Origin of the sequence: Spirosoma lacussanchae (genome assembly GCF_005870035.1) — a bacterium.
Taxonomy (GTDB): Bacteria; Bacteroidota; Bacteroidia; order Cytophagales; family Spirosomataceae; genus Spirosoma; species Spirosoma lacussanchae.
In genome coordinates this window covers 519,043-574,607 of sequence record NZ_SWJG01000003.1, presented here as the reverse complement: position 1 = coordinate 574,607, position 55,565 = coordinate 519,043, and the positions used below count along the sequence as shown (strand labels likewise).

Annotated in this window: 58 protein-coding genes and 1 riboswitch (1 of these 59 running past the window's edge); of the genes, 32 read left to right on the top strand and 26 right to left on the bottom strand. The window is 55.4% G+C overall.

The window, feature by feature from the left end:
- Nucleotides 1-10: 10 nt before the first annotated feature.
- From rplP to FBR45_RS15515, 12 genes are all read right to left on the bottom strand, one after another.
- Nucleotides 11-442 (bottom strand): 50S ribosomal protein L16, encoded by a 432-nt coding sequence (rplP, locus tag FBR45_RS15570; RefSeq protein ID WP_012930235.1) that lies wholly within the window; start codon nucleotides 440-442, stop codon nucleotides 11-13.
- Nucleotides 443-529: 87 nt separating this feature from the next.
- Nucleotides 530-1,417 carry a 30S ribosomal protein S3 gene (rpsC, locus tag FBR45_RS15565; protein WP_077919293.1) on the bottom strand — a complete coding sequence of 296 codons (888 nt, stop codon included), beginning with the start codon at nucleotides 1,415-1,417 and terminating at the stop codon, nucleotides 530-532.
- Nucleotides 1,418-1,420: 3 nt separating this feature from the next.
- Entirely contained in the window at nucleotides 1,421-1,813 is a 393-nt protein-coding gene (rplV, locus tag FBR45_RS15560; protein WP_077919294.1) for a 50S ribosomal protein L22, read from the bottom strand.
- Between the two features lie 78 nt (nucleotides 1,814-1,891).
- Nucleotides 1,892-2,170, bottom strand: coding sequence for a 30S ribosomal protein S19 (gene rpsS, locus FBR45_RS15555; protein WP_012930238.1), 279 nt, complete (start codon nucleotides 2,168-2,170; stop codon nucleotides 1,892-1,894).
- A gap of 9 nt (nucleotides 2,171-2,179) precedes the next feature.
- Nucleotides 2,180-3,004 (bottom strand): 50S ribosomal protein L2, encoded by an 825-nt coding sequence (gene rplB / locus FBR45_RS15550; protein WP_077919295.1) that lies wholly within the window; start codon nucleotides 3,002-3,004, stop codon nucleotides 2,180-2,182.
- Between the two features lie 30 nt (nucleotides 3,005-3,034).
- Nucleotides 3,035-3,322, bottom strand: coding sequence for a 50S ribosomal protein L23 (rplW, locus tag FBR45_RS15545; protein WP_077919296.1), 288 nt, complete (start codon nucleotides 3,320-3,322; stop codon nucleotides 3,035-3,037).
- Complete coding sequence (rplD, locus tag FBR45_RS15540) at nucleotides 3,319-3,957, bottom strand: 50S ribosomal protein L4 (RefSeq protein ID WP_138503899.1); 639 nt, start codon at nucleotides 3,955-3,957, stop codon at nucleotides 3,319-3,321. Before rplD ends, rplW begins: the two co-directional genes overlap by 4 nt.
- A 3-nt stretch (nucleotides 3,958-3,960) precedes the next feature.
- The gene (gene rplC, locus FBR45_RS15535) at nucleotides 3,961-4,581 is read right to left on the bottom strand and encodes a 50S ribosomal protein L3 (protein ID WP_138503897.1); all 621 of its coding nucleotides are present in this window, start codon (nucleotides 4,579-4,581) and stop codon (nucleotides 3,961-3,963) included.
- A gap of 407 nt (nucleotides 4,582-4,988) precedes the next feature.
- On the bottom strand, nucleotides 4,989-6,083 hold the full coding sequence (locus FBR45_RS15530) for a DUF5074 domain-containing protein (protein ID WP_138503895.1): 1,095 nt from the start codon (nucleotides 6,081-6,083) through the stop codon (nucleotides 4,989-4,991).
- Nucleotides 6,076-7,995, bottom strand: a complete 1,920-nt coding sequence (locus FBR45_RS15525) for a TonB-dependent receptor plug domain-containing protein (RefSeq protein WP_138504050.1) — start codon at nucleotides 7,993-7,995, stop codon at nucleotides 6,076-6,078. Before FBR45_RS15525 ends, FBR45_RS15530 begins: the two co-directional genes overlap by 8 nt.
- Nucleotides 7,996-8,099: 104 nt before the next feature.
- Nucleotides 8,100-8,317: riboswitch (cobalamin riboswitch) on the bottom strand.
- A gap of 204 nt (nucleotides 8,318-8,521) precedes the next feature.
- The gene (locus FBR45_RS15520) at nucleotides 8,522-9,898 is read right to left on the bottom strand and encodes a M16 family metallopeptidase (RefSeq protein WP_138503893.1); all 1,377 of its coding nucleotides are present in this window, start codon (nucleotides 9,896-9,898) and stop codon (nucleotides 8,522-8,524) included.
- A 6-nt stretch (nucleotides 9,899-9,904) separates the two neighbouring features.
- On the bottom strand, nucleotides 9,905-11,248 hold the full coding sequence (locus FBR45_RS15515) for a M16 family metallopeptidase (protein ID WP_138503891.1): 1,344 nt from the start codon (nucleotides 11,246-11,248) through the stop codon (nucleotides 9,905-9,907).
- Between the two features lie 50 nt (nucleotides 11,249-11,298).
- Here FBR45_RS15515 and FBR45_RS15510 point away from each other — a divergent pair, with 50 nt between their 5' ends.
- The 7 genes from FBR45_RS15510 to FBR45_RS15480 all read left to right on the top strand — a co-directional run bounded on the left by FBR45_RS15510 (nucleotide 11,299) and on the right by FBR45_RS15480 (nucleotide 17,162).
- A complete protein-coding gene (locus FBR45_RS15510; protein ID WP_138503889.1) occupies nucleotides 11,299-12,072 on the top strand; it encodes an SDR family oxidoreductase in 774 nt (257 codons plus the stop codon).
- Between the two features lie 107 nt (nucleotides 12,073-12,179).
- Entirely contained in the window at nucleotides 12,180-13,022 is an 843-nt protein-coding gene (locus tag FBR45_RS15505; RefSeq protein WP_138503887.1) for a hypothetical protein, read from the top strand.
- 77 nt (nucleotides 13,023-13,099) lie between these two features.
- Complete coding sequence (locus tag FBR45_RS15500; RefSeq protein WP_077919304.1) at nucleotides 13,100-13,678, top strand: RNA polymerase sigma factor; 579 nt, start codon at nucleotides 13,100-13,102, stop codon at nucleotides 13,676-13,678.
- Nucleotides 13,659-15,245 carry a porin family protein gene (locus FBR45_RS15495; RefSeq protein ID WP_138503885.1) on the top strand — a complete coding sequence of 529 codons (1,587 nt, stop codon included), beginning with the start codon at nucleotides 13,659-13,661 and terminating at the stop codon, nucleotides 15,243-15,245. The genes FBR45_RS15500 and FBR45_RS15495 overlap by 20 nt, the downstream gene beginning before the upstream one ends.
- Nucleotides 15,246-15,347: 102 nt before the next feature.
- A complete protein-coding gene (locus FBR45_RS15490; protein WP_138503883.1) occupies nucleotides 15,348-15,881 on the top strand; it encodes a Rieske 2Fe-2S domain-containing protein in 534 nt (177 codons plus the stop codon).
- 19 nt (nucleotides 15,882-15,900) lie between these two features.
- A complete protein-coding gene (locus FBR45_RS15485) occupies nucleotides 15,901-16,608 on the top strand; it encodes a hypothetical protein (RefSeq protein WP_138503880.1) in 708 nt (235 codons plus the stop codon).
- 5 nt (nucleotides 16,609-16,613) lie between these two features.
- A complete protein-coding gene (locus tag FBR45_RS15480) occupies nucleotides 16,614-17,162 on the top strand; it encodes a YceI family protein (protein WP_138503878.1) in 549 nt (182 codons plus the stop codon).
- 77 nt (nucleotides 17,163-17,239) lie between these two features.
- On the opposite strand, the gene FBR45_RS15475 is transcribed toward FBR45_RS15480, so the two are convergent.
- Nucleotides 17,240-17,509: a cupin domain-containing protein gene (locus FBR45_RS15475; RefSeq protein ID WP_138503877.1), complete on the bottom strand. Its 270-nt coding sequence runs from the start codon at nucleotides 17,507-17,509 to the stop codon at nucleotides 17,240-17,242.
- 215 nt (nucleotides 17,510-17,724) lie between these two features.
- Between FBR45_RS15475 and FBR45_RS15470 the strand changes: the two genes are divergently transcribed.
- Nucleotides 17,725-18,702 (top strand): alpha/beta hydrolase, encoded by a 978-nt coding sequence (locus tag FBR45_RS15470; protein WP_138503874.1) that lies wholly within the window; start codon nucleotides 17,725-17,727, stop codon nucleotides 18,700-18,702.
- 48 nt (nucleotides 18,703-18,750) lie between these two features.
- Nucleotides 18,751-19,338: a DUF4405 domain-containing protein gene (locus FBR45_RS15465; RefSeq protein WP_138503872.1), complete on the top strand. Its 588-nt coding sequence runs from the start codon at nucleotides 18,751-18,753 to the stop codon at nucleotides 19,336-19,338.
- A gap of 285 nt (nucleotides 19,339-19,623) precedes the next feature.
- On the opposite strand, the gene FBR45_RS15460 is transcribed toward FBR45_RS15465, so the two are convergent.
- From FBR45_RS15460 to dnaN, 4 genes are all read right to left on the bottom strand, one after another.
- Nucleotides 19,624-20,205, bottom strand: a complete 582-nt coding sequence (locus FBR45_RS15460) for a carboxymuconolactone decarboxylase family protein (RefSeq protein WP_138503870.1) — start codon at nucleotides 20,203-20,205, stop codon at nucleotides 19,624-19,626.
- A 78-nt stretch (nucleotides 20,206-20,283) separates the two neighbouring features.
- The gene (locus FBR45_RS15455; protein WP_077919314.1) at nucleotides 20,284-20,838 is read right to left on the bottom strand and encodes a peroxiredoxin; all 555 of its coding nucleotides are present in this window, start codon (nucleotides 20,836-20,838) and stop codon (nucleotides 20,284-20,286) included.
- A 315-nt stretch (nucleotides 20,839-21,153) separates the two neighbouring features.
- Nucleotides 21,154-22,392: a TCR/Tet family MFS transporter gene (locus FBR45_RS15450; protein ID WP_138503868.1), complete on the bottom strand. Its 1,239-nt coding sequence runs from the start codon at nucleotides 22,390-22,392 to the stop codon at nucleotides 21,154-21,156.
- An 84-nt stretch (nucleotides 22,393-22,476) separates the two neighbouring features.
- Nucleotides 22,477-23,598: a DNA polymerase III subunit beta gene (gene dnaN / locus FBR45_RS15445; RefSeq protein ID WP_138503866.1), complete on the bottom strand. Its 1,122-nt coding sequence runs from the start codon at nucleotides 23,596-23,598 to the stop codon at nucleotides 22,477-22,479.
- Nucleotides 23,599-23,666: 68 nt separating this feature from the next.
- Between dnaN and FBR45_RS15440 the strand changes: the two genes are divergently transcribed.
- From FBR45_RS15440 to FBR45_RS15370, 15 genes are all read left to right on the top strand, one after another.
- Nucleotides 23,667-24,194: a DUF2480 family protein gene (locus FBR45_RS15440; RefSeq protein ID WP_138503863.1), complete on the top strand. Its 528-nt coding sequence runs from the start codon at nucleotides 23,667-23,669 to the stop codon at nucleotides 24,192-24,194.
- 172 nt (nucleotides 24,195-24,366) lie between these two features.
- Nucleotides 24,367-25,266 carry an ABC transporter ATP-binding protein gene (locus FBR45_RS15435; RefSeq protein ID WP_138503862.1) on the top strand — a complete coding sequence of 300 codons (900 nt, stop codon included), beginning with the start codon at nucleotides 24,367-24,369 and terminating at the stop codon, nucleotides 25,264-25,266.
- Between the two features lie 72 nt (nucleotides 25,267-25,338).
- Complete coding sequence (locus FBR45_RS15430) at nucleotides 25,339-28,986, top strand: ABC transporter permease/M1 family aminopeptidase (RefSeq protein ID WP_138503860.1); 3,648 nt, start codon at nucleotides 25,339-25,341, stop codon at nucleotides 28,984-28,986.
- A 23-nt stretch (nucleotides 28,987-29,009) separates the two neighbouring features.
- Nucleotides 29,010-29,357, top strand: coding sequence for an S-adenosylmethionine decarboxylase family protein (locus FBR45_RS15425; protein WP_138503858.1), 348 nt, complete (start codon nucleotides 29,010-29,012; stop codon nucleotides 29,355-29,357).
- A complete protein-coding gene (locus FBR45_RS15420) occupies nucleotides 29,354-30,652 on the top strand; it encodes a DUF4178 domain-containing protein (RefSeq protein ID WP_138503856.1) in 1,299 nt (432 codons plus the stop codon). The genes FBR45_RS15425 and FBR45_RS15420 overlap by 4 nt, the downstream gene beginning before the upstream one ends.
- A 7-nt stretch (nucleotides 30,653-30,659) precedes the next feature.
- A complete protein-coding gene (locus tag FBR45_RS15415; protein WP_138503854.1) occupies nucleotides 30,660-30,851 on the top strand; it encodes a hypothetical protein in 192 nt (63 codons plus the stop codon).
- Between the two features lie 11 nt (nucleotides 30,852-30,862).
- Entirely contained in the window at nucleotides 30,863-31,078 is a 216-nt protein-coding gene (locus tag FBR45_RS15410; RefSeq protein ID WP_077919323.1) for a DUF350 domain-containing protein, read from the top strand.
- Nucleotides 31,071-32,636 (top strand): polyamine aminopropyltransferase, encoded by a 1,566-nt coding sequence (locus FBR45_RS15405; protein ID WP_138503852.1) that lies wholly within the window; start codon nucleotides 31,071-31,073, stop codon nucleotides 32,634-32,636. Before FBR45_RS15410 ends, FBR45_RS15405 begins: the two co-directional genes overlap by 8 nt.
- Before the next feature lie 4 nt (nucleotides 32,637-32,640).
- Nucleotides 32,641-34,317: an FAD-dependent oxidoreductase gene (locus tag FBR45_RS15400; RefSeq protein WP_138503850.1), complete on the top strand. Its 1,677-nt coding sequence runs from the start codon at nucleotides 32,641-32,643 to the stop codon at nucleotides 34,315-34,317.
- A gap of 6 nt (nucleotides 34,318-34,323) precedes the next feature.
- Nucleotides 34,324-35,355: a hypothetical protein gene (locus FBR45_RS15395; protein WP_138503849.1), complete on the top strand. Its 1,032-nt coding sequence runs from the start codon at nucleotides 34,324-34,326 to the stop codon at nucleotides 35,353-35,355.
- 74 nt (nucleotides 35,356-35,429) lie between these two features.
- Entirely contained in the window at nucleotides 35,430-36,497 is a 1,068-nt protein-coding gene (locus FBR45_RS15390) for an AAA family ATPase (RefSeq protein WP_138503848.1), read from the top strand.
- Nucleotide 36,498: 1 nt separating this feature from the next.
- Nucleotides 36,499-37,140 carry a DUF3226 domain-containing protein gene (locus FBR45_RS15385; RefSeq protein ID WP_138503847.1) on the top strand — a complete coding sequence of 214 codons (642 nt, stop codon included), beginning with the start codon at nucleotides 36,499-36,501 and terminating at the stop codon, nucleotides 37,138-37,140.
- Between the two features lies 1 nt (nucleotide 37,141).
- Nucleotides 37,142-38,041, top strand: a complete 900-nt coding sequence (locus FBR45_RS15380; protein ID WP_138503846.1) for a LysR family transcriptional regulator — start codon at nucleotides 37,142-37,144, stop codon at nucleotides 38,039-38,041.
- An 83-nt stretch (nucleotides 38,042-38,124) separates the two neighbouring features.
- Complete coding sequence (locus tag FBR45_RS15375) at nucleotides 38,125-39,672, top strand: M28 family peptidase (protein WP_138503844.1); 1,548 nt, start codon at nucleotides 38,125-38,127, stop codon at nucleotides 39,670-39,672.
- Between the two features lie 51 nt (nucleotides 39,673-39,723).
- A complete protein-coding gene (locus tag FBR45_RS15370) occupies nucleotides 39,724-39,945 on the top strand; it encodes a DUF4834 domain-containing protein (protein ID WP_138503839.1) in 222 nt (73 codons plus the stop codon).
- Between the two features lie 67 nt (nucleotides 39,946-40,012).
- On the opposite strand, the gene FBR45_RS15365 is transcribed toward FBR45_RS15370, so the two are convergent.
- Both FBR45_RS15365 and purN read right to left on the bottom strand, forming a co-directional pair.
- Entirely contained in the window at nucleotides 40,013-40,414 is a 402-nt protein-coding gene (locus FBR45_RS15365; RefSeq protein ID WP_138503837.1) for a hypothetical protein, read from the bottom strand.
- The gene (gene purN, locus FBR45_RS15360; RefSeq protein WP_138503834.1) at nucleotides 40,411-40,992 is read right to left on the bottom strand and encodes a phosphoribosylglycinamide formyltransferase; all 582 of its coding nucleotides are present in this window, start codon (nucleotides 40,990-40,992) and stop codon (nucleotides 40,411-40,413) included. The genes FBR45_RS15365 and purN overlap by 4 nt, the downstream gene beginning before the upstream one ends.
- A 116-nt stretch (nucleotides 40,993-41,108) precedes the next feature.
- Between purN and FBR45_RS15355 the strand changes: the two genes are divergently transcribed.
- The 4 genes from FBR45_RS15355 to FBR45_RS15340 are packed head-to-tail and all read left to right on the top strand — an operon-like array spanning nucleotide 41,109 to nucleotide 43,646.
- Nucleotides 41,109-41,735 (top strand): ABC transporter ATP-binding protein, encoded by a 627-nt coding sequence (locus FBR45_RS15355; RefSeq protein WP_138503833.1) that lies wholly within the window; start codon nucleotides 41,109-41,111, stop codon nucleotides 41,733-41,735.
- A 5-nt stretch (nucleotides 41,736-41,740) separates the two neighbouring features.
- The gene (locus FBR45_RS15350; protein ID WP_138503832.1) at nucleotides 41,741-42,478 is read left to right on the top strand and encodes a peptidylprolyl isomerase; all 738 of its coding nucleotides are present in this window, start codon (nucleotides 41,741-41,743) and stop codon (nucleotides 42,476-42,478) included.
- Complete coding sequence (locus FBR45_RS15345) at nucleotides 42,475-43,383, top strand: SDR family oxidoreductase (RefSeq protein WP_138503830.1); 909 nt, start codon at nucleotides 42,475-42,477, stop codon at nucleotides 43,381-43,383. Before FBR45_RS15350 ends, FBR45_RS15345 begins: the two co-directional genes overlap by 4 nt.
- A complete protein-coding gene (locus tag FBR45_RS15340; protein ID WP_138503829.1) occupies nucleotides 43,380-43,646 on the top strand; it encodes a DUF167 domain-containing protein in 267 nt (88 codons plus the stop codon). Before FBR45_RS15345 ends, FBR45_RS15340 begins: the two co-directional genes overlap by 4 nt.
- A gap of 95 nt (nucleotides 43,647-43,741) precedes the next feature.
- Here the strand turns inward: FBR45_RS15340 and FBR45_RS15335 are convergent, their stop codons facing one another.
- From FBR45_RS15335 to FBR45_RS15320, 4 genes are all read right to left on the bottom strand, one after another.
- Nucleotides 43,742-45,220, bottom strand: coding sequence for a RagB/SusD family nutrient uptake outer membrane protein (locus tag FBR45_RS15335; RefSeq protein WP_138503827.1), 1,479 nt, complete (start codon nucleotides 45,218-45,220; stop codon nucleotides 43,742-43,744).
- A gap of 14 nt (nucleotides 45,221-45,234) precedes the next feature.
- Complete coding sequence (locus FBR45_RS15330; protein WP_246082260.1) at nucleotides 45,235-48,384, bottom strand: SusC/RagA family TonB-linked outer membrane protein; 3,150 nt, start codon at nucleotides 48,382-48,384, stop codon at nucleotides 45,235-45,237.
- Between the two features lie 303 nt (nucleotides 48,385-48,687).
- On the bottom strand, nucleotides 48,688-49,149 hold the full coding sequence (locus FBR45_RS15325; protein ID WP_138503822.1) for a GNAT family N-acetyltransferase: 462 nt from the start codon (nucleotides 49,147-49,149) through the stop codon (nucleotides 48,688-48,690).
- Nucleotides 49,150-49,517: 368 nt separating this feature from the next.
- The gene (locus FBR45_RS15320) at nucleotides 49,518-50,369 is read right to left on the bottom strand and encodes a hypothetical protein (RefSeq protein WP_138503819.1); all 852 of its coding nucleotides are present in this window, start codon (nucleotides 50,367-50,369) and stop codon (nucleotides 49,518-49,520) included.
- A gap of 223 nt (nucleotides 50,370-50,592) precedes the next feature.
- Between FBR45_RS15320 and FBR45_RS15315 the strand changes: the two genes are divergently transcribed.
- Both FBR45_RS15315 and FBR45_RS15310 read left to right on the top strand, forming a co-directional pair.
- Nucleotides 50,593-50,847, top strand: coding sequence for a DUF6364 family protein (locus FBR45_RS15315; RefSeq protein WP_138503817.1), 255 nt, complete (start codon nucleotides 50,593-50,595; stop codon nucleotides 50,845-50,847).
- Nucleotides 50,844-51,281, top strand: a complete 438-nt coding sequence (locus tag FBR45_RS15310; protein WP_138503815.1) for a type II toxin-antitoxin system VapC family toxin — start codon at nucleotides 50,844-50,846, stop codon at nucleotides 51,279-51,281. The genes FBR45_RS15315 and FBR45_RS15310 overlap by 4 nt, the downstream gene beginning before the upstream one ends.
- 130 nt (nucleotides 51,282-51,411) lie before the next feature.
- On the opposite strand, the gene FBR45_RS15305 is transcribed toward FBR45_RS15310, so the two are convergent.
- From FBR45_RS15305 to FBR45_RS15295, 3 genes are all read right to left on the bottom strand, one after another.
- Nucleotides 51,412-52,212: a polyprenol monophosphomannose synthase gene (locus tag FBR45_RS15305; protein ID WP_138503813.1), complete on the bottom strand. Its 801-nt coding sequence runs from the start codon at nucleotides 52,210-52,212 to the stop codon at nucleotides 51,412-51,414.
- 73 nt (nucleotides 52,213-52,285) lie between these two features.
- A complete protein-coding gene (hemG, locus tag FBR45_RS15300) occupies nucleotides 52,286-53,644 on the bottom strand; it encodes a protoporphyrinogen oxidase (protein ID WP_138503811.1) in 1,359 nt (452 codons plus the stop codon).
- Nucleotides 53,641-54,021, bottom strand: a complete 381-nt coding sequence (locus FBR45_RS15295) for a DUF4296 domain-containing protein (protein ID WP_138503809.1) — start codon at nucleotides 54,019-54,021, stop codon at nucleotides 53,641-53,643. The genes hemG and FBR45_RS15295 overlap by 4 nt, the downstream gene beginning before the upstream one ends.
- Nucleotides 54,022-54,111: 90 nt before the next feature.
- On the opposite strand from FBR45_RS15295, the gene FBR45_RS15290 reads away from it, so the two are divergent.
- Both FBR45_RS15290 and FBR45_RS15285 read left to right on the top strand, forming a co-directional pair.
- A complete protein-coding gene (locus tag FBR45_RS15290; protein WP_138503807.1) occupies nucleotides 54,112-54,975 on the top strand; it encodes a DUF58 domain-containing protein in 864 nt (287 codons plus the stop codon).
- Nucleotides 54,975-55,565 carry the 5' portion of a hypothetical protein gene (locus FBR45_RS15285; RefSeq protein ID WP_246082259.1) on the top strand. Its footprint extends 372 nt past the window's final position, so the window shows 591 of its 963 coding nt (coding positions 1-591); it begins with the start codon at nucleotides 54,975-54,977; the stop codon falls past the right edge of the window. The genes FBR45_RS15290 and FBR45_RS15285 overlap by 1 nt, the downstream gene beginning before the upstream one ends.

Here is a 55,565-nt window from a genome sequence, read left to right as displayed (position 1 = left end):
CTTAGGGGGACTAGTCTTCGACTTGCTCCTGATAATCACGCCGGACAACAAACTTGGTCCGAACCGGTAATTTCTGAGCGGCCAGGCGGAGCGCTTCCATGCCTGTTGCCAGATCTACACCCGTCGTTTCGAACATGATCGTACCAGGCTTTACCACGGCAACCCAATACTCAGGGGCACCTTTACCTTTACCCATCCGTACTTCAGCCGGCTTTTTGGTAATCGGCTTATCGGGGAAAATGCGAATCCATACCTGACCTTCGCGTTTCATGGCCCGGGTTACGGAGATACGGGCGGCTTCAATCTGGCGGGCGGTGATACGACCCGGCTCCAGTGACTTAATACCGAACGTACCGAAGGCAATCTCATGGCCGCGCGATGCGATACCTGGAATCCTGCCTTTATGCTGCTTACGGAATTTAGTTCTTTTTGGCTGTAACATCTGTATAAGAAGTTTACAGTTTGCAGTTTTCCGTTTCCTGCCCGGGCTTCACAACCGCTGAACCGAAAACCGAAAACTGAAACTCATTTATCGTCTTGGACCTCCACCGCCCCGGTTACCGCCAGCACCCTGGCCACCGCCCCGGTTGTTACCACCACGGCCGCCACCCTGGCCACCGCGATTGTTACCACCCCGATCGTTGCCACCGCGGTCACCACGACCACGACCACCGCGGTCGTTGCCATCGCGGTCACCACGCGGACCCCGGCGATCACCACGGTCGTTGGCACCAGCAGCCCGCTCACCGGCCTGCGCCTGACTCATCATAGCGGCTGGCGACAGATCTCGCTTGCCGTAGACTTCACCTTTGAAGATCCAGACTTTGATACCAATCTTACCGTATACGGTCTGCGCTTCTGAGATAGCATAGTCGATATCGGCACGCAGGGTGTGAAGAGGTACACGACCTTCTTTGTACTGCTCCGAACGGGCAATTTCAGCACCACCCAGACGGCCCGATACTTTTACTTTGATACCCTGTGCTCCTACGCGGATGGCCGACTGGATAGCCTGCTTCATGGCGCGACGGAACGAGATACGAGCCTGCAGCTGCTGAGCAATCGCTTCACCAACCAGTTTGGCATCAATTTCGGGCCGTTTGATCTCGAAAATATTGATCTGTACGTCTTTGCCCGTGATGTTTTTCAGCTCTTCTTTGATCTTGTCAACTTCGCCACCGCCTTTACCAATCACAATACCCGGGCGGGCTGTGTGGATGGTCAGCGTTACGCGCTTCAGGGTACGCTCGATAACGACCCGCGCAATGGCGCCTTTCGGAATACGAGCCGCTACGTATTTCCGGATTTTCTCGTCTTCTACGAGTTTATCCGAAAACTCTTTGCCGCCGTACCAGCTTGATTCCCAGCCCCGAACAATACCAAGTCGTAGGCCAACTGGATTAATTTTTTGTCCCATTTCTTAGTTCTCGTTTTCTGGGGTTTGTGCTTCTGCCTGCTCTAACACCGGCTGGGCTGCGCTGTCGATCACAATGGTGATGTGGTTCGAGCGTTTCCGGATCCGGTGACCACGACCCTGCGGAGCCGGACGAAGACGCTTCAGCATCGGACCGCCGTCGACGAAGATCGTTTTTACATAGAGGTCGGCGTCTTCGATACGCTCGTCCTCGTTTTTCTGCTGCCAGTTGGCTACTGCCGACAGCAGCACCTTCTGTAGTATAGCGGCACTAGCCTGAGGCTGGTATTTTAACAGACCCAACGCCCGGCTTACGCGCTGACCCCGAATCAGGTCGGCGATCAACCGCATCTTACGGGGCGACGTGGGCACATCTTTAAGTCTTGCTACTGCTTCCATGTTTGTATGGCTTTGGGCCTGGGAGAAGGGGCGCTGGGGTAAGTTACCCGAGCCCGCTGCCCAAAACCCTATGCTAGTTTATCGTTTGCCCTTGTCTTTCTTCGCGGTGTGTCCCCGGAAGTTGCGGGTCGGCGAGAATTCGCCGAGCTTGTGTCCTACCATGTTCTCCGTGACATAGACCGGAATGAACTTGTTGCCGTTGTGAACAGCGAACGTGTGGCCAACGAAATCCGGCGAGATCATAGAACGACGCGACCAGGTTTTGATGACCGATTTCTTACCCGAATCGTTCTGCGCCTGGACTTTATTGTCTAGGCGAAAATCAATATATGGGCCTTTTTTGAGTGAACGTGCCATTGTTATCTGTTACTTTTTGCGTCGGCTAATAATCATGCTGTTCGAAGCCTTGTTCTTCTTGCGGGTCTTCTGACCTTTGGCCATCTGACCATTGCGCGAGCGTGGGTGACCACCCGAAGCCCGGCCTTCGCCACCACCCATGGGGTGATCGACAGGGTTCATCACGACGGCACGGGTACGGGGGCGAATGCCCAGCCAGCGGTTACGACCGGCTTTACCCATGACCACGTTCATGTGATCGGGGTTCGATACCGAACCAACCGTAGCCATACCTGCGCTCAGTACCCGGCGGGTTTCGCCCGAAGGCAACCGCAGGATAGCATACTTATCTTCACGACCAACTAACTGGGCATACGTACCAGCCGAGCGGGCCATCGAGCCCCCTTTACCGGGTGTCAGCTCAATATTGTGAACGATGGTACCGATTGGCATAGCGCTCAGCGGCAGTGCATTGCCCACGTCCGGCGTAGACCCTTCGCCCGACATGATTGTCTGACCAACGGTGATACCCTGAGGGGCAATAATGTAGCGTTTCTCGCCGTCAGCGTATTGTACCAGCGAGATACGGGCCGAGCGGTTGGGATCATACTCTACAGTCAAAACTTCGGCGGGCTGGCCGACTTTATCGCGCTTGAAGTCAATGATGCGGTAATGCCGCTTATGACCTCCACCAATGTAGCGCATAGTGCGGTGACCTTCGCTATTGCGGCCACCGGTTCTCTTCAGGGGCTCCAGCAGGCTTTTTTCCGGCTTGGAGGCTGTCAGTTCCGCAAAATCAGGTGCCACCCGGAAGCGGGTACCTGGCGTAACTGGTCTCATTTTTTTAACTCCCATGACTGATTAATTGGTAGGGCAATGCCCGGTTTACAGGTCAGCGTAGATATCGATTACTTCGCCTTCTGCCACCGTTACAATTGCCTTCTTGGTGGTTGGGGTCTTACCCGTTACAATGCGTCCGTTGATGTTCTTGCTCCGCTTCTTGCCGTACACACGCATGGTGTGAACCGAAGAAACATTAACACCGTACATCTTCTCGATGGCTTTGCCGATTTCGAGTTTGTTCGCTTTTAGTTCGACCTCAAAAGCATACTTCCCCTGCTTGTTCAGGTCCGTCATCTTTTCGGTGACGATTGGTCGTTTCAGTACGTTCATGAGTTTGCGTTGTCGAAGAGCGTTTGGATGGATGTCAGCGCTTCTTCGCTGATGAGCAGTTGATCAGCGTTCATCAGGTCATATGTATTTACCTGAGAAGCCGTCGTTACTTTCGTCTTCTGCACGTTCCGGCTCGACAGAACCACGTTCTGATTAACGTCAGGCAGAATCAGCAGCGTTTTGCGGCCGGCTACCTTGAGGTCATTCAGGAACTGGATGTAATCTTTCGTGCGGGGTGCTTCGAGCGTAAGGCTGTCAATAACCGAAATCTTGTCGGCCTGCGCTTTTACGGCAAATGCCGATTTGCGGGCCAGCGATTTCACTTTCTTGTTCAGCTTGAAGCTATAGTCGCGGGGACGGGGACCGAAGATTGTACCACCACCTACGAATACAGGCGATTTGGCACTACCGGCGCGGGCACCGCCCGTACCTTTTTGTTTCTTCAGTTTGCGGGTCGAGTGAGCATTTTCAGCACGCTCTTTCGCTTTGTGCGTACCCTGGCGCTGGTTGGCCAGATACTGTTTCACGTCGAGATAAATCGCGTGCTGATTGGGCTGGATACCGAAGACTTCTTCGGGCAGGGTAATTTTCTTGCCGGTGTCTTCGCCTTTGCTGTTATATACGATTACTTCCATGGCCTATTTCTCGATAATAACGTATGAATTCTTAGCCCCCGGAATAGAACCGCTTACAACGAGCAGGTTTTGCTCGGGCATTACACGCAACACACGCAGGTTTTGCACTTTCACGCGATTGCCACCCATGCGACCGGCCATGCGCAGGCCTTTGAATACCCGCGAGGGGAACGAACAGGCGCCAATCGAACCCGGGTGACGACCCCGGTTGTGCTGGCCGTGCGTCTGACCGCCTACCCCACCGAATCCATGACGTTTCACAACGCCTTGAAAACCGCGGCCTTTGGCGGTTCCGACTACGTCAACGAAATCAGCTTCGTTGAAAACGTCGGCTACCGTAAGTGTTGCTCCGAGGCTCAACTCCTGCTCGAATTCTTTGAATTCAACCAGTTTGCGCTTCGGGGTGGTACCAGCTTTCTTGAAGTGGCCCAGCTCCGGCTTGTTGGTGTGCTTTTCTTTACGCTCGCCATAACCCAGTTGCACAGCCGCGTAGCCGTCTTTCTCGACGCTACGAACTTGAGTTACGACACAGGGACCCGTCTCAATCACTGTACATGCCAGAGCCTGCCCGTCCGCATTGTACACGCTGGTCATCCCGATTTTCTTGCCAATTAAACCAGACATTTGTGTTTGTTTAAAGTAAGCAGGTAATTTAAGGTACTCGTTTCCAGACCCGGCGACTTGCCAAATCGGGCCGCAAAAGTAGGTAAATAATAGGATACTTCCTAGTATCTGCTTCGTTTTCAGGCCCTCAAACAACATGAAAAAAGGTCGGGCGCGCTGCACCTGACCTTAAACAGGCAGACAAGACCCCGCTATGCAAGGTTTGTTTGCCTAAAAGTCAGATGTGGTTTCTGCCAAAGCAGACCTTCACCCTCGTATGTTGTTGATTCGTGTGCCGAGTTTGGGAGTGCAAAAGTAGACAATTAGTCTGACAAACAGAAAAATATTCCAAAAATTTAATCGACTTTCTGACTGGGGTTAGCGAACCCGCCTTCCCCTGGCTCCTCCACGGTATTCAGCCTATTGGTCTATCGGAAGAAAAACCGCGACGGGCCTATCTCGGCCCGTACCGAATCAATCAGCGCGCCACCGGGCTGGTAACGTATTACGTACCCGGCCTGCTTGTAGGAAGGCGTTACCCCCGCGTAGATAATGCCCGTTTGCGGATCAACCCCCAACCCGCTGAACAGTCGCCCGATAAACGGACTCGTAGCCGGTATGCTGGCATCATCGATACCAAAACGGTAGGTTTCTCCTTTCTGCCGATAGTTATCAGACGCGTCGTAGAACGAGTTGACAAAATAGAACGTCTTCTTGTCCTGGCTCAGCGCGAACGAACCCGGTGTTTTGGGCGACCCGCCTACCCTGAGCCGCTTGTCGACAACTTTACTGGCTGTATTGACCCGCACCATTTCGTTGGTCTCCTGTACGTACGCCCACAGCCGTCCGTTTGCATCAACGTCAATGGGATTGGTGTTCACCCCTACATCGATACCGGGCTGTTTTAGTTCATCCGTTTCGGTATTAATCACGGTCAGGGCCCGGTCACCCCCGTCGCTGCCGACAAAAGCTTCACTGCCAACGACGGTAATACGGTTAGCGCCTTTAGGCAGCGTAATTTTTTTGGAAACCGTACGCGACGCCAGGTTCACCACCAGTACATAGCCGGGGCTGGCGAAGAAGTTAGCTCCGCTGCCTGTAGCTCCCCAGCAGGTGATGTAGGCTTTGTTGAGGCCTGCCCGGACAACGAAACGAGGATTCTCTACGTCGGGCGCTTTCAGGGTAGTCAGCGATTTGAACGTACCGATCTCGACAATCTCGACTTTGTCCTGCCCGGCGGTGCTGTTGTCGACCAGAATGATTCCTTTCCCGTCAATTTCTGTATAATCCTGCAAACCGCCGGTTAGCGTCCGCGCGTTGGCCGCGTTGAAGATGTCGGTGGCGGGGTTTGTACCATTGCGGGCCAGGAAAGTTATGGACCCATTATTATCCGTAAAATTTCCGGAGTTTAGGATATAAGCGCCCGTCTCGTAGGGAGACGGTGTCGGCTCGGTGGTGTTACAGCTCCAGAGGCCGACAGCCAACAGGCTAGCCGCGAGTACGTTGGTCAATTGATTAGTCATGAGAAACAAACGATGAATTAATAAGCAGGTTGATAGAAAAATTTCGGCCGGGCAGGGCGTTACGCTTTACGCTGAACAGCAGCGCGTCGAAGATATTGTTGGCCTGTCCCTGCACCCGAATCGATGCGGGGCCAATACGAACGGTACTTTCCAGCAGCACGTTGGTCAGGCTGACTCCGTCGAACGACTGGCTTTCGTCGAAGGTGATATACCGGCGCGAGGTAGCCTGAGTCTGTACGGTCAGGCGGGCGGAACCCCGGCCTACGTAGGCGTTGATGGTACCCGTATGAATAGGTACATAGGGTAGTTGCTTGTCGATCACATCCTGGGCGTAGGTGCTATAGGCCCGCTGCTGGGCCGAACGGGTGAGCGCATATCCTGCCCGGATTCCGGCCCGCCACCGATTATGGTCGTACGACAGTGAGGTGGTCAGTTCGGCTCCGCGGGCCACGACCAGTTGCAGATTCTCGACCCGGTAGCCATAATCCGGATTCCAGTACGACCAGTCATCGATTCGATTGCGGTACGCGGTTACATCGGCGGTCATACGCAGCTGATCAGTCAGGGTGGCGGTCAGGCTGAGGCCCGTTTCCAGGTTCAGCCCATTCTCGGGCCGCAGGTCCGGGTTGCCCAGCCCCGCCCAGTAGCGTTCGTTCAGCGTGGGTACGCGGTAACTGCGCCCGGCCGACGCTTTGGCAGTTAATGTGAGCAGATTATGACGTATGATCTGGTGTTCGGCTCCAAGCGATGGAGTCAGGGGTGGGTTGAAACGCGTTACGAAGGCCTGACGGATGGTGGCTGACACGAGCCAGCGAGTAGCCTGCATCCGCAGCAGCGCATACAGATCCTGCCGGTTTTCGGTGATCAGCTGCCCGCCGTAACCATCGGTATAGGTTCGGTAATGTGACCACTCGCCCCCTATACGCAGGTCGGTCAGTAAACCGGCCCGGCTCGGCCACAGCCGAAATTCCCGTTCTGCACGGCCCAGTAATCGGTCTGTACGGGTGCGGCTGGGCGTGCTGACGTTGCCCTTTGCATAATCGAACCGGTCGCGTATCCAGCCAAGCCGCAGGGTTGTTCTGTTGGCCTCGTAGGTAGCCAGCAACCGAGCCGACTGGGTTCGGGTGCGTTCGCGGGCAATAGTGTCCTGGGGCGTTACGACCAGATCATTGTCGGTCAGCCAGGTATTGACCGATACCTGCCGTCCGTTTCGATGGCGGAGGTACACGTCCTGAATAAAGCCCCGCTGCCCTGTTCGGGACTGCTCAACAAAATAATTGCGTCGCTCGGCGTACGGGTACTGATTGTTAAGCTGGCTGCGGTAGGCTAGTGTCTTGCCCGACAGTTGCCAGGCCCGGCCGGTCGGCGTACCATAGCGAAGCCCCAATTGTGTCTGATTGTTCTGGAAGCTGGCCAGCTGCTGTCCCAGCGATATGCCCAGCCCGGACCGCCAGTCGGGGCCGCTACTCAGTAGTACACTACCTCCAACGGCGTCTGAGCCCACTACGCTGGCCGACGAGCCGTACTGCACCGCCAGCCGGTCGAAACCCGCCACAGGCAGGGTCGAAAAATCGGTCTGGCCCAGGTTAGGCTGATTGATATTGATACCGTTCCAGAGTACGGCCGTATGGTTGGCCGAGGTACCCCGAAACGACACCGTAGCCAGCTGACCCGGTCCGTAATTTCGGAACGCCAGCGGGCTGTTGAACGCCAGCAGGTCGGTGAGCGCGCCGAACCGAAACTGGAGCAGCGTAGCCGAATCGATCCGCTGGAGCTTTTGCCCGGCCAGGAACCGCTCAGACGCGATCGCCCGTACCGTCACAGCTGACAGCACCCGGCCCGAATCTGCCGGAACCGAAACGAACTGGGCCATAGCGACCTGTCTGATCAGCAGACCGACAAGTACCAGCATAGCCCGCTCATGCAGGTTTTTTTTCACCAATACATCGAGAAAAAGTAGGCACCGCCCGTCAAAACGGACCGGCACGCGGTTGGGGCGTTTCCTCCGAACGCCAGAACAACGGATGGTCTTCGGCAGGTCTCCTGGCTTATTTCACCGGTTCGGGTCTTCCCATCTTCTCCCGGCTTCGGCAGTGACAGTGACCATGTGGATTGAACCGGTTCTCAGTGAAACGTACAGTTGCGGGGACAGCTCCGGTCTATAACCGGATTCCCTTTTAAGCCGTGAAAGCTGCTATGAAGCAGCATCAGGCACCGAAAACTCAAGCGTAAAGGTAGGTAATTTCCTTCCCGAATGCTACCGACGCTGCGCTGTTCTGACCCTGACGGGCCATTAGTTAGCATGTATCCCAAGGCACAGAACGTCACCGTCGTGGGGCTATGGCTCAGGTATACCTTATGTCAAATCAGACCATGGCCGCCAGGGTAACAGGTGTTATCACAAAAGCGGCCATGGTCTATCTCTAGCTGGCGTCTAATCAGAACCCTTCGGCTTTTATTTCTTTCTCGGTGATCGTCCCGTATTTTTTTACCTTTTCCCGAATGGCGTCGGCTTTACCGATCAGGACGAACTGCAGGTTGTTTTTGGGGAAATATTGATCGATGATCTGCCGGGTTTTAGCCACGGTCAGGCCATCGACGTTCTTCTGGAAATTATTGATAAACGACTCGTCGAAACCCAGGCTGAACATATCGGTCAGCAGGTTAGCCAGTTCGCTGGCCGATTCGTAGCGGGGCGGGAAGTCGGCTTTGACGTAATTCTTGGCCGATTCGAGTACCTTTTCGTCGATCCCGGTCCGGTGCAGACTGTCGAGTACGTGCAGCGCCAGATCGATGGCTTCGGTGGTTGTGCTGACTTTGGTAAACGTCGAGATGGCGAACGTACCGCTGTTGCGATAGGTACCAAAGCGGCTGCCGGCCCCGTAGGTAAGCCCCGAGTTAACCCGCAGCGCATCGTTCAGCCAGGACGTAAACCGACCGCCCAGAATGGTGTTGACAACAGTTACGGGAATAAAGTCGGGGTTGTTTTGCGTGATGCCTTTGCCTCCGATCAGAAACGTTGTTTCGCGGGCGTCGTCTTTGTTGATCAGCAGTACCCGGTTTTTGTCGAACGTTACCTGCGGCTCGGTTAGTTTGGGCGTGGTAGCAGCTGCGGTCTTCCAGTTCCCGAACAGGCTGGTGATTCTTTTTTTCATGTCGGCGGAGTTAAAATCGCCCACAATGGCAATAGCCGCCCGATCGGTCGTGTAGTTTTTCAGATAAAACTGACGAACGTCGCTGACGGTAATGGCCGACACCGCCGAGGGCGTTCCGGTAATGGGGTTGGCGTACGGGTGAGCGTCGTAGACAAAGCGATTGAAATAACTGTTTACCACGGCCCGCGGGCTTTCTTTCTGCTGGGTGAGCTGCAGCAACTGGCGCTGCTTATACTTGTCAAATTCCGCCTGATCGAACGTCGGCTTGGTAACGACATCCTGAATGATATCGAACAGCAGATCCTGATCTTTCACCGCAAACGAGGCCGATAGCTTGGCTACTTCCTTACCGGCATAGGTCTCGATACTGGCTCCAACGTATTCGGCTTTTTCTTCGAGTTGCGCTTTGGTGTATTTCGCGCTGCCGAACAGCAGGGCCTCGGCGGTCATGTTGGCCAGCCCGTAGCGGTTACCATCCTGCACCGCCCCGGCATCGAACACTACCGATACGTTGATGAGCGGCACTTCACGTTGCTCCATCAGGTAGACTGTAAGCCCGTTTTTAAGTTTGAGTTTCTGATACGGTGGCACTTTGAAGGTTTGCGCCTGGCTTATACCTGCCAGGAAGAGCGCCGTAATGAGCGTAAGAATTGTTTTCATGTCGATTTAGTTGGCGGCTCCTTTTTTGGTGGGTTCTGGCAGCAGGTAGCCGACGGTGCGGTTACGCGCGGTGAGGTAGGTTCTGGCAACGCGCTGTACGTCTTCCTTCGTCACTTTTTCGTAAAGTGACGGGGCTTCGTAGAGCTTTTTGTAATCGCCGAAGAACAGCTCGTAGGTACCGAGGGAGTTGGCTTTTCCGTTGATGGTTTCCATGGTTCGGTAAAACTCCATCAGCTTCTGGTTCTTCAGCTTCTGCAGCTCGGCGTCGGAGATTCCTTCGGCAATTACCTTATCGATCTGGTTCAGGATTGACCGCTCCAACTGCTCAGCCGATACGTTGCTGGCCGCAATGCCATAGATGTAAAACAGATTCGGGTCAAACGACTCGCCAAAGTTCGTAAACGCCCGCGATGCGATGGTCGAGTCCAGCACCAGCGCCTTCACCAGCCTTGACGAGTTGCCGGCGCTCAGCACCCCGCTCAGCAGATCAAGAGCATAATAATCGGGATGACGGGTGGCAGGGGTATGATAAGCCAGCAGGATGTTGGGGGTAGCTATGTCCTTGTAGGTCGTTACGCGCCGTTCGCCATTCTGGGGCGGCTCTACGGTACGGATGCTGTCGGGTAAGGGCTGGGCCGGGATGGGCTCAATGTACTGCTCAGCTAGTTTCCGTACCTGCGCGGCTGTAATATCACCCACCACGACGGCTACAGCGTTGTTGGGCGAGTAATAGGTTTTAAAATACCGCTCCAGATCGGCCTGTGTCCACTTTTTGATGTCCGACTCGAAGCCAATGACCGGAAACATATACGGATGCTCGACAAAGGCCACCGATTTTACCAGCTCGCTGATAACCCGGTAGTTGCTATTCTCCAGCCCTGTACTCCGCTCCGACAGCACGACACCCCGCTCGCTTTCTACCATTTTGGGGTCGATGGCCAGATCGCGGATGCGGTCGGCTTCGAGGTCGAAGATTGTTTCGAGGGCGCCACTCTGAAACCAGTCGGTATAGACCGTTGTGTTTTCGGTCGTGTAGGCGTTGTTGGAGCCGCCATTGGCTTCCATAACGCGGTCAAACTGCTTGGGGCCGTACTTCTTCGCACCGTTAAACATCATGTGCTCGAAAAAGTGCGACAGGCCCGTAATGCCGTGGACTTCGTTGCGGGCGCCCACCTTCCAGAACGTGTAAAAGTTGGCGTTGGGAATGGAGTGGTCTTCGAGAACCATAAATTTCATACCGTTCCGGAGCGTAAACGTCTTTACGTCTTCCGGCTTTGGTTTGTTCTGGGCATGTACGACAAGGCCTGCTGTGACCAGCAGTCCCGTCAGCAGCCTGATTCGGTAGTTCATGGGATGAATAATGAGTTGGGAGAATCGCTAAATTTAATGACCTTTCGTCCATGAATCAACCCTTATGGACCCTCAGCGGTCAATATGCCCTGGTAACGGGCGGCACCAAAGGTATCGGTGAGGCCATAGTCAACCAGTTTCTGAGTCTGGGGGCAGCCGTATTCATCGTAGCCCGCGACAATAGCTTACTGCAGGATCAGCTTGACACTTACCGCCAGCAGGGCCATACCGTGGCGGGTCTGGCAACCGACATTGGCCAGCCGGGTGCCGCTGCCGATGTTATAGCGGCCATCCAGGCCGAGTGGGGCCGGCTCGATATCGTGGTCAATAATGCCGGTACTAATATCCGCAAAGCCACCGCAGACTACAGCCCGACCGAGTATGAACACATTCTGAACACGAACCTCCGGTCGGCCTACGAACTTACGCAGGCGGCTTACCCGTTGCTACGCACCTCCGCCGTTGGAGGAAAGGTAGTCATGGTATCGTCGGTGTCGGCTCTTACCCACACCAGTAGCGGCTCGCTCTACGGCATGAGCAAAGCCGCTATGTTACAACTGACCCGAAACCTGGCCGTCGAGTGGGCGCCGGACCGCATCCGGATTAACGCCGTAGCGCCCTGGTATATACGTACCCCCCTGGCCGAACCGGTGTTGAGCAATCCCGACAAGTTAGCGAGCATCCTGGCCCGAACGCCCATGAACCGCGTCGGCGAGCCCGCCGAGGTAGCCTCGGCCGTGTCATTTCTGTGTATGCCCGCATCGGGCTATATAACGGGCCAGACCATTTCGGTCGATGGGGGGTTGCTGGCCTGGGGATATTAGGCCGGCCATATTTTTTTTCGAGGTACGCAACCATTCGTCAGTTTGTCCGTACAGACGAATGAACCGGTTCAACTGTTCATTTCTCACCCCCAAACACAGTTGATACAATGACCTTGTTTACCTTTTCGCGTCGGCTGCTGATGCTGACAGCGCTGTTCATCGTAAGCCTGACGAGCTGCAACGAGGAGAATCCTACCGTTGCCTCGCCGGATCTTGTACTGGCATCGACCACGCTGGGGAATGTGCTGGCGGGCGAAGGCGGCAAAACCCTTTATTTCTTCGCCAACGACGCCGACGGCAAAGCCAACTGCACCGGTAACTGCCTGACAAACTGGCCCATCTTTTACAAGGAAGCACCAGCCATTGCTACGGGCTTGAACCCAGCCGACTTCACCACGATTACCCGGGCCGACGGCACGAAACAAACCGCCTTCAAAGGATGGCCGCTCTACTATTATAAAAACGATGCCAAGGCGGGCGATGTCAACGGCGAAAACGTAGGTAACGTCTGGCAGGTGGCCAAACCAACGTATACGGTCCTGCTCGCATCCCGGCAGCTGGTGGGGCTGGACGGCAAAAACTACACCTTCGATCAGAAAGAAGGAATCGGCAACTCGTTATATTTGACAGACAATACAGGCCGCACTTTATACGCCTTCGCCAACGATAAGAAGAACACCAACCGGTATACCCAGGCCGATCTAAGCAACAACGCCACCTGGCCCATTGCCGAAGTATCCAGCCTGGGCGACATTCCCTCAGCGTTAAAAAAGAGCGATTTCGGGACGATTACAGCCGTGGGCAAAACGCAGCTTACCTACAAGGGGTGGCCGCTGTACTACTTCGGCAATGATCAGGGACAGCGCGGCAGTACTAAAGGGGTCAGCGTACCACGCCCCGGTGTCTGGCCCGTTGTTAACGCTACTACCCCCGAAGCGCCCTTGCCGTAATCAATTCTGTAGTAACGACAGGGCGTTGCCCGCGTAGCAGGCCCCTCCCCGTACCTCCGGCACCTGAACTAAACTGAATGTCCAACGCTCCCAACATACCGGCACTGTCTGATCTGCTGGCGGGTTGTCTCCGCAACCACCGGCAGAGTCAGGAGCTGTTATACCGACAGTTCTACGGGTATGCTATGAGCATCTGTCTGCGCTACTCGCCCACCCGCGAAGGCGCGCTGGAGGTAGTAAACGATGGCTTTCTGAAAGTATTTACCCGGCTGGATCAGTACGATTCGGCCCAACCGTTCAAGGGCTGGCTCCGGCGTATTCTGATCAACGCAGCCATCGACCATTATCGGCAGGAGGTGCGTCATCATTATCACGATACCATCGAGCAGGCTGAACCAACGGCGGTCAGCCCGTCGGCCGATGCCTTTAGCCTGCTCGCTCATGAAGACCTGCTGAAGCTGATTCAGCGGCTGTCGCCAGCTTACCGGCTGGTTTTTAACCTGTACGTCATGGACGGATTTACGCACGACGAAATTGCCGATCAGCTTGGCATTACGGTGGGTGCATCAAAATCGAACCTGGCCCGGGCGCGGGAAAACCTGCGCCAACTGCTGAAGCAATTAAACCACGATGAGTATGCAAGAGCTAACCGATGACCAATTGGACGGCCTCTTCAGAAAGTCGGCTGAAGAGTTCGATCCCCCATTCGATCCGGCGGCCTGGCAGGCCATGCGAAACCAGCTCGATACCCATGACCGAACGACGTCGGGGCCCGTACAACTGCGCGAACGACTCATTCGGTGGGGACTTCCGCTGGTATTACTCCTTATGCTGCTCCTGATAGGTGGTAGCTGGTACACCTCCCATAAAGAGTTCAGTCGTCGTACTACCCCCTCGCAATCGGGTCTGGCAACCACTGGCAACCACCCCCACCCCCTCAACCGGCGGGTCTGGGCACCGCTTGCGTTTGATCCGCTGACCAGTTCGGAACCAGAGCCTGCAACGGAGCGGCCCCTGGCCCGCGTAAAGGAGAACAAGAAGATAATACCCCTGGCAGCGGCTACGTCGGCCCGGATCAAAACCAAAGCCCTGTCAAACGGCCCCTCATCAACAAACAAACCTTTGCTGGAACCAGCTACCATACAACCTGTCGATGAAGCCGTTCCTGATCGGCCATCAGCCGTTAGCTCGAAGCCAGAACCGTTGCCCGGGCGCCCGGCTACGGAGCGATCGACCTCCGGCCGCTACCGGAGCCAGACGCGCCAGACAAGACGGCGGCTGACCAGCCCAGACAAGCCACTTACCAGCCGGACCGACCACCGTTCGCTGGCTTTGATTGGACTTACCGGTTCTGCCAATGGGTTTAAACCGGCCCGACAGCCATTCCGTATTGCCAACCCCGACTGGACCGCACCCGTGGCCGACGTCAGTTCGGCAGCAAGCCGGCCCGTGGAGACGGTTGACCAACCCCGGATGACTACCTCTTCGCCTTCATCGGTGAAGTGGCTGGCCATTCGACCGGGCCAGTGGCCGGACAAGTTAGCGTTTACTACCCGACCCGTAACGGCTCAGCCCGATACCGCTGCCCGGCAACAACCGACGTCATTGTCAGTACCGCGGGGCCTAAGCGTACGGTTTATGGTATCTCCGGATCTGAGCGCCGTTGGCTTACGCAATTTTGCGCGGCCGGGTACCAACATAGGGTTGGCGCTGGAGTACCGGCTTGCTTCGCGCTGGAGCCTTCAGGCTGGTGCGGTATGGAGCCGTAAAGTATACAACGCCCGCCCTACGGATTACGAATTACCAGCTCACTGGTACTCGAAAGTGAAGCCAACCGGCGTTAGTGGCGAGTGTTCGATGATCGACATTCCGGTGAACCTCCGCTACGATGTCATCAGCCGAACCCGTAGCAACGGACGTCCGCCCAGCCGCTGGTTCGTAAGCGGAGGAGTGACGAGCTATATTCTCCTAAACGAAGATTACACCTACAACTATGCCACGCCCAGCGATCCGGCCATCCGGTATTGGTCCCATACCGTAGATAGTACCACCCGGTATGGCCTCAGTCACCTCAACCTGTCAGTCGGGTACGAACGCGCGCTGAGCAGGCGGCTGTCGTGGCAGATCGAGCCGTTTATGAAAGTGCCACTCAAGAGCGTGGGATACTTTAAGATCAATTTGCTCAGTACCGGAGCGTTCCTCTCGCTTCGGTATAAACTGTAACATAAACCGCTGTTTCGGACCAGCTTTTCTGCCAGATCAACGCCGACAATTTCCTGATCCGGAGTCCGTTAATTCATGTAACTACATTATATTTTATCATCTATGCTAACCAAACCAACGAACGAAAACACGATGGACCGCGGTGAATTTATTCGCAGTCTTGGTCTGAGCAGCGCTGCGCTGATGTCATTCTATTGCCTGGGTACCCTTACGTCCTGCTCCGGTGGAGGTGACGATCCTGCACCCGGTGGCGGCACTACCACCCCGGTTACCTCGCCCGGCCTGACGGGCAATGCGGAGGCCAGCAAAGGTGCTATCAACTTTACGCTCGATCTGACCAGCACCGATTTCAGCAAGCTCAAAACGCAGGGCGAATTTGTTCGGGTAGGCGATGTGCTGGTGGCCAATACGAGTGGCAGTAAATACGTGGCGATTCAGCGGTTGTGTTCGCACGAGCGGCAGGATGCCGTTTCGTACCGGCTATCGTCCAACGACTTCGGCTGTAGCGTTCATGGCTCCGTCTTCGCGCTTGACGGCAGCGTGAAAGTAGCAGCCGGAGGTCCGAGCCAGCCCGCCATGAAACTGTATAAAACGGCGCTCAGCACCAACGGCAACTCGCTCCAGATAACCGCGTAATTCAGCTTTATCATCCTATATGACGTCCCTACGCCCACTTGCCTTTTTATCGCTGTTGCTGACGAGCCTGAGCCTGCTGGCGCAAACCCCGGCCACTGATACCACCTCCAGAAACGCCCCGGCCGCATCAGATACCTTGCCGGTACCCGCCGATGAGTCGGCCAATGCCCTGCTGGAGGGGCTGGCTGACGCCAACGAAACGCCTAGTCTGCTGCCGCAGAAAATGATTTTCACCCAGCGGGCATTTTGGGGGCCGAAGGGTTTGCTGCGCGTAACGAACATGGCTCCGCTCTCGTCAGCTGGGCGGGCTAAGGAACTCAAGATTCGGAGAACGATGCTGGTGGCGCACCAGATCGGCGGCTTTGTCACGCTGGCCGGCTTTGTGGCGCAGGGGCTTCTGGGCGCTAAACTCTATAACGCGAAGGGGCAGGAATACGCTGATACCAAAATCTGGCACGAGCGAATGGCCTCCTACATCAACGTTTCTTACGGCACTACGCTCGCTCTGTCGCTAACGGCCCCTCCGCCGGTGGTGGGCGCCAAACGAGGGCTGAGCTGGATCAGAGTCCATAAATACCTGGCCGTGGTTCACCTGGCCGGTATGGTAGCCACCAATGTGCTGGCCCAGAAAATCCAGACCGACAGTAGCCTCAAACCCGTTCACCGGGCAGCTGCCTATACGACATTTGGTGCTTACGCGGCTTCTATTGTGGCCCTAACGTTTTAGAAATTATGAACCGCATCCTACTCTGTTTATTCGTCCTGTGCGCGTGGGGCTTTGCCGGGCCGCTGGCCAAACGCAAACTCGTGGCCGACAAATCGCGGTCAACCGTGACTTACGCGGCCAAGCATCCGCTCCATAAATGGGAGGGCGTTAGTCATGACGTCAACTGCGCCATGATCTACAATGATGATACCAAAACACCAGAGAGTGTGGCCGTTTCGATCAAAGTAGCCTCGTTCGACAGTCAGAACAACAACCGCGATTCACACGCCATCGAAGTGCTTGAGGGGCTGAAGTATCCGAACGTTACGTTTGTCAGCTCGGGTATAAAAACCAACGAAGACGGCACGCTGAGCGCCAGAGGTAATCTGACTTTTCATGGGGTAGCGAAGCCGGTGAGCGTACAGGTCACCCGCAAAGAGGCTGGTGGCAAAATGACGCTGACGGGTGAATTTCCGGTCAGCCTGACCGAATACAATGTCGAGCGTCCGTCGCTGATGGGATTCAAGACCGACGATCTGATGACACTGCGGTTCGACCTAGTCTTTCCGCTATAAACACAACCTATCTGTCCCGTTTTGAGAGAGCCGCAAAAGCGGCTCTCTTGTTTTAGGGTAACGGGTTACGCACCGCCTTAGTAACTGATTCCTTCGTTGTACCGGAACAACACGTAGTTGGCGCCTTCCCGATAGCCGGGCACATCTTCGCGCTGCTGGCTGGCGTCCTTAAACTCGGCCCGTCCCGAAAGGACCAGAAATACCTGCAGCAGCCGGGCGTGAATGTGGGGTTGTATAATCCAGTCGAACGTACGGCTGCGCGTTACGATCAGTTCCGAGAACAGGTATTCGCCACCCGCCCGAGCCGTTGTTTCTCCGTAAATTCCGTCGTGCTGAGTAATGCGCATGGAAAAGCGTTTTGGCCTAAAGATGGCTATAAATACCTACATTGACCAGGAGCGGGGTAGTCAGACTTGTCCCGGTTCTGCCCGGTCCATCGGGTCTGCATGTTCGATTTATATCTAAAAAAAGCCGAAACGTATCCTGATGAGCCACCCTGTCGCCGGCAACTTTGCCAACTGTGTCAGTCATTATTTCGCTGTATTATTTTTCTCATAACCCTATGTATATAAACCCCTTTGCCCAATCAGAAAAATGGATGCGTAGTGTAGGGCTGCTGGCCTGCCTGATAGGTTGGGCAGGTGTGTTGCTGGCTCAACCGGCGGGCATGCCGCGCGGAGGTTCCACGGGTAGACCAAACACCCAATCCATTAGTCGAAAATGGCTCAATGTACCCTATGCGGCCAAATCGCCCGCTCAGCAGCTGGATATTTACCTGCCCGAAACCGGTGAAGGCCCCTTCCCGGTTATTGTTGCTATTCACGGGGGCGCGTTCAAACTGGGCGATAAAGCCGATGGACAGCTTACGCCCATGCTGGAAGGTCTCAAACGAGGCTATGCGGTGGTCAGCATTAACTACCGGCTAAGTGGAGAGGCCATCTTCCCGGCGCAAATTCAGGACGTAAAAAGAGCCATACGCTTCGTTCGGGCCAATGCCAGAACCTACAAACTGAACCCCGACAAGCTGGCTACCTGGGGCGGCTCGGCAGGTGGTCACCTGGCGGCTATGGCCGGAACAACCGGCACCCTCACGGACTTCGACGATCCAAGCGACCCGAACGTGGGGCAAAGTGCGCGGGTTCAGGCCGTTGTCGACTGGTTTGGCCCGGTCCAGTTTGATCAGATGGACGCTCAGTTCAGAGCCAGCGGCAAAGGACGGCCCGACCACGACGCGGCCAACTCACCTGAGTCAGAGCTGGTTGGCAAACCCATTCAGGAAGCCCATGATCTGGTCAAACGAGCCAGCCCTGCTATCTACATCAGCCCGGCATCCCCGCCCTTTTTTATTGAGCACGGCACCGAAGATCCGCTGGTGCCGACTGAGCAGTCAAAACTACTGGCAGCTGCGCTTCAGGACGTACTCGGCCCGGCCAGCGTATCGCTTACCCTGCTTGAAGGAGCGGGGCACGGTGGACCTCAGTTCAATACGCCCGAGAACCTGGCGAACGTATTTGCCTTTCTCGACAAGCACCTTAAGTAGTTTTCTGGATTTTTTGCTACTTTGAACTGACTTGTCTCCTACATATCCATGAAATCAAAAAACCTTGTCAGTCTGTCGGTTGCGGCCGTCTTTGCCGTTCTTTCCGTAACGGGTCTACTCATCTATCTGGGCCAGGGTAACCATACCATCGACCATACCCACGCCTGGTTTGGCATTCTGTTTTTCGGCGCGGCTGTTTTTCACATTATCAACAACTGGTCATCGATAAAAGGGTATTCGGTCAGCCGGCGCACCAATAGTATTCAGCGCGAGCTGATTATTCCGAGTCTGATTACGACTGTGTTCGTGGTCGGTATTGCGGCCGACTGGCCGGTGTTCAAAGACCTGGCCAACGCGGGGAAGAAAGCGTTCGGGCGGGGTAAACCCAAAAAAGAGGCTCTGTCGCAAACCACCGTCGACTCCATTGCCCGACGCCTGATTGCCGATCATAACAAGATCGACGCGCAAACCATCCGGTTCGATACGACGGCCGTACTGGGCGAGAACGTCATTGTGGCGCAGGGCACAGCCACGCGCGCCAAACCGGATACCACCACCTTCCGTTTCACTGATGTTCTCTCGCTGGAAGGCAAACAATGGAAAGTCGTGGCCGGTCAAACCGGGCCCCGCTACTAGTTAGTTGGGCCACCGGACCTCTTTCAGCGAAATGGATTTCGTATAAACGACCCGCCCCGCCCTGCCAGTGGATTCATTCCTGGCGGGGCGGGGCAGTCTATTCTATTCAGGAATAAACCCACTACGGGGGGCGGTCTGCCAGTGGGTTTACCTCTGCAGTACCATTCAGCCGGTTTTACTTAGATAGCAAGTTTACCCCTGGCAGTACCATTCGGTTTGATCGACCGTTTGATAGTAACCCCGCCAAGGGTGGCCCCACTGGCGGGGTTACTATCAAACGGTTGCTTACAATACCGTAATCAATCCTTTAATAACGGCACCCAGGCGAATCGCGTCCAGCACGCGGGCTTCAGAAGCACCGTGTTTGAGTACGCTCTCCTCGTGTGACCGAACGCACATTTCGCAGCCGTTCACGGCCGATACGACCAGGCTCATGAGTTCGAAAAACTCTTTACCTAATACTGGCGTCATCATGATGCTCATGCGGATACCCGCCTGGGCCGTGGTGTAATACTCCTTATCCATGAAGTGCCGGAACCGGTAGTACACGTTGTTCGTGCTCAGCAGCGATGTGCAGGCCAGCGTTTCGCTTAGCTCGGCGGCCGTGGCGCCTTCGGCTTCGGCGGCTTTGGTAAACGCGTCGATCAGCAGTTGCTGCTTTTCGTTGGCGGCCACCGACAGGGCCAGTAGCAACGCTTCTTTCTTGGTCAGGTTCTGGCTGTTGTTCAGCACATTGCCAACATTAATTTTCAGATCGCGTAGATACCGGTTGTCACCCAGCTGCTCCAGCACCGGGAAGTCAGCCGTTGTATCCATGCCCAGGTTGCTCAGCAGCGATTGGGCCGTGTCATTCAGTGTCGTTGTCATCGTGTAAATCGTATAAGCGTGCATAAGGATGATTGACCTCCTCATGCACGCTGGTTTATCGGACCGATCGCTTGTTCGTTAAGCGGCCAGGGTGGCTTCGCCTTTGGTCCAGTTGCAGGGGCAGAGCTCGTCGGTTTGCAGGGCGTCGAGTACGCGCAGTACTTCATTTACGTTACGACCTACAGACAGGTCGTTAACGGCCACCCACCGAACAATACCTTGCGGATCAACGATGTAGGTAACGCGGTAAGCTACTTTCTCGTTAGCTTCCAGAATACCCAGCTCATCGGCCAGCGACTTCGAGGTGTCGGCCAGCATCGGGAACTTCAGTCCGCGCAGGTCGTCATGGTTTTTGCGCCACGCCAAGTGAACGAACTCCGAATCGGTCGAGGCACCTACCAGCATGGTATCACGGTCTTCGAAGTCGTCAAATTTCTTGTTGAACTCAGCGATTTCGGTGGGGCAAACGAAGGTAAAGTCTTTCGGCCACCAGAACATAACGAGCCATTTGCCAGCCTGCCGGTGGTCGTCTGACGAGATTTCGTAAAACTCGTTGCCTTTATCGAGCGACACCACCGCCAACTTCTTGAACTCGGGAAATTCTGACCCTACCGAAACGATATGATTTTTCATGGACAAAACAGGTTGTATTCAATTGTAACGACTTACTTCTGTACAAAAATAGGCGTCTATATCTTATTAACTACTATCGATTTTATCAATGAGAAATAGATAAATTATATGCCTTGATTATTCTAATAACGAATTGCATTGTTCAGTATAGCACCAGCTCGAAACCTAACCAGCGCCTAACCGGATCTCCATATAATACAACTTTTGCCGTAATATCTCATTAAAGAAAAATTGCATCATAGTGCTATGACTCACAAAAAAACACCCGACTGCTCAGCCGGGTGTTATGCATAAAATCGACTGGTAACGGCTGGTTTATACGCTTACCAACTTTGGTTTCCGGAAGCCGCGCCAGGCCAGAATGGCGCTGATCAGAGTCAGCACGGCACTCAGCACGTATGGCGCACCAGGAAAGTAAACGGGTGCCTCGGTACTCGTAAAATACGAAAACAGGTTGGTCATAATCAGCGGGCCGAAAATCGACGTAGTACTAGTCAGACTGGTCAGCGCGCCCTGTACCTCGCCTTGTTCGTTGGCCGGTACCTGAGTCGATATAATCCCCTGCACCGAGGGGCCGGCAATGCCGCCCATGGCATAAATTGCCATAAACGCGAACATCATCCAGCTCTGGGTGGCAGCCGCAAAGAGGGCGAAACCCACCGCCGAAAACAGCAGCCCCACATAGACCGACCGCTCCTGACCCAGTTTGGGGATAATCACCCGCGTCAACCCACCCTGAACGATAGCAAACGCCAGCCCGATGGTAGCCAATGACCAGCCAACCATCTGCTCGTCCCAGCCGAATTTCTCGATGGTATAGAACGTCCAGGTGCCCTGTACCGAGAAACCGGCAATGTAGATCAGCACCAGCGAGGCCACCAGCCCCAGAATAACCGGATACCGACCCAGATTCAGTAGCGACCCGACCGGATTGGCCCGTCGCCAGTCGAACGGGCGTCGGTTTTCGGGAGCCAGCGATTCGGGCAGGATGAACAAGCCGTACAGGAAGTTGAGAAATGTAAGCCCCGCAGCGACGAAGAACGGCGTGCGCGACCCAAACTGGGCCAGCGTCCCCCCCAGCGCCGGGCCCAGGATGAAGCCAACCCCAAACGCAGCGCCTATCAGCCCGAAATTCTGCGCCCGCTTTTCGGGAGTGCTGATGTCGGCAATGTACGCGCTGGCCGTTGTGAAGCTAGCCCCCGTAACGCCCGCCAGCAGCCGCCCCAGGAACAACCACTCGATGGTCGGCGCAAACCCGGTCAGGACGTAATCGAGGCCGAAGCCAAACAGCGAAAACAGCAGCACCGGCCGGCGGCCATACTGATCGCTGAGCCCACCCAATACCGGCGAGAAAATGAACTGCATAGCCGCGTAGGCAAACGTCAGCCAGCCACCATACCGGGCTGCCTGGCTGATGTTGCCATCGATGAGCTGCTCAATCAGTTTCGGAACAACGGGAATAATGATACCTAGCCCCGTTACATCGATCAGGAGGGTGATAAAAATAAAGATGAGCGCCGGGCCGCGACGGTCAGATACAGCAGGATTGGCCATAATGATAAATGAAGAATGATGAACGATGAATGGGTAACCGCTCGCGCAATACCCATTCATCGTTCATCATTCTTCATTCTTTTTTTACGCGTATGTATTCAGCATCACTGGCATAACCAGCATCAGAATATCCTCGTTTTCTTCTTTGTCGGCAGGAATCAGCAGACCGGCCCGGTTGGGAGCCGACATTTCGAGCGAGATCATCTTGGCGCTCAGATTGCTCAGCACTTCAGACATCAGCTTGGCGTTGAAGCCGATTTCCATCGGTTCGCCATCGTAGTCGCAAAGCAGTTTCTCGTTGGCTTCGTTCGAGTAGTCGAGATCCTCGGCCGAGATGGTCAGCGAGTTGGTTTTGAGCGACAGCCGAATCTGGTGTGTAGTGCGGTTGGCATAGATCATAATTCGCTTCAGCGAGTTGAGCAGATCGGTCCGGCCAATGGTCATCACGTTGGGGTTGTTGGTCGGGATGGCGTTTTCGTAGTCGGGGAAACGCTCGTCGATCAGGCGGCAGATCAGCTGCGTAGGTCCAAACGTGAACGACGCGTTGGCCTGGCTGAATTCGGCTACCACCGGCACATTTTCCGGCAGCGAGGCTTTGAGCAGCTGCAGCGCCTTCCGCGGTACGATCAGCGACGCACTGGCTGCCGAGCCAAGGTCGGTCCGGCGGTAGCGGATCAGGCGGTGACCATCGGTAGCCACGAAGGTAGCATTGTCGGTCGACAGCTGCAGGTATACCCCCGTCATGGCCGGGCGCAGATCGTCGGTACTGGTAGCGAAGACGGTGTTGTTGATGGCGCTCAGCAGAATATCTGACGTCATATCGACCGACAGGGTCTTAGTCACGGTCGGCAGTTTGGGGAAGTCGATCGGGTTTTCGCCGGAGAGTTTGTAGCGACCGTTGTCGGTCAGGATTTCGGTGCCGAAGGTGTCGGTATCTATGTTGACTGTAACGGGCTGTTCGGGCAGACTACGCAGGGTATCGAGCAGCAGCTTGGCCGGAATGGCAATGGCGCCGTTCTCGCTGGCTTCGACCGGAATCTGGGTGGTCATGGTCGTTTGCAGGTCCGAAGCCGTAACGGTCAGCGTACCATCTTCAATGCGAAACAGGAAATTTTCAAGGATGGGAACGATGGGATTCGTGGCCACTACCCCGTTTATATGCTGAAGATTTTTAAGAAGGACGGACGAGGAAACGATAAATTTCATGGGCCTGTTGTTTAGGGGCGATTCATGATTCGATATATCTACAAAAGTAGCAAAAAATACTGAGACGGATGGAAACAGAACTGGTCAACCGAGTAGCCAATAGTGGCCTGGTAACGCTCGATCTGGAAGACTTTTATCACCCGGGCGAGCGCCTGATCTACGACCTGAAAGATAACCTCTACATGGGGCTTATTCTGAAAGAAAAGGACTTCCGCGCTTTCCTGAAAGAACACGACTGGAGCCAGTATGCTGGCAAAAACGTAGCGATCACCTGTACCGAAGATGCCATCGTTCCGACCTGGGCCTATATGCTGCTGACCTTACAGCTCCAGCCCTACGCCAATACAGTTGTATTCGGGTCGCTGGCCGATCTGGAGACAAAGCTGTATCTCGACGCCATTGCCCGGATCGACCCCGAGGCTTACCGCGATGCGCGCGTTGTGGTGAAGGGCTGCTCGAAAGTGCCGGTGCCTACGTCGGCCTACGTGGAGCTGACGCGAGTGTTGCGGCCGGTGGTGCAGAGTTTGCTCTTCGGCGAGCCCTGCAGCACGGTACCGCTCTACAAACGGTCGGTTCCCAAACCCGTCAGGTCCTGAGATGCCTGCTGGAGCCCGCAGCAAAAAAAGCCCCATTCGTTGACCGGATGGGGCTTTTTTGCCATTAAACAACAGGAATCAGCCGCCCGATCAAGTTTGGCTTTTTTTACTGCCTGATTTGTAACTATTTGCTATAAATTGACTTTTCCCAAACTTTTCACCCACGCTTTGTATGCAACTCGAAATCCGCAACCTTTCTAAAACCTATTCGAACGGGGTTCACGCGCTCAAAGATGTAACGCTAACCATTCCACAGGGCATGTTCGGGCTCCTGGGGCCTAACGGGGCCGGTAAGTCGAGCCTGATGCGTACCATCGCCACCCTTCAGGAAGCCGACAGCGGTAGCATTACACTGACCGATGTTGGCGGGGCCGACCTGAACGTGCTGACCCAGAAAGACGCTACCCGCCGGCTGCTGGGCTATCTGCCGCAGGAGTTTGGTGTTTATCCGCGCGTAACGGCCGAGGCCATGCTCGATCATATCGCTACGCTGAAAGGCATCGCCAACGGTCGCGAGCGGAAAGAGCTGGTGTCAGGTTTACTCCAGAAAGTGAACCTGCACGCCGTTCGGAAGAAGAACCTCGGTACGTTTTCGGGGGGTATGAAACAGCGCTTTGGCATTGCACAGGCCCTTATCGGTAACCCACGGCTCATCATTGTCGACGAACCCACGGCGGGCCTCGACCCGGCCGAGCGCAACCGCTTTCATAACCTGCTGGCCGAAATTGGGGAAAATACGGTAGTAATTCTGTCGACCCACATTGTTGAAGACGTCACGAACCTCTGTTCCGACATGGCCATTATCTGCCTCGGCGAGGTCGTCGCACAGGGAAATCCCAACGATCTGGTGGCCGATCTGCACGGTAAAGTCTGGCAGAAGTTTGTGGAGAAAACCGAGATCGATACCTACCGGACCATGCACCGCGTCATCTCGACCCAGCTGAAAGGCGGCAAAACCCGGCTACACGCCTACAGCGACGGGCCAATACCCGGTTTCGACGCCGTCATTCCCGACCTGGAAGACGTCTACTTCGCCAAAATCACAGAGCGTATGGAAGTCACGACGGTCTAACAGTGAACGACCGACCACGGCGAAAGAGCCGCGTGATAGACTTAGGTTTCTACTCTAACTCCCTTACGACTTATGTTTTTCGAAATATTCCGTTTTGAAGTGGCGTACCGGCTCAAACGACCGGCTACATACCTCTACGCCCTGATTTTATTCCTGTTCACGTTCCTGTTTGTCATTTACGGCAGCGGTCCGGCCTCCGAGAAAACCAACGTGAACTCGCCCTATGCCGTCAGCCAGTTCGTTGTGGTGCTGACGATCTTCGGTATGCTCATCGCGTCGGCCATTATGGGTGTGCCGGTCTACCGCGACATCGAACACAGCACCAAAAATTACTTCTTTAGCTTCCCCGTTACCGAGCGGGGCTATCTGCTGGGGCGGTTTTTCGGGTCGTTCGTCGTGCTGCTGGGGATCATGATCGTCGGATTGCTGGGCATTGCAGTGGGGTCGCTGCTGGGGCCGGTGTTCAACCTGGCCGACAACACCGAACGCTTCGGGCCCATCCGGTTCCGCGACTATGCCCACCCCTTCCTGCTGTTTGTCGTGCCGAATATGTTCCTGGTTGGCAGCATCTTCTTCGGGCTGGTTGCCTTTTCGCGGCAGGTTTTTACGACCTACGCAGCCAGCATTCTGTTGTTCATCGGGTACCTGCTGGGCAGCACCCTGGCCAGTGACCTCGACAACAAGCGGCTGGTCAACCTGCTCGATCCGTTCGGTTCCTACGCCTACGACAACGCTACCAAATACTGGTCGCCGATTGAACAGAACACACTCCTGGCACCCCTGGAAGGTGATCTGCTCACCAATCGGTTAATCTGGGGCGCCGTAGCGCTGCTGATCTTTGGCCTGACCCTGTTCAGATTCAGTTTCACCCGATTCCTGGCGGTTAAACTCGGCCGGAAACAAAAAGGGGCCGAAGAACCGGTACTGATCCCGTCGCTGGCCAGTCTACCCAAACCGACGCCTGTTTTCCAGACCAGCGCTTATGTTCGGCAGATGTTCAGGCAGGCCGGGCTGGAGTTTCGCAGCATTGTTCGTGATCCGTATTTCATAGCCATTCTGCTCGGTGCGGTGCTCTTCCTGTTCCTCGACGGCTGGTTCGGCTCGCAGATTTACGGAACACCCTCGCTACCCACGACCTACGCCATGCTAGAAGCTCGCAACGGCACCTTCTTTTTCTTCGTCCTGATCGTCCTGATTTTCTACACCGGCGAGGTTGTTCACCGCGACAAGTCGGTGCATTACGACACCATTGCCGATGCCCTGCCCGTACCCGACTGGATGAACTACGGCGCTAAGCTACTGTCGATGCTGTACGTCTGTTTGCTCCTATGCAGCCTGGTGCTGGTATCGGGGGTGCTGAACCAGACGGTAAAAGGGTATTTCAACTACGAATTTGGCCTGTATTTTCGCGACTTGCTCGCCATTGGCTTTACCCAGTATTTCCAGCTGGTGATGCTGGCCTTCTTTGTCCATACGCTCGTCAACCAGAAGTTCACGGGTCATATCGTTACGCTGGCCGTATACATCGTGATCTGGGCCGTGCCACAGTTTGCCGAATTCGGCTACCGGCTGGCTATCCCGTTTTCGGGGGGCGGGGTTACTATTTCGGATATGAACGGCTTCGGGCATTACCTGACCGGCCTGTTTGCCTTTCGGGCTTACTGGTATGCGTTCGGTGGCCTGTTGCTGGTGCTGGCGCTGTGGTTCTGGAACCGGGGCAGCGATACCGCCTTTAAAGCCCGCTGGCAGCTGGCCCGGCAGCGGATGGGTCGGGTGTCTATCGCCGTATTCGCCATCCTGCTGCTGGCCTTTGTCAGCATGGGCGCCTGGATCTATACGAACGTCAGCGTCAAAAACCGCTACTACTCGGCCGACGAAGGGCGGGAACGACTCGCCGGCTACGAGAAGAAGTACAGCAGATACCGCAACGCACTCCAGCCCAAGATCACCAGCGCCCGCGTAAACGTGGATATCTACCCCGACGATTTCAAAGCCGTAGCGGCTGGTCAGTTTGTGATCGTCAACAAGGGCGATCGGCCCATCGATTCACTGCACATCAGTATGGCGCCTGACAACTTTCACCGCAGTCTGACGCGCTTCACCATCAACGGCACAGCTCCCGGCAAGGTATTCAGCGACGAAGCGATGGGCTATACGATCTACCGGCTGAGCAAACCCCTCAACCCCGGCGACAGCGCCCGTATGGAGATGGCCGTAACGGGTCAGTATGTCGGGTTCGCTAACAGCGGCAACGACCGGGATATCCTGAGCAACGGCACCTTCTTCAACGTCGATATCCTGCCCGGCTTCGGCTATAACGGCGACGCCGAACTCAGCAGCGACAAGTATCGCAAGAAGTATGGTCTGCCCATCAAGGAATGGTCGCTACCCACCCAGACCGACCCGCGCGGCCTGCGCGATTTTCTGTTCACGACCGATGCTAACTGGGTTACCTTCGAGGGAACCATCTCCACAACTCCCGACCAGACGGCCATCATGCCCGGCGAGCTGCTGAAGACCTGGACAGCCAACGGCCCCGACGGTAAGCCGCGCAAGTATTTCAAGTATAAGCTACCTGGCTTCTCCGATTACTTTTTCAGCATGTGTTCGGCCCGCTACGGCGTCAAACGCGACAAATGGACTGGTCCCGACGGCCAGACGGTGGCGCTGGAGATCTACCACCAGCCCGGCCACGAGCGCAACCTCGACCGGTTTATGGCCAGCATGAAGGCATCGCTCAGCTACTACACGAAGAATTACGCGCCTTACCCGTATCCGGTGCTGCGGGTGCTGGAGTTCCCCCGCTATGCCTCGTTTGCGCAGTCGTTTCCGACTACGGTGCCGTATTCGGAAGAGTTTGGCTGGGTGGGCGACTTCCGCGACCCCGACAAGACCGACTACGCCTATTACGTAACCGCCCACGAAGTAGCCCACCAGTGGTGGGGTCACCAGATTATGCCAAGCCGCACCCGGGGCGCCAACCAGATTTCGGAGACCATGGCCGAATATTCGGCACTGATGGTGCTGAAACAACGATACGGAGCCGATGCCATGCCGAAGTTCCTCAAGTACGCCCTCGATCAGTACCTGCGCGGCCGATCGAACGAAGACAAGTTCGAAGCCAATATGCTCGACAACGATACCCGCAGCTATGTCTGGTACCAGAAGGGATCGATGTTGATGTATGCCCTGCAGGACTATATTGGCGAAGAGCGGGTCAATAAGGCGATGAACGACTACATGAAGGCCGCTCGTTTCCGGCAGGAAGCCCCCTTCACGACCTCGCTGGAGTGGTACGGATTCCTGAAGGCCGCTACGCCCGACTCGCTCCGGCCCTGGCTGACCGACAACTTCGAAAAACTGACGCTCTACGACAACCGCATCACCAAAGCCGAAGCCAAGGCCCTCGGCAACGACCGCTACCAGGTCCGGCTCTACATCCGTTCCGAAACGCAGTATTATGACAAGACCGGTAAAGAGGTTAGCAAAGGTAAAAACCCCGTCGTAGCCGATATTGCAGTACTGACTGCCGATAGCAAAAACAAAGATGGGCTGACTATCAAAGTGCCGTTGCTGATGCAGAAGCGCAGCATTCGGCCCGGCGAGCAGGTCATTGACGTAACCGTAAAAGGCAAACCAGTCAAAGCTGGTATAGACCCGTACAACAAACTCATCGACCGCGTATCCGACGACAATCTGGTGAATGTCGATCTGTTGTAACTTCCGGCTTTCCTGAACGAACTATGTATAGCCCCGGCCTGCACATACTGGCCCAGTTTACAGCGCCGGCATCGACCCTGACCGATGCCGGCAGCTGCAAACGGCACTTCGACCAGCTTGTCGACACGCTCGGCCTGGCCAACGTTGGCGAGGTGTACCACAGCTTCCCGAACGGCGGTTTTACGGTGACGATCTGCCTCACCGAGTCGCATATTGCGATGCATACCTGGCCCGAATACGGACTGGCTACCTTCGATGTGTTCCTATCCAACTACCGGCGCGATAACCAGGCGCGGGTCCGGCAGATCTACACCGAAACCCTGTCGTTCTTTCAGGGCATCGAGCAAACCAAAACCGAACTGCTCCGATGACCGATTCTGTACCGACTACGCCCCCATCGGCCACGCTGACCTGCCCGAATTGCCAGACGTCGATTACGTATTATGACGTTACGGGTAGCTCGTTCTACGCCTGCCCGGCCTGCGCTACCCTGTTCGAATACGAACACGAAGGACCAGCGCGTATTATCCATGCCTTCCAGAAACTACGTACGCAGCCGCTCATACCGATCGGCGCGTCGGGTACGCTGGGCGGCAACGCCTACCGCGTAGTCGGATTCATGCGTAAGACCGAAGCCGGCGCGTCGGCGGAGTGGAGCGAGTACGTGCTGTACAGCCCGGTGGTCGGCTATGCGCAACTGGCCGAATATAACGGCCACTGGCAGTTTATCCGGCCGGCCCCGCGAAATGACTATACCATCCTCAAAGAATCGGCCCGCTCCTGGACCGTCACCGACGACGATCGGGAATACCAGCTGTATCACCATTACCAACCCCGTTTGCTGGCGGCCGTTGGGGAGTTCGACTGGAATATCCGGGAAGACGAAGCGCTGACGATATACGAGTTCATCGCGCCCCCCTACCTGCTCTCCAGCGAGCAGAAGAACGAACAGGAAGCGAGCTGGTACCGGGCCGAGCACCGCTCCCGGCAGGCCATTGCCGACGCCTTCGGACTCGATAACGACCTACCGCAGCCGCTGGGCGTAGGCGCCATACAACCCTCACCCACCGAAGGCTTACTGCCTCCGCTCATATCGCTGACGATCGGAGCCTGCCTGGCCGTACTGCTGATTATGCTGATTTTTAACGGATTCCGATCATCACCTACGCTGATCGAGCAATCGTTTTTCAGCCAGCGCGACTCGACGAAAGGCAACGCCCTGCGCGAGTTTATCAGCCCCTCGTTTGCGGTAGAAGGCCCAACCGCCCTCGCTGTTCAGATGAACACAACCCTGACCAACCAGTGGGTCGAGCTGGCGGTACGGCTCGTCAACGACCAGACGGGCGACGCCTACGAGTTTGCCAAAAGCATTGAATACTACTCGGGGGTAAGCGGGGGCGAAAGCTGGACCGAAGGCCGTCAGAGCGAATCGGCCGTACTGTCGCGGGTACCGTCGGGGCGGTATCATCTGGAGGTGCAGCCCTATGCCGAAAACGCCATGCCCGCTCCGGTTCGCATCACGGTCAAACAGAATACTACCCTGCACTCCAACATTTTTCTGATACTGGCGGCTCTGCTGATCTACCCCATTATGAGCTACATCCGCCAAGCCAGTTTCGAACAACGGCGCTGGGCCGAGAGCGACTACGGCGCCATGGACGATTGATAAACCGATGAACCAATTCAAACCCGTTCGGCTCTACGGCCTGGTTGTACTCCTGGCGCTGGGCGTTTTCACCTGGGCTACCGTTACCGGCACCCGCCTGCTCGGCGACGATGATGAGTCGGTCGAGAAACGGCAGGGCTACCGCTCGGGCGGACGCTCGGGGGGCCGCGTTGGCCGCACTCATTTCTACCACAAATAACTGCTACCCTTATGGAATACCTGAACCCCAAACTGATCACGGCATCGGTGGTTTACTCCCTGATCGGCATCCTGATTCTGGTCGTCAGCTTTTACATCTTCGACAAGCTCACGCCCAAAACGCTCTGGAAAGAGATCATGGAGGAGCACAATACCGCGCTGGCTATTGTGGCGGCTGCGTTCATGCTGTCCGTAGCCCTGATCATCAGTTCGGCCATTCATGGTTAGCGAAGAACAACCCCGATCAGCGCGCGGCAACGCATCCCGGCCCGACCTGCTGCCGGTGCTGCTGCTGGTATCGGTGTTTGTAATTGCTACCTGCGGACTCATCTACGAGCTTATTGCCGGTACGCTGGCCAGCTACCTCCTGGGCGATTCCGTTACCCAGTTTTCGACCATCATCGGCACCTATCTGTTTGCGATGGGTATTGGCTCGTGGCTCTCAAAATACCTCGACGGCGCCCTGCTGAAGTGGTTTATCCGGATTGAGATACTGGTCGGTCTGGTCGGCGGCTGGTCGGCCCCGCTGCTATTCGTGCTGTTCGAATATGTGCAGTCGTTCCGGGTAGTTCTTTACGCGCTGGTGGGGCTGACGGGGATACTGGTCGGGCTGGAGATTCCGTTGCTCATGCGGATTCTGGAAGGCCGGTACGCGTTCAAGGATCTGGTCTCGCGCGTGTTCACCTTCGATTATATTGGGGCGCTGCTGGCGTCGCTGATTTTTCCGCTGGTGCTGGTGCCGCAGCTGGGCCTGGTGCGTACCTCGCTGTTTTTCGGACTGCTCAATCTGGCAGTGGCAGCTGTGGTACTGTACCGCTTTCAGGATACGCGACCCTACCGGCGCAGCTTCACCCTGACTATGATTGTCGCGTCGATGCTGATGCTGGCCGGGTTCTTGGGTGCCGACCGGATTATGACCTATACCGAAAGTCTGGCGTTTCAGGATAAGGTCATCTACAGCAAAACCACCCAGTATCAGCGAATTGTACTGACGCGTAATGCCCGCGAGTGGCGGCTGTTCCTGAACGGCAACCTGCAATTTTCGTCGGCCGACGAATACCGCTACCACGAAGCCCTCATTCACCCGGCCATGCAGCAGAATCCGGCAGCCCGGCGGGTGCTGGTGCTGGGCGGTGGCGATGGGCTGGCGGTACGGGAACTGCTGAAATACCCGCAACTCGATGCCATCCGGCTCGTTGACCTCGACCCCGGCATGACGCAGCTGTTTCAGCAGAACGAGATGCTGCTGGCGCTGAATCAGCGGTCGCTGCTGGCGCCGAAGGTGCAGGTACTCAATACCGATGCGTTTCTGTTCGTTCGGCAGGACACCAGCCGGTACGACCTGATCGTGGTCGACTTCCCCGACCCAGCCAACTATTCGATCGGGAAACTGTACAGCACCGCTTTCTACAGCGAACTGGACAAACTCCTGTCGGCAAACGGCGTCGTAGTGGTTCAGTCGACCTCACCCTACGTAGCCCGGCGCTCGTTCTGGTGCATTGCGCATACGCTCGAAGCCGTTGGGTTCCAGACCATGCCGTATCATGCGTACGTACCGTCGTTTGGCGAGTGGGGCTACGTGCTGGCTTCCCGCAACCGGCCGCTGACGTCGGTTCATCGCGCCGTCAGGCTACCAACCGGACTGCGCTATATCAACGCCCGAACGCTGGCCGACCTCACCCATTTCCCCACCGACATGGCCGAACTTCCTACCGATATCAACCGACTCAACAACCAGGCGCTGGTTCGTTATTTTGATGACGACTGGGGCCCCTACAGCCACTGAGCCGATGCCAACCCGCCGATTTTTTCTGCACCAGACGGGGCTTGGCCTGGCGGGTCTGCTGGCCGGGCCCTGGGCCCTGGAAAGCTGCCGGTCGACCACCGCGCCAATACCCATCAAGGGTCAGCTGCGTGGCGCCAACCAGGCCGTGGGTCACCTGCTGCGCGGAGGTACGGCCTTCCCGGCTCCAACTCACGAACAGCATCTCGATGTCCTGATCATAGGCGGTGGCATAGCCGGTTTGTCGGCCCGGCGGTGGCTGCATCGGCAGGGCCTGTCAAACACCTTACTGGTTGAACTCGACGAGCAAACCGGCGGCAACTCGAGCCATGGCCAGAACGCCGTATCGGCTTACCCCTGGGGAGCGCATTATCTGCCCGTACCCGACCCTCGCAACACCGAACTGATCGATTTCCTGCGCGAGGTCGGCACCATAACGGGACTTGCCGACCAGGGCCAGCCCATCTACAACGAATATCACCTCTGCCACGACCCGCAGGAACGGCTGCTCATAGACGGTCACTGGCAGGAAGGGCTGGTGCCGGAGCGGGGCGTTCCGGCCAGTGACCGGGCGCAACTGGCGCGCTTCTTTGCCCTCATCGACACCCTGAAACAGGCCACAGGGCAGGATGGTCGCGATGCCTTTGCCATTCCACTCGATCGCTCGTCGGCCGACCCGACCTTTCGGGCGCTGGACACTATCTCCTTTGCCGATTACCTCGACCAGCACGGGTACACCTCGCCCTATCTGCGCTGGTACCTGTCTTATGCGTGCCGCGACGACTACGGCGCCACCCCCGAAACGGTGTCGGCCTGGGCCGGGCTTCATTATTTTGCCGCCCGAAAAGGAAAGGGCCGTACACAAACGGGCGGCCTCGTTGCGGCCAGCGATGTGCTGACATGGCCCCAGGGAAACGGCTTTCTGCTCGACCACCTCCGCCAGTCCGTCGACAGCCCGCCTGAACAACCGAACCTACTAACCCATCATCTGGCCCATGCCATTCAGCCACACGAGCACGGGGTCCGGGTGCTGTGTTACAATGTGGCCGCCAAACGGACCATCGCTATTCAGGCGAAGGCGGTGCTGCTGGCCACTCCGCAGGTTGTAACGAAGTCACTGCTCAGGCCCCTGGCTCCCGACCGGGCCGCCTTCGCCGATCAGGTACACAGCGCACCCTGGCTGGTGGCTAACCTGACCGTTAACAGCCTGCCCCAGGGTGGCGGTATGCCCCTCTGCTGGGATAACGTCGGCTACAATACGGCCTCGGTGGGCTACATCACCGCCAACCATCAGGACGTGAGTGACCAGCCCAAACGGGTTATAACCCTCTACTGGCCCCTCACCGATGCCCCGCCCCACGAAGCCCGCCAACGCGCCTATCGGTTGACCTACGCAGACTGGGTTCATCGGGTGCTGACCGAGCTGGAGGCCCTGCACCCCGGTGTTACGCCCTCTGTTGAGCAAATCGATGTGCAGGTATGGGGTCATGGTATGGTAGCGCCTACCCCCGGCTTCGTCTGGGGTGAGGCCCGGCAGCAGGCTATGCGTTCGATCGGCAACCAGCTGTTTTTCGCCCATTCGGATCTGAGCGGGATATCTCTTTTCGAAGAAGCCTTTTATCAGGGCATCCGGGCCGCACGCGAAATAATTCAGGCACTGCACCCATCCACCCACCCCGTCTGACGGCCTATGCAACCCTGGATTCGTTCTCCGCGCTACGATGGTGTGTTCATCCTGATGCCGCCGTTTATAGCCCTGCTGATCGTGATGCTTCTGCCCGACCGCTACCGGACAACCGCCGACATGCCGGTACTGAGCTGGTTTTTGCTCGTCGTCCTGATCGATGTGGCGCATGTGTACAGCACCCTGTTTCGCACCTACTTCGACCGGGCGCGGTTTCGGCGGCAACGGTGGCTGTTCGTGGGGGTGCCGACCATCTGTTATCTCGTCGGAGTTGGGCTGCACAGCCTTGGCGCGGGGGTGTTCTGGCGGGCTCTGGCCTATCTGGCGGTTTTCCATTTTGTTCGGCAGCAGTACGGCTTTTTGCGGCTCTATGCGCGCAGCGAATCGAGTCGGTTTGCCTGGCTCGACACGATGACCATCTACGCGGCCACGCTCTATCCGCTGCTAATCTGGCACCTGACCCCCAATCGGAATTTTAACTGGTTTACCGACGGCGATTTCTGGCAGACCGACTGGCCGCTGGGTCGGCAGGTCGCCACGTTGCTATACGTGGGTCTGCTCGGCCTGTATCTGGCGAAAGAACTGGTCACGGGTTTTCGATACGGCACCGTTAACCGGCCACGCAACCTGCTGGTGCTCGGCACGGCCCTGTCGTGGTACGTCGGCATTGTTTATCTCAACGGCGATCTGGCGTTTACCCTGCTCAACGTCGTGTCGCACGGCATTCCGTATCTGGCGCTGATCTGGCTCACCAACCCGCCCGGGTTCAGGCGCCGACCCGCGCTGGCGCAGCGCGCATGGCTGCGGCTGGTCCTCTTTCTGGGCGTTATAATCGGGCTGGCGTACCTGGAAGAGGGCATCTGGGACGGTCTGGTCTGGCGCGAACACGGGGCCGTATTCGGCACCTTCCAGGCGCTGCCGACCGTTCAGAGCGAGTGGCTGCTCGCGTTACTGGTGCCGCTACTGGCCCTGCCACAGGCAACGCATTACGTACTGGACGGATTCATCTGGCGACGCGACGCCGGAACGGCTACCTGAGAAGCCAGTAAGTGTCGCTTTTTGTTCGTATTCGTATTAACCCGTACTTTGACTAGCATTAATCATTGACAGCCATGTTACGCTCTCTCGACATCCGAAACTACCGCAACCTGCGTCATCTGACCATCGGGAAGCTAGGCCGGGTAAACTTGCTGGTTGGCAAGAACAACACGGGTAAAACATCGGTACTGGAGGCAATTTACATATGGGCCAACTACGGGCGATTCCAGACTATATATGAGATCCTGGAAACCAGAGATGGCACATTTGAATCAACATCTGAAGAGCCGCAGCTACGGGCTCAGGCGCTGCTGGCATCCCTATTTACCAATCGCGTAAGCCGTACCAAAGAAGATTCAGCCCAGATTACCACTGAACGGAATGGTTCAAAAAGTCAGTTAACGCTTAGTTTGCGTTTGATGGAGCCAGCCCCTTCGGAAGTAGAGATAACGCCGACCAAGAAGCTGTTATTTTTTGAAGTAGACTCTGACGCAGATCACAACATTATACAGCCTTATCATATACTCGATGCCAAAACGCGAAGCGATTTTTCGTTTCTGCAGCCACGAGATATAAAAAACCAGTTTATTCGTTCGAACGAGATCAATGCTGTAAACGTAGGGCACTTATACGACGAAATTGCCACAACAGATTGGGAAGAAGAGGTTGTATACGCACTCAGGATCATAGACTCCAGAGTCAGCAAACTGAATTTCAGAACCGATATTATAAGCAACAAGCGCTACCCGATCGTACGCCTGGAAGATAGCAATCAGCAACTTCCTCTCCGTTCAATGGGCGATGGTATTAACCGGATTCTAACTATTATTCTCGCGATGGTTAATTGCGAGAATGGCTATTTATTCATAGATGAGTTTGAAAATGGCTTACATTATTCCGTTCAGGAGAAATTGTGGGAAGTCATTTTCCACCTGACTGAACGACTTAACATACAAGTGTTTGCGACCACGCACAGCAGTGATACAATAAGAGCATTCACGTCAATACTTGCCCAAAAAGGTAGCTCAGAAGAAGCGGGTAAGGTGATTCGTCTTCAACTTCACGAAGGTGAAGTTCGAGCTGTCGATTACTCACCTGAGGAATTGGGAACTGCCGTCGAATTCAATATCGAAGTGCGGTAATATGAGAATAGATGAGAAGTTCAACGCCAAGCTGCTAGTAGAGGGCAACGATGACCAACATGTTATCTGGGCTATTTGTGAAAAATACCAAGTTGCCGAATCGTTTGACGTAATTGATGCACAAAGCAACAGTCAAGTTCTCAGGCGACTGCCCGTCGATTTAAAACAAGAAGGAATCAAAACCGTTGGCGTTATTCTAGACGCTGACCAGGATTTGAGAAATCGTTGGCAAAGCTTAAGAACTAGTTTAGAGCGATTTGGCTATGAGCTTCCGGAGGAGCCAGAACCGCGTGGATTCGTTCAAAACTCAGGAAACCTCTATCCTAGAATTGGGATCTGGCTCATGCCCGATAATTTACAATCAGGCATGCTGGAGAATTTTATTACATCGCTGATTCCACCGGGGGACTTACTAAAACCCTACGTTCAGCAAGCACTGCTTGATATTGAGCGTCAATCCATAGAAAGTCGGTACAACCCAGAATACCACAGGGCCAAAGCATTTATTCATACCTGGCTGGCCTGGCAAAAAGATCCCGGTACACCGATGGGCCTGGCTATTACAAAAACTTATCTTGATCATAACGCCGAACTTTGTCAGCGTTTTGTGAACTGGCTGAACCGATTGTTCAGCACCCCATAACATGCTCGACTTTCGCCTGAACGTTTTTTATACCGTTGCCAAGCGGCTTAGCTTTACCAAAGCCGCGGCCGAGCTGTACGTAACGCAGCCCGCCGTGACCAAACACATTCAGGAGCTGGAACACCAGTTCGGTACGGCCCTGTTCGACCGGCGTGGTAATCAGATCAGCCTGACGGCCGCCGGAAGCCTGCTGCTACGTCATGCTGAAACCATTATGGCTACCTACCGACAGCTGGAGTTCGACATGAACGCGCTCAAAGGCGAACCGGGCGGGGCGCTTCGGCTGGGTGCCAGTACGACCGTAGCCCAGTATGTTATCCCACCTATTCTGGCTCGGTTTCACGAGCAGTCGGCCGATGTCAGTATTTCGCTGCTGAACGGCAATACCGAGCAGATTGAACAGGCGCTGCTCCGGAACGATATCGACCTGGGGCTGGTAGAAGGCCGAACCCACCATAGCGACATCCGCTACACGCCTTTCGTCAAAGATGAGCTGGTCCTGATCTGCCGCGCCGACCACCCGCTGGCCGACCGCGACGACATCTCCCTCGATGAACTGAGGGCCACCCCAATTTTACTGCGCGAACGCGGCTCAGGCTCGCTCGAAGTGATCGAACACGCGCTCCGGGGACAGGGCATCAAACTGACCGACCTGACCATCGAAATGCAGCTGGGCAGCACCGAGGGCATCAAGTCCTATCTCAGCTATTCGCGCTGCATCGCCTTTGTGTCGGTATTCGCGGTGCAGGAAGAGTTACGGGCCGGTACGCTCAAGATCGTTGACGTGCAGAACCTGACCATTAACCGCGAGTTCTACTCCATCCAGCTGCAGGGCGTTAGCGAAGGGCTGCCCGATACCTTTATGCGCTTTGCGCGCCAGCATTACAAACGCCGGGACTAGCCTCCCGACGGCCGACCGCTCATCCCTTGCTCTACCTGCCCTCGCTCCCTTTTTCGTAGTTTTACTTCCCAAACCCAATCATCATGCAAACGCATTCGTTACTTGCCCTGCTGACGGGCCTGTACGTCACTACCACCAGCGTAACGGCTCAGCCTCGCCCGGCCAAAGCACCACCTGCCAAAGCCAGAAACGCATCGTCTTCGGCCCTCCTCCCCGAACAACGGCTCCCCCGTACCGAACCCGAAACCCACCTCCGCTTCCTGGCTTCTGATGAATTACAGGGTCGGCGGACTGGCGAACCCGGTAACCGGATTGCGGCCCGCTACATTGCCGAGCAGTTTCGGCTGCTGGGCCTCAGGCCCGCCGGCGAAGGAAACGATTATTTCCAGCCTATTGCGTTCGACCGGGTCGGGTCGGCCACGATGGCTACACTGACGCTGGGGAAAGATACCCTCCGGCTCGGTAAAGATCTGGTCGTGATGGCTGGTGGGCCGTCTACCCTGTCGGGCGAGGTCGTTTACGTCGGTTATGGCCTAACCGATGCTGAAGATGGCTACAAGGGCCGCGACGTGAAAGGCCGTATTGTCGTGGCGCAGGGTGGCTCTCCGGAGGCTAAAGGACCGGGCGAAATCTTCCGGGCGTCGAACCGGAAGCGCCAGCTGGCCACCGAAAAAGGCGCAGCAGCCCTGATCGAGCTGTATGCCGAGTCTATTCCGTGGGGCTTCGTTAACCAGTATTTCAGCCGCGAACAGGTCAGCCTGCCCGCCCCGGCTGATGGGGGCGCGCCGGTGGCTCATCTGTGGGTCAACAATACCAACAATCAATTTAAACAATTGAAAGAGCCCGGCCAGTCGGTTACGCTGCGTACGTCGGGACGGCCCCGCTCAACGGCGCCGTCGGCCAACGTAGCCGGCATTATTGAAGGAACTGACCCCAAACTTAAAGACGAATACGTGGTTCTGTCAGCGCACTTCGACCATGTTGGCGTCGGTAAACAGGGCGGCAATCCCTATCAGCCATCGGACAGCATCTTCAACGGCGCGCGCGACAACGCTTTCGGTACGGTAGCCCTGCTGTCGGCGGCCAAGTCGCTGACCCAGCAACGGCCTAAGCGTTCTATCCTGGTACTGGCCCTGACGGGTGAAGAAGTTGGGTTACTCGGCAGCCGGTATTATGCCGAGCACCCGCTGGTACCGCTGAAACAGACGATCTTCGATCTTAATACCGATGGAGCAGGCTATAACGACACCACGCTCATTTCGGTCATCGGGCTGGAGCGAACCGGGGCCAAAGCCGAAATAGAAGCCGGGGCCAAAGCGTTTGGCCTTGGTATCTTTGCCGAACCCGCCCCCGAACAGGGCCTCTTCGACCGGTCCGACAACGTTAATTTTGCGGCCAAAGGCGTACCCGCTCCTGATATCGCACCGGGTTTTACGGCCTTCGACGCAGCCATCGGTAAATATTACCACCAGGCGATCGACAATCCTGACTCCATCGATTTCGGGTATCTGCATCGCTTTTGTCAGGCGTATGCACACATGGCCCGGCTGATTGCCGACCGCGCCACTCGCCCGCAATGGGTAGCGGGCGATAAGTATGAAGCCGCCGGAAAAGCCTTGTATGGTCAGTAAGCAAACTAATCAGGCTTCCCCGACGTTTATTCAGTACGAACGACATCCGACATGCTGCTCAAATATCTGTTCATCATCACCCTGATCATTCTGTTTGTACCGCCGGTGCGCCGGTTTGTGTTCTATCTGCTGGTTGGCCGGCAGCTGGTTAAGCAACAGAAGCAACACCCGAATAGCAACCGCCGGGAAGGCGATGTGCGCGTGGAAAACCGTCCAAAAGGCGATACGCGCTTTCAGGGGGGCGAGTATGTCGATTACGAAGAGATCAAATAACGTCTTGATACAACGCAGGAGGGGCGCATCGACTGGTTCGATGCGCCCCTCCTGCGTTTATAGCCAGCTACTCTACGGCATATTCTTTTCGGTATTTTACGGCCAGGCCCGTCATGCGGTAGCCGTTGGTGGTCTGCGAGGTAAAGTAGGTGTAGCGCACCCCCACCAGCGCATCGGCGCCGAGCTTCTTCGCATCCATGGTCATCCGGGCCAGCAACAGTTCTTTCTGCTGCATATCGTTACCCCGGCTCAGCATTCGCCGATTCTGGGTCTGCCGATCGGTCAGCGGCACCTCGCCAATGGATTCCAGCTCGCGGATGGGTTCAAACGATCGGTCGGGTTTCTGGTTGTCGTAGAAGACATCGACCGGGTAGTTCGGGTTATTCTGCAAATACACAATGGGCTGGAAACAGCCCGTTAACAGACCGCATACCCCCACGATTATCAATAAACAGCCCAGCGTTTTCATACCTTGGTTTCCAGTCGGTTGAGCAGATCGACAACCACGCGTGGATAATGTTCATGTTCCAGCTTCTGTACCTTATGTGCCACATCGTCGGGCGTGTCGGCGGGCTCTACCACACAACTGGCCTGAAAAATAATCTGGCCTTCGTCGTAGCGTTCGTTCACATAATGGATCGTGATGCCCGATTCGGTTTCGCCCGCAGCCACCACGGCTTCGTGCACGAAATGGCCGTACATGCCTTTACCGCCAAATTTGGGCAGCAACGCCGGGTGAATATTGACGATCCTGTCCGGAAACGCCTGGACTAGCCCGGCCGGCATCAGCCACATGAACCCCGCCAGCACGATGAGATCAATCTGTTGCTGTTGCAGCAGGGTCGTAATCCGCTCGCTGTCGTAGAATGTCGTGCGATCAAACAGCAGCACCGGAATATGCAACCGGCGCGCCCGCTCAATTACGCCCGCCCTGGGGTTGTTAGACAGAATGAGCGCCACATCAATATCGGCATAGGCCGCACAGTACTCGGCTATTTTCTCAGCATTGGAGCCGGAGCCGGACGCAAACAGAGCAATTCGTTTCAAGGTCGGTACGAGTTGGTAACGGAAGGTCGGTAACGCAGCTGAACGAACCGATACGCACGACAATCGGCTCAAACATACAACTTTTACCTATTTTTGTGGTGATTCGCCCCTATTCAATGCTGGCAACTAACCAACTTACGTTTGCCTACGGTTCGTCCAGGCAGTTCGTTTTCCCGGACGTTTACTGCGCCGACCGCGAAGCGCTCCTGATTCTCGGCCGCTCAGGCACGGGCAAAACCACGTTTCTGCACCTGCTGGCGCTGCTGCTTCGGCCCCAGAGCGGTTCGGTTACCATGAACCAGACCGACCTGACAAAGCTCAGTCCGGCCGAAACGGCGGCTTTCCGGGCCAGCCACGTGGGTATTGTCTACCAGAAACCGCATTTTGTCAGCTCGCTGTCCGTACTCGATAACCTGCTGCTGGCCAATTACCTGGCCGGAAAACCGCAGAACAAAGCCCGCGCCCGCGAGCTGGCCGGTCAGCTCGGCTTCGGTGATCATCTCAGCAAAAAAGCCAACCAGCTCAGTCAGGGTGAACAACAGCGCGTCAGCATCGCCCGCGCCGTGATGAATCAGCCCGGCGTCATACTGGCCGACGAACCCACCTCCAGCCTCGACGACGAAAATACGGCGCGGGTGGTTGACCTGCTTCGGCAGCAGTCAGAACAGATCGGGGCCAGCCTGATTGTGGTAACCCACGACCAGCGCCTGAAAGATGCATTTGCCAATCAGGTTCTTCTTTAATCCTAATGAAAAAAGCGTTCTGGCTCCTGTTGTTGCTTCCATTTTTATCAACGGCTCATGCCGACAACGACGCACGAGGCCCCGGCAAACCTGGCAAAAAGAAAGACTATCTCGTAACGCTCGAAACGCCCTACGGCCCCATGCAGCTCGTGCTGTATGACCAGACGCCGAAGCACAAGGAAAACTTTATCAAGCTCGTTGACCGGCGGTTTTACGACAGCCTGCTGTTTCACCGGGTTATCCAAAATTTCATGATTCAGGGGGGCGACCCGAACTCAAAAAACGCCAAACCTGGCGAACCGTTAGGTAATGGCGATGTAGGCTATACCGTTCCGGCCGAAATTTTTCCGAACTTGTTTCATAAGAAAGGCTCACTGGCCGCAGCCCGAGACAATAACCCCGCCAAAGCGTCGAGCGGATGCCAGTTTTACATCGTACAAGGCCGCGTCTGGCCCGACGATGAACTGCAGAAGCAGATCGAACGCAGCCGAAGCCGCGCGCCGGAGCGGGTAATGAGCGATGCGCAGAAGCAGACGTATAAAACCCTCGGCGGCAGCCCGCATCTGGACGGCAGCTATACGGTTTTCGGAGAAGTGATTCATGGGCTGGCCGTAGTCGACAGCATTGCGCGCCAACCCCGCAGCGCGCAGGACCGCCCTGTAACCGATGTGCGGATGCGGATGACCGGCGCGTGGGTCAAAAAAAAGAAGATTACCAAACAATACGGGTATCAATACTTATGACAAAAATCCTAATTACCGGCGCGAATGGGCTGCTGGGGCAGAAACTGGTGGGTTTACTGGCTCAACAACCCGACATTGAGCTGATTGCCACGGCCCGGGGGCAGAACCGGCTTCCGTTTACTGAAGGCTATACGTATCGCTCGATGGATATCACCGACCGGCAGCAGGTCCTCGACGTAATCAGCGATGTTCAGCCACAGGCGGTTATCCACGGAGCCGCCATGACCGATGTGGATAAATGTGAACTCGACAAGGAAGCCTGCTGGGCACAGAACGTTACGGCTACCGAATACATCGTTGACGCCTGCAAACAGACCGGCGCGTTCCTCTGCCACGTTTCGACTGACTTCATCTTCGACGGAGCCGATGGACCCTACGACGAATCGGCCGCGGCCAACCCAATCAGCTTCTACGGCTGGAGCAAGTATGCCGCTGAGAAAGTAGTACAGCACAGCGGCATCAGCTGGGGTATTGCCCGTACGGTGCTCGTTTATGGCATTGCGCACGACATGAGCCGGAGCAATATTATTCTCTGGGTCAAGAAATCGCTGGAAGACGGCAAAACCATTAAAGTCGTGACCGATCAGTTCCGCAGCCCGACCCTGGCCGAGGACCTGGCCAGCGGATGCGCGCTCATCGCCACCAGACAGGCCACCGGTATCTTCAACATTTCGGGCAAAGAAGTACTGACGCCCTACGAAATGGCCATCCGCACCGCCGATTATTTCGGGCTGGACAAGTCTCTGATTACCCAGGCTGATGCATCGACGTTTACACAGGTGGCCCGCCGGCCACCCCGCACCGGCTTCATTATCGATAAAGCCCGCACCGAATTAGGGTATGCTCCCCACTCGTTCGAGGAAGGTATTGCGACCCTGGCCAGCCAGCTCCAGCAGCCCGCATGACGATACAGCTGAAAGTGAAGCCCGGCAGCAAGGTTGATTCGCTGTTCTACGATGCGGCCGGACTCCTGCAGGTCAAGATCAAGGCACCGGCGCAGGATGGAAAAGCCAATGCGTACCTGGTCGAGTTTCTGGCCAGACAGTTGGGCATACCCAAAGCCAGTGTCACGATTACGGCGGGTTTCACCAGTCAGCACAAACGGGTCGATATCGACGCTCCGGCTGAGACCGTGGCGCGGTTTACCGATCGGATTGCCCGACCCTAGAGCAACCAGCAGCTGTCTTCACATATGCGTATAAACAGCAAAGCGCTCGACTCGGATTTGAGTCGGGCGCTTTGCTGTTTATACACTAAAAAAACTTACAGCGGGTTCTGAACAATGGCTTTGTTAGAATCCAGCTCCCGGCGCGGGAACAGAAACTCCCACTGAGGATCACCTGCTTTTACGTCGAAGATAACAGCTACTGCCGGGTTGTGGTTAGCTCCGTTCCGGTTCAGGGGCAGGTTCATCCGTTTCAGATCGGTAAACCGAACGCCTTCGCCCCACATCTCGATACGGCGGTGGAAAAGAATCTCGTCGATCAGCGCCGTACCGGTTTTGGTTGACCGAACATAGGCCGGATCACGCTTGCTGACCAAATCGAACAGAACTCCGGCGGCTTCGGCTGTTTTGCCCAGCCGCGCCTGTGCTTCGGCTTCGATCAGGTACATTTCAGCCGCCCGCATGTATGGAACATCGCCCATGGTGCTGGTCGATGGCGTACCCGGCAGCCGGAACTTCTGAGTCATGTATGCAACCCGCAAACCACCTGCCGGCACAACCGAGTTGGCCGCTGTCGGAGTTTTTACCCACATCTTCGACCGGACGTCCGTAGCCGGAATCTGATCATACACCAGGCTATTGATCAGTTTAGGCGTCACCCGAATATTGGTCGAGTTGAAGTTGCTGGAGATATAGGAGTGAAACGCCCCGAAAAATTCCGACTGATCTTCGATGTGGTCGAAGCCCCACATCCACTCCGGGTTGTTGATCTCAGAAAATCCTTCCTGATACTGCGCAATGCTCATCAGCGAAAACGACTTACGAGCCTCCGCGGCAAACCTGGCCGCATCGGCCCAGTTCTGCTGGGTGAGCGCCACACGGGCCTGAAACCCTTTGACCACCTCCAGATTGATGTGCGACTTGTAGGTACGGGTCGACGTTAGCAGGCCGGCCGCATCGACCAGATCCTTGTTGATCTGCGTGTAAACGTCTTCTACCGTGGCGCGGGGCAGTCCATCGGTTGTAGGCGTCAGCACGAGTGGAACACCCAGCTGGCTGTTCGGCTTAGCCGCCCCGTCGTACCGCTTGCCATAGAGCTGAACCAGGTTGAAGTACGAAAAGGCCCGCAGCGCCAGGGCTTCGCCTTTAACCTGATTCCGCTCGGCCTGCGAACCCGTAGCGTTGTCGATGTTGGCAATAGCCAGGTTCGCGTTACCGATGAGCCGGTAATACAGCTGATACGGGAAGCGGGTCATGGTATTGACATCAGACCGGTGGGCAATCCAGCGCTGCTCGCTCAGGTGCCAGTTGTTGGAGGTATTGCTCAGAATCAGATCTTCGCCCATGGCATCCAGAATGATCATCATGGCCGGATGACCGAAGTGCCCCTGCGAGTCCAGATACCGCAGCACCATGGCCCGGTAAATACCGTTGATAGCGGCCGATGCGTTTTTGGTCGTTGCGTAAATAGCCCCGGCATCGACGCTTCCCGTAGGCGAGGTTTCCAGATAGGATTCTTTACAGGAGGTAGCAAACAGGCCCATCCCAACGAGCACTGTCAAAACTATTTTTTTCATTAGTTGTCTGACGTTTAGAGCGAGAATGAAATACCCATAACCAGGCTTTTAGCCGGGCTGAACACGTTGGAGGTGGTACCGGCAAAGCTCTGCTGAACGTTCATGCCCTTACGAGCCGACAGCAGGAAGAAATTCTCGCCACTGATGTACACCTGCGCGTTTTGCACGAATATCCGGCGCGAGAGGGTGTTCGGAATCGAGTACCCGAGCGTTACCGACCGAATGTTGAGATAGCTGGCGTTGGTCAGCCACCGGTCAGAAGCCGCATCGAAGTCAGCCGTCCGGCCGTTGTCCATCCGAGGCACGTTGGTTACGTCGCCGGACGATTGCCAGCGGTTCAGAATGTCGACGTGTTTGGCACTACCGTAGCTACCCGATCCCATCAGAGCCGCGTAGGCCCCGTCGTAAATTTTACCACCAATCTGGTACACCAGCAGGCCCGACAGCGTCAATCCTTTGTAGTTGAACGAGTTGGTGATACCACCTGTCAGCTTGGGAATCGAGGTGCCGTTGTAGTGGAAACGGGCATTGTTGATGCTGGTCGTCACGGTATCGCCGGCTTCGGTAATACGCGAGTTGGCCGCTACGAAGGTATTGGCCCGGTACTGAGCTTCGCCCGTTGCGGGGTTCACCCCCATGTATTCACGAAGCCAGAAATCATAGATTGAATGACCAACGGACAGCTTTTTGGTGCCGTCAATGATCTCCGGAGTTTCGTCCGGCATCTTCGTGATCTGGTTTTTCAGGCGGGTCGCGTTCAGGTCGATGCGCCAGGAGAAGCCCTGGGTACGAACCGGCTCCAGGCCCAGTTCAAGTTCAACACCCCGGTTGTACATCGTACCGATGTTCCGCGTTACAGTCGTGATCCCCGTTGACAGCGGCAGCGGTACGGCAAAAATCAGGTTCGACGACTGGCGGTTGAAGTACTCGATCGTACCCGTAATCCGACCTTTGAACAGGCCAAACTCCAGCGCCACGTCTGATGAGTTGCTCGACTCCCACTCCAGATCCCGGTTGCCCAGGCTGGTCTGGAGCGAACCGGCTTCCAGCGCGTTGTTGTTGTTCAGCGCGAAAAGTGGCTGCCAGGCATAGTAGCTGATGGTATTGTTGGCAGCAAAGCTACCCGTATTACCACCGCCATCGTTACCCGTCTGTCCGTACGACGCGCGCAGCTTTAGCAGGCTGATGCTGGGAATGTTTTTCACGAAATCTTCCTGATCCAGCCGCCACGCGCCACTTACTGAATAAAATGTTCCCCAGCGGCTGTCGCGGTAGAACTTGCTCGTGCCGTCGCGCCGAACCGATGCCGATACGAAGTAACGCTGGTCATAGTCGTAGTTGAAACGCGAGAAGTACCCTTCTACCCGCCGAACGTTGTATACCGAGTTCAGGTTGGTCGTTGTGGTAAAGTTGACCAGTTCATAGTTGCCGTCCAGTACCTGCTGCGAGCGGGAGCCCGTCAGAAAGTTGTCGGTCACGCTGAAGTTTTCGTGGCCCAGCAACACGCCTACGGTATGCTTCCCAATCGACTTATCGTAGTTCAGCAACTGGTTCAGGTTATAGCCGCTGATGTTCTGAAACTCGTGCGTGGCCCGACCGGCCGGCGCCCCATCGCCAATTTCGGGGTTGCCGTAAGTCACGTTGTTGATGTTGGTAATGTCGGCTCCGAAGTTGGCCGTCAGTTTGAAGTCTTTCAGGAAGGTTACTTCGCCATAGGTCCGGCCGCTCAGCACGTTCCGGCGGAAGTAGTTCTGGTTCAACTCGGTTTCCGCAATGGCATGCCGACCAGCATATTGCGTACGGGAGGGTAGCCCCAGGGCGGTCAGGTTACCGTAGTCATAACGCCGGTTACCGTTGGGCAGGGTCAGAAACTGCCCCGGATTAGCCGGGTCGTAGGCATAGACCGGGTAGATCGGCCCCATGGTACGGGCAAAGAAGAATGGGTTAACGAACGACGTACTTCCGTCGGCATCGGCCTGGTTGGAGTTCGACACGGTAGCCGATAGGTTAGCACCGGTTCTGAACCAGGGTTTTATCTGCGAATTGATGTTGAGCCGGGCCGTATACCGTTCAAAGTCGGAGCGAATCAGGTAGCCTTTGTCGCTCAGGTACGAGAGCGACAGGAAATAATCCGTTTTGTTTTGTCCGCCCGCAAAGCTGAGGTTGTATTCATCCCGGTTGCCCTGGCGCATCAACGGCCTTGCCCAGTCCAGATCTTCGGCCGAATACAACAGACGCGCGTTCGGGTTGAGCTGCCCATCGACGCCAACCAGCTGATTGTCGGGTACGTTATAGATATTGTATCCAACCAGGCTGACCAGCCGGTTGCTGGCATCGGCATTGGCAGCCGACAAAGAAAGCGGGCTCGTAGCGCGATAGGCCAAACTGTTCCGGTACGATTCCCACATCAGCGGGTAGTACTCAGCCGGACCGACGCGCTCGTATTCGGGCAGGGCGCGGGTGTTGAGCCCTTTGGTATACCGGAACGAAATCGTGCTCTGGTCTTTAACGCCTTTTTTGGTCGTTATCACCACAACCCCGTTGGCGGCCCGGGCGCCATACAGCGCCGTTGAGGCCGCATCTTTCAGAATCGTGATGCTCTCAATATCGTTTGGGCTGATGTTGCTGATGTTAGCCGTAAAAGGAATACCGTCTACCACGTACAGCGGATCGTTACCCGACGAGTACGAGCCGAAGCCCCGAATCCGGATATCCGGCGCCGAACCGGGCTGGCCGCTACCGACCGTTGTCTGCACCCCGGCCGCGGCTCCGGCCAGCGCCTGCCCCACATTGGTTAGGGGGCGGGTTTTTAGATTCTCGGCCGAGATCGTACCGGCAGAACCCGTAAACGAAGCCCGCTTGGCCGTACCGAATGTCGTTACGATCACCTCGTCCAGATTAGTGGCATCGGCCTCCAGCCGAACCGAGATAGCCGACTGATTCCCTACCGCTACCTCCTGAGACTTGTAGCCTACGAAGCTGAACACAAGCCGGGTGCCGGGCGCTGCCTCGATCCGAAAATCGCCGTCGGCGTTGGTTGTCGTACCCCGGGTTGTGCCTTTGACCAGCACCGTAACCCCCGGTATAGTAGATCCATCATCGCCTGTTACCTTTCCGGTCACTACCTGACCCTGGGCCATAGCAGCCTGACTCAGTAGGACCACTATCAGAAGACAAATAAGTTGTAGAACTCTGTTCATGTTGATGGTTATGCGTTAAAAACAGTTTGCAATTTAATATGTTAATATGTCAACTAAGAAGTTTATGGAATAAAATTTGGCATTATTGGTTTTTATATAAGAATTATACCACTAATTGTTTATTTGACGATATATTATAAGTCGATCCAAATCATATAAATACTAGGATTAATACAAAAAGGGCGGTGACCATCCCCATTGGTATGATCATCGCCCTGACCGTTGCTGCCCGCAGGTAGCCGACAACATCGTTTGAATCAGTAGGGTTTATTGGTGTAAATTCAGCTTCATGCCCTCGTGCGAATCAACAAAGCCGAGCGACGCATAAAATCGTTTGGCATCATGCCGTTTCTTATCGGTAGTGAGCTGAAGCAGCCGGGCTCCCTTATCATTGGCACGCCGAATAATGTACTCAAACACGGTAGTGCCGATACCCTGCCCCCGGTACGCCGATTTGACCCGCACCGATTCTACCTGAGCCCGGGTACTCCCCTGGTGGGTCAGACACGGAATAAAACTGAGTTGAAACATAGCTACGATCTCGCCATTCTGTTCGGCAACCGTCAGTTCCTGGTTCGGATCGTTCGCAATGGCCCGGAACGCCCGGTAGTACGACTCGGGCAGAGGCAGCTGAAAAGGGTCTCTCGCAGCCCCCAGCGGATCGTCGGCCAGCAGCCCGACAATATCGATCAGGTCAGCTTCAGTTGCCAACCGGTATAGTAAATTCATAGCGGCAGAGAGTTAATAGATACGAGTCCGATTGGAACAGCACTAAATGCAACACCCGCTGCTGTGTTCCCACAACAACGGGTGCGCAATAAAATAGGTACCGACCAACGATCCAACGCCCTATACCGCATCGACGGGTTCCTCGGCTCGTACGGCCGCTTCCGGGCGGGGAATGTAGTGGCGGAAAAAGCTGAGGAGCATACGAGAACCAGTAAATTGTTTTGTATTGGAGCATTCAGCCCAAGTTATGATATAGCCTTCAAGCTAACAACAACCTACTTCTCATAGGTCGTTTACTTTTCCCCTCTCGCTGCACGTAGTCCTATCAACTACATACGGGCGTCATCCTTCCAATGTTTGGCAGAATTTTAAGGTATTTTCTTTACAAAATAATACCGAGTACGTTTAACCAACGTCGTTTTATTCCAGGTTGATTCATCGATTACATTACCCTCTGTATCATAAGTAAATAGCATTCGTCGATCAGAGGGAACTGCTTGCGGACGCCCGTTAGTAATGTGTTGATTTCTTTGATAATATTGTTTTTCTGTCAGTTGATTTTTTTCATTGTATCGATTTTTATAGACAAGTGTTTTTTGATCACCCATGACCTGGTATGTTTCTATCAAATTACCGCTATCATCATAACGATATTCATCGCTACTACCAGTATCGCCATCAATACTATACGTAGTAGAGCTAACGGCACGACCAGCGCTGTCATAGGCAAAAGTAGCACTCAAATAAAACCCACCCCGTTCTTCCGAATGATTGTAAAGCTTAATACGTTGGCCTTGTGAGTTAAAGACGCTCTTTTGATGAACCCATATTTTTTTATCAGGACTCAATTGCTGATAGTCGGTCTGATTACCATTTTTATCATAAGTATAGATAAATAATTGCAGCAAATTACTGTTTCCGTCGTATCCTGTTTCCTGAGTACACAGACCTTTATCATTATAATCGAATATACCCTTGTATCTCAGTTTGCCCATAGAGTCATATTGTCGCCTTTCAATTAAATTTCCCAGGTTATCGTAAAATTTGTGTTCTGTTAAACTGCTATCGTTAGTAGCAAGATCTATTCTGTAGGTCAATATTTGCTGAATACGATTTTTCTTTCGGGTTAATCGCTCGAATTCATATTTTTTCTCTTCATTTTGTGCTTTTAGCGCAAGGTTTGCTAAAAAAAAGATGGCGATGGTGAACTTGAGAATCATATGAGCTAACGGTGGGGTAATTGCCCAAATTTATTAAACCACACATTAAACTCAAATTACATCAACGGGTTATTCGGCTGTTTAATAGCAGTTCATTTAGTCTTTGTAATCTAGTCGTCAGACAGGCAAGGTAAGCGTTCACCTGATATTCATTTCGAGCACCAGCGGGTACTGTTTTGGGCGAAACACGTATCTTTAATAGAATTTTGAAAAAAATACGTATATGGGTAAAGTGAAGCTAACCCTGACTGTTGACGAACAGATAGTGGCCAATGCCAAACGGCTGGCCAAACAGCAGCACCAATCCTTATCGGCTATGATTGAGCAGCTTCTGACGTCGGCAGACGTTGGCATACCTGAATCAAGTCCGGCCAGTTCGAGCGCTCAGAGCCTACGGGGCATTGCCAAAAGCAGCCTGAGTCAGAAAACCGATAAGCAGATTCGGGACATGATGTACAGAGACCATTTCGGCCTATGACCATTTTTGCGGATACAAACGTGATTCTGGACTGGCTCCTAGACCGCGAAGATACCTTTGCCGACGAAGCGACCCGCCTGTTTCTAGCTGCCGAAGAAAACCGCCTGACTATTTACATCTCCGCCGGTTCGGTTTATACAGTGTCTTATGTATTGCACCGTGCCGGAAAACGAGGGCAAAAACAGCGAGACGCGCTACTGAGCTTTCTGGCTCTCGTACAAGTGGCGGGAGCTGATAAAAATACGTTTGCAACAGCCAGCCAATTGATGACCATCACAGACCTGGAAGACGGGTTTCAGTATCAAACCGCGCTGGATAATCGAGCCATCCAGTACTTTGTAACGGGTAACACCAAAGATTTTCGTCTGGCAGATCAGAGCCAATTACCTGTCGTAACACCCGCCGAGATGCTTACAAAATTGTCTCCTCCGTGAGCTTTGTTGCCAACCTTAAAAGCCGTCAATAGTAAACGTCTGGCGAATGCAGATTCATTATCCAGACTTTTAAAAACGTGCCCTCACTCTCCCTTTAGCATACCTGTGAGGCCTCAACTACTCTGGTTGATTACACCGCATCGACGGGTTCTTCGGCTCGTACGGCCGCTTCCGGGCGGGGGATGTAGTGGCGGAAAAAGCTGCTGATTTTCATCTGTAGTACACCAAAAACGGCCTCTTTGAAAATCTTGGACGACATTTTTGAGACGCCTTTGGTACGGTCGGTGAAAATAATGGGGACTTCGGTAATCCGGAATCCGTATTTCCAGCACGTAAATTTCATTTCGATCTGGAAAGCATAGCCCACAAATTTGATTGGGTTGTGCAGAATCACTTCCAGCACCTCGCGCCGATAGCAGACAAAACCGGCCGTGGGGTCCATAATCGACATGCCCGTCACGAACCGCACGTACACCCCGGCAAAATACGACATCAGCACCCGGCCCATGGGCCAGTTTACCACGTTTACGCCTTTGATGTACCGCGACCCGACTGCCACGTCGGCCCGCTTCGGCCCTTCATCCGCACAGGCGTGGTACAACCGGATCAGATCTTCGGGGTTGTGAGAGAAGTCGGCATCCATCTCGAACAGGTACTGATACCCCCGCGACAAGGCCCACTTAAACCCATCGATATAAGCTGTACCCAGGCCCAGTTTACCCCGCCGTTCGAGCAGGTGAAGCCGCTGCGCCGACCCGTTGGGAGGGAATTCTTCCTGTAAATCGCGAACACGGCGGGCCGTTCCGTCCGGCGAGCCATCGTCAACGATCAGGATGTCGAACGGCTCGGCCAGGCTGAACACTTTACGGATGATAGCCTCTATGTTCTCTATTTCATTATATGTGGGAATAACCACCAAACGTTCTTTCACGATGTCGAGCAGGTTAGTATGAGGGATCTATTACTACAACACGAAACCTATGCGTTTTTGTACAATTAAGCCATTAAAAATTGTTAATCAGCGATTTAGCACCAATTTCTTCGGCCAGGTTACGTGCTTTCTTCAAACAATCGGCCAGCGAGAGGCCACCGTACCAGTTGGCGCAGACCAACAGTTTATCCGCTTTAACCGCAGCTACCTGCTGCTGCACAGCTACAATCTGCCAGTCATACTGCGGAATGGCGCTCTCCCAGCGGTAAATGGCCCGAAATACGGGCTTTTCAGACCGAATCTTAAAGCTCTGGGCCAGCTCCTGGTGGACATTCCTGAAAATAACCTCGTCGGGCTGGCGGGCGTTATCGACCGCGGTCATACCACCCACAAACGTCGTAAACAGCACCTCATCGGCCGGGCATCGACCCGAGTCGGGTCCGGTACCGAACACCGAACTGCTCCAGATATGCCCGGCGGCAAACCGCTTCTCTACGGCGGGATTCAGCCCACCAAATCCGTTGAGAGGGTGCTGCACGTCAGCGCGTTTGTAAGCTGAATGAACCGCCGTCATGGGCGGATACCGAACCGCCTGCAAGGCCTGTGCCAACCCTTCGTAATAAGGCGCAACCAACCGCGCAGTCGCATTGGCCCCGACTGCCAGCACCAGTTGATCGACCTCGGTTATTCCCTGTACGCTGGTCACGCGCCAGCCGTTGCTCGTGCGGGTAAGCTGGCTGACCGGATCGTTGAGCGACAGCTTCGTTAAGCGGGCGGCCAGAGCGTCGGGCAGGGCCTGCATCCCGTTCCGGAAGCTGAACGACTGCCGCCGACCGGCCGCCGACTGGTTTTTGATCAACCCTTTCAGTACCGATCCATACTCACGCTCATAAGTCAGCAGCATCGGAAAGGTTTCGGATACCAGCAACTGATCCGGATCACCGGCATAGATACCGCTCACAAACGGCGCCAGCGCATAGTCGACCAGTTCGTCGGAGAACCTACGCCGGAAAAACTGACCCAGCGTTTCAGAACCGGTCGATCTGGTTTTGTTGAAAAGCTCCCGAACAATGGCCCATTTGGTACGCCAGCTGAAGAACGTACCGCCCAGCAGCGACGGCGGCCCCGACGGCAGCGCCCGGTACTGCCCATTGCGGTAAATGAAGCGGGCTTTACTGACGGGGTTGGCAAAGAGCAGCTCGGGGGTGAGGCCGAGTTCGTCGATCCAGGCCAGCAGCTCATCACCGCCCAGCAGTGAGTTGGGGCCCAGCTCGCGCAGGTACGACGCGTTGCCCACCAGCTCGCGCCTGGACCGGATGTAGCCCCCCGGCTCGGCCGAGGCTTCCCAGAGGTGATAGTCAACGCCCCGCTTCTGTAGTTCGTAGGCCAGGGTCAGCCCCGAAATACCCGCGCCAATGATACCGATTCTCATGAACGGGCAGGGGGCTTAACGGTTTCGGTTCGTTTCTGCAGTTTGCTGACCACTTCTTTATAGATCGCTTCCATATCGCGCGGGTGCGATGCGTAGTACTTGTAGCTTTGGTTGTAGGCCGATGTGTCGGTCTTGAACCGACGCAGAATCTGTTTCTCCAGCCGCTTGTAAACAATATTGGACGAGTCGGACGACGAGAACGCCATGCGACTTACGCGAGCTTCGGCCATGTGAATCTCGACCAGAATATCGGCCATCCGATCTTCATCGAGCAGGTTATCGGGCCGCTCATCGGCCGGCACTCCGCAGGCCATCATCCAGAAGGCCGTTAGCAACAGCACGCCCTGACGAACAACAGCAAATCGATTACGGCGCATAGAAAGAAAGATTACAGACTACTTTTGTAAGGCAGTCGCGGTGCACAAAGTTCGGGCATGGCTGTTAAAATACCCTAACACCTATCACCTATGGATGAATTTCTGGCCAGACTTCGTCATTTCGACATTCGGATCCGGAAAGCCGTCAACTCGCAGATGCGGGGCAGCTTCCGGTCGGTCTTCAAAGGGACCGGGCTGGAGTTTGCCGACCTGCGTCAGTATCAGTACGGCGACGATGTGCGCGCCATCGACTGGAACGTATCCTCAAAAGGCCACGGCACCTTCGTCAAGGTGTTTCGGGAAGAGAAAGACCAAACCGTTTTTTTTGTGGTCGATGTCAGCGCTTCGCAACAGGTCGGGCCGCACCACCGCGACAAACTCAAGACGACCAAGGAGGTATGTGGCGTGCTGGCCCTGTCGGCTATTCACGAAGCCAGCCATGTGGGCCTGTACTGCTTTTCGGATCAGAAAGAAAAATACATCAAACCCGGCAACGGACTAAAAACAGGCTATCAGCTCATTATGAGCCTGTTCAAGCTGCAACCCGAGTCGGGCCGGACAAGCATTGCCGATGCGCTGCTGTTCACACTCAACAGCCTCAAACGCCGGAGTGTGGTCATTCTGCTGTCTGATTTTATCGATCAGAGCTATGAACATAACCTGAAGGCACTGGCTAAGAAACACGATCTGGTCGTTATACACCTGTACGACCAGCGCGAGGTAAACCTGCCCCGGTTGGGCATCATTCCGGTATACGATACCGAAACCGGCCAAACGGTATGGGTCAACACTTCGTCGGTTTCGTTTCGGAGCAGCCTGCGCAACACGTTCCGGCAGAATCAGCTTCGGCTGGAGCGCCTTTGTAAACAATATAACGCCAACTACCTGGCCCTCGATTCGCAGGAAGACTTTGTTCCTAAACTCGTTGACCTGTTTCGCATTCGCAGAAAATAATGACTGGTTTCTGGGGCCTGCTCCGGCGGAGTGATGCGGCCATCGTTTTCATGCTCCTGCTGCTGGTGATCGACACCGGCGCCCAACCGCCCGCCCGGTCGCGGCTGACCGGTGCATTTCTGACCGACAGCATCGAGATCGGCCGGCCGTTCCGGTACGCGCTGACGTTCTATCACCGGCCAACCGTCGATGTGCTGTTTCCGGATACGGCCCGGCATTTCAGCCCTTTCCAGGTCCAGGACGTCGCTATATTTACGACCGAGACCACGGGCAGCGGCCCGACCGAGATCAGCCGCGATAGCGCCGTTTATACGCTGGTTTCGTTCAGAATCGACTCAGCCCAGCTCCTGCAGGTGCCCGTACGCCTGATCAATGCAACCGACTGCACGACCCTTTTTACGCAGACCGACACCGTTTTTCTGAAGTCGAAGCTCAAAGCCAGCCGCCCGGCCAGCCACACGCTGGCCAGCAGCACCCGCCTGGCGCCCCTGCGGCAACAGTTTAACTACCCTGTTCTGGGCCTTGTGCTGGCCATGGCAGGGCTGGCCGGCCTTCTGCTTTACGCCTTCTTCCGGCAACCCATCGAGCGT

What these genes read in the sequence shown, in the direction of transcription:
- rplP (WP_012930235.1), bottom strand. Translation starts at nt 442, where the DNA reads ATGTTACAGCCAAAAAGAACTAAATTCCGTAAGCAGCATAAAGGCAGG.
- rpsC (WP_077919293.1), bottom strand. Translation starts at nt 1,417, where the DNA reads ATGGGACAAAAAATTAATCCAGTTGGCCTACGACTTGGTATTGTTCGG.
- rplV (WP_077919294.1), bottom strand. Translation starts at nt 1,813, where the DNA reads ATGGAAGCAGTAGCAAGACTTAAAGATGTGCCCACGTCGCCCCGTAAG.
- rpsS (WP_012930238.1), bottom strand. Translation starts at nt 2,170, where the DNA reads ATGGCACGTTCACTCAAAAAAGGCCCATATATTGATTTTCGCCTAGAC.
- rplB (WP_077919295.1), bottom strand. Translation starts at nt 3,004, where the DNA reads ATGGGAGTTAAAAAAATGAGACCAGTTACGCCAGGTACCCGCTTCCGG.
- rplW (WP_077919296.1), bottom strand. Translation starts at nt 3,322, where the DNA reads ATGAACGTACTGAAACGACCAATCGTCACCGAAAAGATGACGGACCTG.
- rplD (WP_138503899.1), bottom strand. Translation starts at nt 3,957, where the DNA reads ATGGAAGTAATCGTATATAACAGCAAAGGCGAAGACACCGGCAAGAAA.
- rplC (WP_138503897.1), bottom strand. Translation starts at nt 4,581, where the DNA reads ATGTCTGGTTTAATTGGCAAGAAAATCGGGATGACCAGCGTGTACAAT.
- FBR45_RS15530 (WP_138503895.1), bottom strand. Translation starts at nt 6,083, where the DNA reads ATGACTAATCAATTGACCAACGTACTCGCGGCTAGCCTGTTGGCTGTC.
- FBR45_RS15525 (WP_138504050.1), bottom strand. Translation starts at nt 7,995, where the DNA reads ATGCTGGTACTTGTCGGTCTGCTGATCAGACAGGTCGCTATGGCCCAG.
- FBR45_RS15520 (WP_138503893.1), bottom strand. Translation starts at nt 9,898, where the DNA reads ATGAAAACAATTCTTACGCTCATTACGGCGCTCTTCCTGGCAGGTATA.
- FBR45_RS15515 (WP_138503891.1), bottom strand. Translation starts at nt 11,248, where the DNA reads ATGAACTACCGAATCAGGCTGCTGACGGGACTGCTGGTCACAGCAGGC.
- FBR45_RS15510 (WP_138503889.1), top strand. Translation starts at nt 11,299, where the DNA reads ATGAATCAACCCTTATGGACCCTCAGCGGTCAATATGCCCTGGTAACG.
- FBR45_RS15505 (WP_138503887.1), top strand. Translation starts at nt 12,180, where the DNA reads ATGACCTTGTTTACCTTTTCGCGTCGGCTGCTGATGCTGACAGCGCTG.
- FBR45_RS15500 (WP_077919304.1), top strand. Translation starts at nt 13,100, where the DNA reads ATGTCCAACGCTCCCAACATACCGGCACTGTCTGATCTGCTGGCGGGT.
- FBR45_RS15495 (WP_138503885.1), top strand. Translation starts at nt 13,659, where the DNA reads ATGCAAGAGCTAACCGATGACCAATTGGACGGCCTCTTCAGAAAGTCG.
- FBR45_RS15490 (WP_138503883.1), top strand. Translation starts at nt 15,348, where the DNA reads ATGCTAACCAAACCAACGAACGAAAACACGATGGACCGCGGTGAATTT.
- FBR45_RS15485 (WP_138503880.1), top strand. Translation starts at nt 15,901, where the DNA reads ATGACGTCCCTACGCCCACTTGCCTTTTTATCGCTGTTGCTGACGAGC.
- FBR45_RS15480 (WP_138503878.1), top strand. Translation starts at nt 16,614, where the DNA reads ATGAACCGCATCCTACTCTGTTTATTCGTCCTGTGCGCGTGGGGCTTT.
- FBR45_RS15475 (WP_138503877.1), bottom strand. Translation starts at nt 17,509, where the DNA reads ATGCGCATTACTCAGCACGACGGAATTTACGGAGAAACAACGGCTCGG.
- FBR45_RS15470 (WP_138503874.1), top strand. Translation starts at nt 17,725, where the DNA reads ATGTATATAAACCCCTTTGCCCAATCAGAAAAATGGATGCGTAGTGTA.
- FBR45_RS15465 (WP_138503872.1), top strand. Translation starts at nt 18,751, where the DNA reads ATGAAATCAAAAAACCTTGTCAGTCTGTCGGTTGCGGCCGTCTTTGCC.
- FBR45_RS15460 (WP_138503870.1), bottom strand. Translation starts at nt 20,205, where the DNA reads ATGACAACGACACTGAATGACACGGCCCAATCGCTGCTGAGCAACCTG.
- FBR45_RS15455 (WP_077919314.1), bottom strand. Translation starts at nt 20,838, where the DNA reads ATGAAAAATCATATCGTTTCGGTAGGGTCAGAATTTCCCGAGTTCAAG.
- FBR45_RS15450 (WP_138503868.1), bottom strand. Translation starts at nt 22,392, where the DNA reads ATGGCCAATCCTGCTGTATCTGACCGTCGCGGCCCGGCGCTCATCTTT.
- dnaN (WP_138503866.1), bottom strand. Translation starts at nt 23,598, where the DNA reads ATGAAATTTATCGTTTCCTCGTCCGTCCTTCTTAAAAATCTTCAGCAT.
- FBR45_RS15440 (WP_138503863.1), top strand. Translation starts at nt 23,667, where the DNA reads ATGGAAACAGAACTGGTCAACCGAGTAGCCAATAGTGGCCTGGTAACG.
- FBR45_RS15435 (WP_138503862.1), top strand. Translation starts at nt 24,367, where the DNA reads ATGCAACTCGAAATCCGCAACCTTTCTAAAACCTATTCGAACGGGGTT.
- FBR45_RS15430 (WP_138503860.1), top strand. Translation starts at nt 25,339, where the DNA reads ATGTTTTTCGAAATATTCCGTTTTGAAGTGGCGTACCGGCTCAAACGA.
- FBR45_RS15425 (WP_138503858.1), top strand. Translation starts at nt 29,010, where the DNA reads ATGTATAGCCCCGGCCTGCACATACTGGCCCAGTTTACAGCGCCGGCA.
- FBR45_RS15420 (WP_138503856.1), top strand. Translation starts at nt 29,354, where the DNA reads ATGACCGATTCTGTACCGACTACGCCCCCATCGGCCACGCTGACCTGC.
- FBR45_RS15415 (WP_138503854.1), top strand. Translation starts at nt 30,660, where the DNA reads ATGAACCAATTCAAACCCGTTCGGCTCTACGGCCTGGTTGTACTCCTG.
- FBR45_RS15410 (WP_077919323.1), top strand. Translation starts at nt 30,863, where the DNA reads ATGGAATACCTGAACCCCAAACTGATCACGGCATCGGTGGTTTACTCC.
- FBR45_RS15405 (WP_138503852.1), top strand. Translation starts at nt 31,071, where the DNA reads ATGGTTAGCGAAGAACAACCCCGATCAGCGCGCGGCAACGCATCCCGG.
- FBR45_RS15400 (WP_138503850.1), top strand. Translation starts at nt 32,641, where the DNA reads ATGCCAACCCGCCGATTTTTTCTGCACCAGACGGGGCTTGGCCTGGCG.
- FBR45_RS15395 (WP_138503849.1), top strand. Translation starts at nt 34,324, where the DNA reads ATGCAACCCTGGATTCGTTCTCCGCGCTACGATGGTGTGTTCATCCTG.
- FBR45_RS15390 (WP_138503848.1), top strand. Translation starts at nt 35,430, where the DNA reads ATGTTACGCTCTCTCGACATCCGAAACTACCGCAACCTGCGTCATCTG.
- FBR45_RS15385 (WP_138503847.1), top strand. Translation starts at nt 36,499, where the DNA reads ATGAGAATAGATGAGAAGTTCAACGCCAAGCTGCTAGTAGAGGGCAAC.
- FBR45_RS15380 (WP_138503846.1), top strand. Translation starts at nt 37,142, where the DNA reads ATGCTCGACTTTCGCCTGAACGTTTTTTATACCGTTGCCAAGCGGCTT.
- FBR45_RS15375 (WP_138503844.1), top strand. Translation starts at nt 38,125, where the DNA reads ATGCAAACGCATTCGTTACTTGCCCTGCTGACGGGCCTGTACGTCACT.
- FBR45_RS15370 (WP_138503839.1), top strand. Translation starts at nt 39,724, where the DNA reads ATGCTGCTCAAATATCTGTTCATCATCACCCTGATCATTCTGTTTGTA.
- FBR45_RS15365 (WP_138503837.1), bottom strand. Translation starts at nt 40,414, where the DNA reads ATGAAAACGCTGGGCTGTTTATTGATAATCGTGGGGGTATGCGGTCTG.
- FBR45_RS15355 (WP_138503833.1), top strand. Translation starts at nt 41,109, where the DNA reads ATGCTGGCAACTAACCAACTTACGTTTGCCTACGGTTCGTCCAGGCAG.
- FBR45_RS15350 (WP_138503832.1), top strand. Translation starts at nt 41,741, where the DNA reads ATGAAAAAAGCGTTCTGGCTCCTGTTGTTGCTTCCATTTTTATCAACG.
- FBR45_RS15345 (WP_138503830.1), top strand. Translation starts at nt 42,475, where the DNA reads ATGACAAAAATCCTAATTACCGGCGCGAATGGGCTGCTGGGGCAGAAA.
- FBR45_RS15340 (WP_138503829.1), top strand. Translation starts at nt 43,380, where the DNA reads ATGACGATACAGCTGAAAGTGAAGCCCGGCAGCAAGGTTGATTCGCTG.
- FBR45_RS15335 (WP_138503827.1), bottom strand. Translation starts at nt 45,220, where the DNA reads ATGAAAAAAATAGTTTTGACAGTGCTCGTTGGGATGGGCCTGTTTGCT.
- FBR45_RS15325 (WP_138503822.1), bottom strand. Translation starts at nt 49,149, where the DNA reads ATGAATTTACTATACCGGTTGGCAACTGAAGCTGACCTGATCGATATT.
- FBR45_RS15320 (WP_138503819.1), bottom strand. Translation starts at nt 50,369, where the DNA reads ATGATTCTCAAGTTCACCATCGCCATCTTTTTTTTAGCAAACCTTGCG.
- FBR45_RS15315 (WP_138503817.1), top strand. Translation starts at nt 50,593, where the DNA reads ATGGGTAAAGTGAAGCTAACCCTGACTGTTGACGAACAGATAGTGGCC.
- FBR45_RS15310 (WP_138503815.1), top strand. Translation starts at nt 50,844, where the DNA reads ATGACCATTTTTGCGGATACAAACGTGATTCTGGACTGGCTCCTAGAC.
- hemG (WP_138503811.1), bottom strand. Translation starts at nt 53,644, where the DNA reads ATGAGAATCGGTATCATTGGCGCGGGTATTTCGGGGCTGACCCTGGCC.
- FBR45_RS15295 (WP_138503809.1), bottom strand. Translation starts at nt 54,021, where the DNA reads ATGCGCCGTAATCGATTTGCTGTTGTTCGTCAGGGCGTGCTGTTGCTA.
- FBR45_RS15290 (WP_138503807.1), top strand. Translation starts at nt 54,112, where the DNA reads ATGGATGAATTTCTGGCCAGACTTCGTCATTTCGACATTCGGATCCGG.